Source organism: Embleya scabrispora (assembly GCF_002024165.1).
In the GTDB taxonomy this organism is placed as follows: domain Bacteria; phylum Actinomycetota; class Actinomycetes; order Streptomycetales; family Streptomycetaceae; genus Embleya; species Embleya scabrispora_A.
In genome coordinates, this window is sequence record NZ_MWQN01000001.1 from 1,769,309 (window position 1) to 1,826,979 (window position 57,671).

Here is a 57,671-nt window from a genome sequence, read left to right on the forward strand (position 1 = left end):
TGCTCGCGGCCGGCGGGTCGGTGAACCTGTACATGGCGCACGGCGGCACCAACTTCGGGCTGATGAACGGCGCCAACGAGCACGAGGGCGTCTACCAGCCGACCATCACCAGCTACGACTACGACGCGCCGATCGGCGAGGCGGGCGAACTCACCGAGAAGTATTGGGCGTTCCGTGAGGTGATCGGCCGCTACGCGCCGCTGCCCGACGAGCCGCCGCCGGCGCTGCCGGCGCGCGTGAAGCTCGGCGAGGTGGCGCTGCCGTCGGCCGCGCCGCTGCTCGCGCACGTCGAGGACCTGTCCGCGCCGGTGTACTCGCCGAACACGCTGACCATGGAGGAGTTGGACCAGGCGTACGGATTCACCCTGTACCGCACCTGGGTGAGCGGCCCGCGCGAGAGCGCCCCGCTGTTCGTGGACGGACTGGCCGACCGGGCCCAGGTGTTCCTGGACGGGGTTCCGGTCGCGGTGCTCGATCGCAGCGAGGGCGGCACCGCCTCGTGCGAGTTGTCCGTGCCCGCCGGCGGCGCGCGGCTCGACCTGCTGGTGGAGAACTGCGGCCGGATCAACTACGGGCCGGGCCTGCACGATCGCAAGGGCATCACCGAGGGCGTGCGGTGGGAGCGGCAGCGCCTGTTCGGCTGGCAGATGTACCCGCTGCCGCTGGACGCGCCGCACGGGCCGGTGTTGCCGGACGCCTCGGGGCCGATCCCGGCGGGGGTGCCGGTGGTGCGCACCGGCACGTTCGACGTGGCGACGGTCGGCGACACGTTCGTCCGGCTCGACGGCTGGACCAAGGGCCTGGTGTGGATCAACGGCTTCCTGCTCGGCCGCTACTGGTCGGCGGGGCCGCAGCGCACGCTCTATGTGCCGGCGCCGGTGTTGCGCGAGGGGCGGAACACGGTGACCGTGCTGGAGTTGCACGGTCCCGGCGGGGCCCACGTGACCTTCACGGACACCCCCGACCTGGGCGAGCCGGCGGCGGCGCCGGTCCTGTAGCCGGACGGACGCCCGGGACGACTCGGTCCGCGTCCGCTTCGCCGACCCCGCCGCGGCGGGCCAGGTCGACGAACAGCCGGGCCGAGCGCTCCCGGGAGTCCTCGCGGCAGACCAGCATGATGCCGCGCCACAGCGGCGGGTCGAGCGAGCGGATCGAGGCCGAGTCGCCGAAGACGTCCTCGGCGACGTCCCGGTACCACAGCAGCGAGCCCTCGCCGTTGAGTACTCCCGCGACCCAGTTGACCCGGTCGTTGTGCTCGCAGCGGGCGAGCGGACGCACCCCCATCTCGGCGAACATCGCCTCGAACTGCGAGCGCCGCTCGCTGCCGCGCCCGGGCAGCACCATCGGCAGGCCGTGCAGCGCGCCCCACGGCACCGGTTCGGGCAGCCGGGTGTCCGACGGCGACACCAGCACCACCTCCGTCTCGGCGAGCCGGTAGGTGCGCAGGTCGCCGGGTCCGGGTGTGTCGGCCACCCCGATCGCGGCGGTACCCGCGCGGACCGCCGCGAGCACCGCCTCGCGCCCGTCGTGCCGGGTCACCTCGATCGGCGCCTCGGGGTGCTCGGCGGCGAACGCCGCGACCAGGCGGGCGACATGGCCGATCGCGAGGGTGGACGTGGTGGCCACGGTCAGGGTCGGCTCGGACACCGTGCCGACCGGTCGGCCGATGTCCTCGATCGCGGTGACGGTGTCGAGCACCGTGCGGGCGAGCCGGACCACCCTGGAGCCCTCGGCGGTCAGGCCCACGGTGCGCCCCTCGCGCACGAACAGCTCGGCGCCCAGCTCGTGTTCGAGCGCCTTCAGGGCCCGGGACAGCGCCGACTGGGCGACGTAGAGGGCTTCCGCCGCCGCGGTCATGGTGCCGAAGTTCGCGACGGCGACGAGGTAGCGCAGCTGCTGGAGGGTCACGCGCCGCACCATAACGGTCACGCCACCCGCACCGGCAGGGGTTCGAATCGGGCAATTCGCGTGGGTCGTCGGGCCGTCGGGGTGCCGGCGTCGGATCGGTAGGGCATGGATGCATGCCGTACGGGCAAGAGTCGTCGCCGTTCCGGAACCGGGATCGTGGTCGATCCGGTGGGCCGGGGCACCGGGTGTCGCCCGGGTGTGGCGGGGTTCGACGGGCGTTCGTGCGGGTGTTCGCGAGCGGAGGGCCGACGGCCGGTTCGTCGTTGACTCCTGGATGCCCGAAACCGACGATACGGCGCGGTGGTTCGACTGCGACCGATTTTTCGACTCCGTACCGCTTTGGAAGGTTGCCCGGTCTTTCCACCGCGACCCGCACGTTGCTCCACCACGACAGGCACGTTCCGCCACCGCCGCGGACGCCCCGACTCGGGCGTCGCCGGGGCAATTCGCCATGCCCACCCCTATGTTCGCGCCCCTTGCCGCCCACACCGACCGGTCCCTCGCAGGTTTCCCGGATGGAGGCACTTGCCCATGACGTCGACGTCCCCGCGTCGCGACCAGGTTCTCGCGGTGAGCCCCCTCGGGCGCCCCGACGCCCCGCTCGTGATCGCCGCACATCGGGCCGGCGCGCTCGCGGTGCTCGACCTCGGCCGGGAACGCGGACCGGCGCTGGCCGAGTTGGCCCGGGCGTCCGCGCTGGCGTGCTTCGGGGTGCGGGTACCGGTGGGTTGTCCGCTCGGGCCGCGGGAGTTGCCGGAGCGGGTGGACGTGGTGCTGCTCGCGCCCGACGCGCCGTGGTCGATCGCCGACGCCGGCCCCGGACGGCGGGTCCTGGTCGAGGTCACGAGCGCCGAGCAGGCGCACGCGGCGGTGGCCGGCGGCGCGGCTGGGGTGGTCGCGCGCGGTGCCGAAAGCGGCGGCCGATGCGGTGAGTTGACCACGTTCGTCCTGCTGCAGCAGTTGCTCGCGGACGCCCGGGTGACGGTGCCGGTCTGGGCGGCCGGCGGGATCGGGCCGCACACCGCCGCCGCGGCGGTCGCGGGCGGCGCCGCCGGGGTGCTGCTCGACACCCAGTTGGCCCTGGTGGCGGAGAGCACGCTGCCGGCGGATGTGGCCGCGGCGGTACGGGCGATGGACGGCAGCGAGACGGTCGTGATCCGGGGCCATCGGGTCTATCGCCGGCCGGATCTGCCGATCGACCGCCTCGTCGCATCTGCGTCCGGCGATCTCGGCCTCGTGCTGGGCGCGGGCGGACTGCGTCGCGAGTTGTTGCCCGTCGGGCAGGACGGCGGGTCGGCCGCCCGGCTCGCGGATCGGCACGGCACCGCCGGTCGGGTGGTGTGCGCGGTGCGCGAGGCGATCGTGGGCCACCTGGCCTCGGCCGCCCGGCACGGTGCGCGACTGCGGCCGGTCCAGGGACCGATGACGCGGGTGAGCGATCGGGCCGCCTTCGCCCACGAGGTGGCCCGGGCGGGCGGATTGCCGTTCCTGGCGCTGTCCCTGCTGCGCGGCCGCGAGGTACGCGCATTGCTCGCGGAGACCGGTGCGCTGCTCGGCGACCTGCCGTGGGGGGCGGGCCTGCTCGGCTTCGCGCCGCCGGAGTTGCGCGAGGAGCAGGTGGCCGCGGTGCTCGCCGCCCGCCCGCCGTACGCGCTGATCGCGGGTGGTCGGCCGGATCGGGCCGCACCGTTGGAGGCCGCCGGGATCCGCACCTACCTGCACGCGCCCTCGCCCGGGCTGCTGAGCCAGTTCCTGCGCGAGGGCGCCCGGCGATTCGTCTTCGAGGGCACCGAATGCGGTGGGCACGTCGGGCCGCGCGCCAGTTTCCCGCTGTGGGAGACCCAGGTGGACACGCTGCTCGCGTTCGCCGAACGGCACGGCGGCGCGGCCGGGTTGGACCTGCTGTTCGCGGGCGGGATCCACGACGCGCGCTCGGCGGCGATGGTGGCCGCGGCGACGGCGCCGCTGGTCGAGCGCGGGGCCTCGGTCGGTGTGCTGATGGGCACCGCGTACCTGTTCACCCGGGAGGCGGTGGCGGGCGGGGCGATCGTGCCCGGGTTCCAGGCCGCGGCGGTCGAGTGCGCGTCGACCGCGCTGGTCCAGACCGCGCCCGGGCATGCCACCCGCTGCGCCGGCACGCCATTCGTGGCCGCGTTCGAGGCCCGTCGGCGCGAACTGGAGTCGCGCGGGGTGCCGGCCCGCGAGATGTGGGCGGAGTTGGAGCGGTTGAACCTGGGCCGGTTGCGCATTGCCGGCAAGGGGCTGCGCCGGGAGGCGGACAAGCTGGTCGCGGTGGACGCGGACGTGCAGCGCCGCGAGGGCATGTTCATGCTGGGCCAGGCCGCGGTGTTGCGGTCCGCGCCGACCGACGTGGCCGCGCTGCATCGCGAGGTCACCGCCGGGTCGGCCGCGTGGTTGGCCCGCCGGGTGCGCGAGGTGGGCGGGGTGGACCGACCGGCCCCGCCCCGACCGCAGGATGTGGCGATCGTGGGCATGGCGTGCGTGCTTCCCGGCGCGCCGGACCTGGCGAGCTATTGGCGCAACATCCTGGCCGGCGTGGACGCGGTGACCGAGGTCCCGCGCGAACGTTGGGACGTGGAGCGGTACTTCGCGCCGAGCGCCGAACCGGGCGCGACCGCGCGCGGTTCGGTCCGCGGTGCGGCGCCGGGGGCCGTCCCGGCCGGGCGGACGCCGTCCAAGTGGGGCGGGTTCGTACCCGCGATCGGCTTCGACGCGACCGGCTACGGCATCCCGCCGGCCTCGCTGGCCGCGATCGAACCGGCCCAGCTGCTGGCGTTGCACGTGGCCTCGGGGGCGCTGGCCGATGCCGGCTACGGTCCCGGGCGGGCCTTCGCCCGGGAGCGGACCTCGGTGATCTTCGGCGCCGAGGCGGGCACCGACCTGGCGGGCGCGTACGGGTTCCGGGCGCTGTTCCCGGGGTACTTCGGCGCGTTGCCGGCCGATCTGGATCGGCAACTGCCCACTCCCACCGAGGACTCCTTTCCCGGCGTGCTGGCCAACGTGATCGCCGGCCGGATCGCGAACCGGCTCGATCTGGGCGGGGTCAACTTCACCGTGGACGCCGCGTGCGCGGCGTCCCTGGCCGCGCTCGACCTGGCGTGCAAGGAACTGAACACCGGGTCCAGCGATCTGGTCCTGTGCGGCGGGGTGGACACCCACAACGGGATCAACGACTACCTGATGTTCTCCTCGGTGCGGGCCCTGTCGCCGACCGGGCGGTGCGCGACGTTCGACGCGGACGCGGACGGGATCGCGCTGGGCGAGGGCGCGGTGTGCGTGCTGCTCAAGCGGCTCGCGGACGCCGAACGGGACGGCGACCGAATCTACGCGGTGGTCAAGGGCGTCGGCGGGTCCAGCGACGGGCGCTCGCTCGGGTTGACCGCGCCGCGCCCCGAGGGCCAGCGGCGGGCGCTGGAACGCGCCTACCGGGCGGCCGGGGTCTCGCCGGCGCGGGTCGGCCTGGTCGAGGCGCACGGCACGGGGACGGTGGTCGGCGACCGGGCCGAGCTGGACACCCTGACCGAGGTGTTCACGGCGCACGGGGCGGCTCCCGGCGCCTGCGCGGTGGGCTCGGTGAAGTCGCAGATCGGCCACACGAAGTGTGCGGCGGGCCTGGCGGGGTTGGCCAAGGCGGCGCTTGCGGTGCACTTCGGGGTGCACCCGCCGACGCTGCATCTGCGCCGACCTCCGGACGCGGGGCCGTTCGTGTTCGACAACCGGGCCCGGCCGTGGACGGCGCCGGTGGGCGAACGCATCGCCGGGGTCAGTGCGTTCGGCTTCGGGGGCACCAACTTCCACGCGGTGCTGGCCGGTTCGGAGCCGGTCGGCGCGGGTGGGCCGGGGGGCGCGGACGCCGCGTGGCCGGTCGAGCTGTTCTGCTTCCGCGGCACGGACCGGGCCGCGGCCCACGCGGCGCTCGACCGGCTGGCGGCGCGGCTGGACGCGGACGAGGACCTGCCGCTGCGGGGCCTGGCGGCGCTCGCGGACGAAGCGGTCGAGCCCAGGTCGGACGCCGATGCCCGCGGGGCCGCCGAAGCCCCGGTGCAGATCGCCCTCGTCGCGGCCGATCACGCGGACCTGCGGGTGAAGCTGACCCTGGCCCGAGCGGGCGCGGTCGACCCCGCGGGCGAGATCTTCCACCGGAAGGAGGCAGCGACCGGAGCGGAGGCGGAGGCCGGGTCGGGGACCGGAGCGGTCGTACGGCCGGACGTCGCACTGGGCGCAGGGCTCGGACCCGAAGCGGGTGTAGGGCCGGACGCCGGGTTGCACACGGGACTCGGCACCGAAACAGGCATGCGGCCGGACACCGCGTTGGACCCGGGACTCGGCAGCGAGGCGGGCGTACGGCCGGGCGCCGCGTTGGACCCGGGACTCGACACCGAAACAGGCGTACGGCCGGGCGCCGCGTTGGACCCGGGACTCGACACCGAAACAGGCGTACGGCCGGGCGCCGCGTTGGACCCGCGACTCGACACCGAAACAGGCATGCGGCCGGACACCGCGTTGGACCCGCGACTCGACACCGAAACAGGCATGCGGCCGGACACCGCATTGGGTCCGGCGCTCGACACCGAAGCAGGCGTACGGGCGGGCGCCGCATTGGGTCTGGCGCTCGACACCGAAGCAGGCATCCGGGCGGGCGCCGGGTTGGACGCAGGGGTCGGCACCGAAGTGGGCGCCGGCTCGGATCCGGGGCTCGGCACCGGCGCGGGCGTACGGCCGGGTGACCGGTTGGACCCGGAGCTCGGCAGCGAGGCGGGCGTACGGGGAGGCGCCGGAGTCGGTGGTGCCTCGTGGGCCGGGACGGGTGGGCAGGTGGCGTTTTTGTATCCCGGGCAGGGGAGTCAGCGGCCGGGGATGCTGGCCGATCTGTTCGCCCGGTTTCCCGAACTGTGCGACGGGCTGCGGGGCATCGATCCGGAGTGTGTGCGGGCCATGTTTCCGGCGGCGGCCTTCGACGCGGAGGAGCGGGCCGCGCAGGCGGCGCGACTCACCGACACCCGCCGTGCGCAGCCCGCGCTCGGGGTGGCGGCGGTCGCGCTGACCCGGCTGCTCGACCGGTTCGGGGTGTGGCCGGACCAGGTCGCGGGGCACAGCTACGGCGAGGTGGCCGCGTTGTGGTCGGCGGGCGTGCTGGCCACCGGGGACCTGGGCCGGCTCGGCGAGGTGCGCGCGGCGGCGGTGCTGGCCGCCGCCGGCGCGGAACCCGGCGCGATGGCGGCGGTGACGGCCGGCGCGGACCGGGTGGCGGAGGTGCTGGCCGGGATCGACGGCGTGGTGCTCGCGAACCGCAATACGCCGACCCAGACCGTGGTGTCCGGCCCCGAGGCGGCCCTGACCTCGGCGATCGCCGCGCTGGCCGATGCGGGCTTGTCGGCCCGGCGGCTGCCGGTGGCGTGCGCGTTCCACAGTCCCGTGGTCGCGGCGGCGGCCGACACCCTCGCGGCCGCCGTCGCGGACTTGGACGTACGTCCGCCCAGGATCCCGGTGTGGTCCAACGGCACCGCGGCGCGCTACCCGGACGCGCCCGCCGACATCCGGGCGTTGATGGCCCGTCAGGTGGCCGAGCCGGTGCGGTTCGCCGAGCAGATCGAGGCGATGTACGCGGCGGGGGTGCGGATCTTCGTCGAGGCCGGACCGGGTCGGGCGCTGACCGGCATGGTCGGGGCGATCCTCGGCGACCGGCCGCATACCGCGGTGGCCTGCGACGTCCCCGGCGAGGACGGCCTGCGCCGACTGCTCACCGCACTCGCCGAACTGGCCGTCGCCGGCGTGCCGGTGCGGGTCGCGGGCGGCCTGGCCGGGCGCGTGCGGCCGGAGGACGTCGCGCCCGGCCCGCGACCGGCCTGGACGGTGGACGGCCATCTGGTGCGGACCGCCGACGGCCGGCCGGTGCCGGGCGGGCTGCGCCCGGCGACCCCGATGGCCCCGCTGTCCTTCGGGCCGGTGGCCGAACCGGGTGTGCCGAAGGCCTCGGCCCGGGACGCGGTGCTGCTGGAATACCTGGCCGGCGCGCGGGCCGCGGTCGCCGCACAGCGCGAGGTGCTGCTCGGCTACCTGGGCGTACCGGGCGGGGTTCCCGAGTCGCCGCCGATCGCGCTCGGACCGGAGCCGACTCCCGTGCGGGTGGAGCCGGCTCCGGTCCGGCTGGAACCGGACGCACCGGACGCACCGGACGGGCCGCTCACCCGCGCGCAGGTGCTGGACGTGGTCCTCGACATCGTGGGCACCCGGACCGGCTACCCGAAGGACATGCTCGATCCGGCCCTGGACCTGGAGGCGGACCTGTCCGTCGACTCGATCAAACGCACCGAGATCATCGGCGAACTGGCGCTGCGGTTGCGCCTCCCCGGCGGCGCGGGCACGGGCGTGGTCGACGCCGAGCCGGTCGACGCGGAGGTGATCGAGCGGCTGGCCAGGGTCAAGACGATCGACGCGATCGTGGCCGGGGTGCTGGACGCGGGGTCCGCCGGAAACGAACGGACGGTGCCGGAACGGCCGATCGAGCCGATGGCGGACGAGCCCGCCGCTCCCCTCGCCGGCCGGCCCACCCGGCATGTCGTCGAGTGTGTACCGATCGAGGAGCCGCCCGCCCCGGCTCCCGGGGACGTGGAAGGCCCGTCGCCCGAGGGGCGGTTGCGCGGCCGGCGTGTGGTGCTGGTCGAGGACGGGGGCGGGATCGCCTGGGCGTTGGCAGATGCGCTGGCGGCGCACGGGGTCGTCGTGGAGGCGCGGGCTCGGGATCGGGTCGAGGTCGAGGCGGGCGCGGATCCCGGCTGGGCGGAGGTGGACACGCTCGTACATCTCGGCGCGCTCGCCGACGGGCCCGACCCCGTTTTCCCGGACGCCTTCCCGCTGTTGCGGGACGCGCTGGTGGCCGGCGTACGGCAGGTGTTCCTGGTCACCGCCGGCGGCGGTCGGTTCGGCCGGGGTCCGGAGGCCGCCGGGCCGGATCCGGTGCCGGGGGCGGGGTTGGCCGGGTTCGCCCGGGCCGCCGCGCTGGAGTATCCCGATCGGGTGGTGCGGGTCCTGGACCTGGACGCCAAGGCCGAACCCGCCGGGCTCGCCCACCGGCTCCTGACCGAACTGGGCCGCACTCCCGAGCGGCCCGAGCCCGGCGCACCGGTGTTGCTCGGCCTGGCCGGGGAACACCGGGTGACCCTGCGTCCTCGGCCGGCGCCGCTTCCGGACCTGCCGCCCGCCGACCGGGACGCCCTGTTGCGCGAGCGCATCGGCCCGGCCTCGGTGGTGCTGCTGACCGGCGGCGCGCGGGGCATCACCGCCCGGGCGGCGATCGGCTTGGCCCGGGCCACCGGATGCCACATCGAACTCCTGGGCCGCACCGGCCTCGACGAGGATCCGGAGCCGGAGGCGACGGCCGCCGCGCCGGACGCACCCGCGCTGCGGGCCGCGTTGATCGCGAGCGGGATGCGCGAACCGGCCCGGATCGAGGCGGAGTCGACCCGGATCCTGCACCGCCGCGAGGTGCGGGCCACGCTGGCCGAGGCGGCCGAGCACGCCGCCTCGGTACGGCTGCACGCGGCCGACGTCACCGACGCCGACGCGGTCCGCCGGGTCCTGGCCGGCATCGCCGAGCGGCACGGCCGATTGGACGGCATCGTGCACGGCGCGGGTGTGCTGGCCGACCGGCTCCTCGCGGACAAGAGCGGGCAGTCGTGTCGGCGGGTGTTCGCCACGAAGGTGGCCGGGGCCCGGGCCCTGGTCGCGGCGCTGCGCACGCTGCGGCCGACCCTGGCGCCGCCGGCGTTCCTGGCCATGTTCGGCAGCGTGGCCGGGGTGTACGGCAATCGGGGCCAGACCGACTATGCGGCGGCCAACGACGCCCTGGCCACCCTCGCGTGGCACTGGTCGGCCGGGTCCGACGGCATCCTCGCGCCGGTGGCCGGGCGCGTGGTGACCGTCGACTGGGGTCCGTGGGCGGCGACCGGCGGCGGCATGGTGACGGCGGAGCTGGCCCGCGAATACGCCCGGCGCGGCGTGCCGTTGATCGATCCGGAGCACGGCGTGCGGGCGCTGCTCGACGAACTGGCGGCCGGTGAGGGCCCGCAGGCCGTGTACGTGTGCCTGCCGGCCGACGGGTCGGTGGCCGGATGAGCGCGCGCGGCCCGGGTCCGGATGATGCGGCGATCGTCGGAATCGGTGCGATCTTCCCGGGCGCGGCCGGACCCGACGCGTTGTGGCGACTGATCGAGTCGGGGGTGGACGCGATCACCGACGTGCCGCCGCATCGGTGGGATCCGGCGCTGCACTACGCGCCGGGCACGGCCGGCGAGCCCGCCCGCGGCGACCGGTTCTACTGCCGGCGCGGCGGTTTCGTGGACGACCTGGCCACGTTCGATCCGGTGCGCTTCGGCATCATGCCCGCCGTGGTCGCCGGCGCCGAACCGGACCAGTTGCTCGCACTGCGCGCCGCCGCCGAGGCGATCGCCGACGCGGGTGGCGAGGGCCGCCTGCCGGACCGGTCCCGGGTCGGCGTGGTCTTCGGACGCGGCGGCTACATGGGCGTGGCCACCGCCCGACTCGACCAGCGGGTGCGCACGGCGTACCAACTGACTTCCCTGCTCGAAGAGTTGGCGCCGGAGTTGGACGAGACCCGAGTAGCCGCGATCCGGGAGGCGTTTCAGGCGTCGCTCGGCCCCGAGCAACCCGAGGCGTCGATCGGCCTGGTGCCGAGTTTCACCGCGTCCCGGATCGCCAACCGGCTCGACCTGGGCGGTCCCGCCTACACGCTGGACGCGGCCTGCGCGACCTCGCTGCTCGCCCTGGACCAGGCCGCCGCGGAGTTGCGGTCCGGGCGCTGCGACGCGGTGATCGCGGGTGCCGCGCACCACTGCCACATCGCCACGCTGTGGAGCGTGTTCACCCAGTTGCGGGCGCTCAGCGCGAGCGAGCACATTCGGCCGTTCGATCGGACGGCCGACGGCACGCTGATCGCCGAGGGCACCGGCGCGGTGCTGCTCAAGCGCTTCGCCGACGCCGAACGCGACGGCGACCGGGTGTACGCGGTGGTTCGCGGCGTGGGCGTGTCGAGTGACGGCCGGGCCGCGAGCCTGCTGAGTCCGCTGGTGGACGGCCAGGTTCGGGCGCTGGAACAGGCGTGGCGCGCCGCCGGGTTGGATCCGACGGAGCCGGATCTGCTCGGTCTGGTCGAGGCGCACGGGACCGGTACCCCGGTCGGTGACGAAGCGGAACTCGTCACGCTGGGGAAAGTTTTCGGGCCGCGCGTGGGCGACCGGCCGGCCGATGTCGCGCTCGGCACGATCAAGTCCAACATCGGGCACACGATGCAGGCGTCGGGAATGGCCGGTCTGCTCAAGGCGGCACTGGCCCTGCACCACCGCACGTTGCCGCCGACCCTGCATGTCGACGACCCGCATCCGGGCTTCGCCGGCACCCGGATGCGTCCGCAGGGTCGGGCCGAGGCGTGGCCGGTCAACCCGGCGGGCGGGCGGCTGGCGGCGGTCGACGCGTTCGGTTTCGGCGGGGTCAACGCGCACGCGGTGCTGGAACAGCCGCCGGCGGGGCGGGCGGTGGCGCTGCCGATCGGGAGCGGGCGGTCGGCGGGAGAGGGCCGGCTGCCCGATGTACTCACCCTGGCCGCCGATTCGGTGCCCGAGTTGTTGCGCCTGCTCGCCGACCGGGCCGCCGGGCGGGCGGCGCGGACCGGGTCGAACACGTCCGCCGGGCCCTGTCGGCTCGCGGTCGCGGATCCGACGCCGAAGCGGCTCGCGCTGGCCGCGCGTGCCGTGGAGCGCGGAGTGCCGTGGCGCGGCCGGGCCGAGATCTGGTTCACCCCGCGCCCGCTACTCGGGTCGCACGCGGTGAATCCGGGACGGGTCGCGTTCCTGTTCCCCGGTCTGGAGCCGGAGATGTCGCCGCGCCTGGACGACCTGGCCGACGCGTACGGCCGACCCCGGCCCGAGTCGACCGGCGCCGAGGACCTGGTCGGCCGGGCGGTGGACGCGCTGACGGCCGGCCGGTTCCTGGCCGCCGAATTCGAACGCGCCGGCCTGGTACCGGATCTGCTGGCCGGGCACAGCATGGGCGAGTGGACCGCGATGGTGGTCGCCGGCATGTACCCGCGCACGGCGGTGGACGGCTTCCTCGCGTCGCTGCGACCGGATTCGCTGGACGTTCCGGACCTGGTCTACGCGGCGGTGGGCTGCGGGGTCGCGGTCGCCGAACGGCACGTCGGCGCCGAGCCGGTGGTGGTCTCACACGACAACTGCCCGAACCAGAGCGTGGTGTGCGGACCGGCCGACGCCGTCACCGAGGTGCTGGGCCGGCTGCGTCGAGAGGGTGTGATGGGCGGCGAACTGCCGTTCCGCTCCGGCTTCCACACCCCGATGTGGGCGCCCTACCTCGGACAGGTGGCCGACGCGTTCGAGCAACTGCCGCTGTGTGCCCCGTGCCTGCCGGTGTGGTCCGCTACCTCCATCGCGCCGTATCCGACGGACGCCGCTTCGGTGCGCGAACTGACCGTGCGTCATCTCCTCGAACCGGTCCGGTTCAGGGAGCTGATCGAGGAGCTGTACGCGGGCGGTGTACGGGTGTTCGTCCAGCCGGGCGCGGGCAGTTTGGTCGGCTTCGTACACGACACCCTGCGCGGCTGTGACGCGCTGGCCGTGGCCGCCCACTCCACACTGCGCCCGGGCCTGGCGGGCTTTCGCCGAGCGGTGGCGGCGCTGTGGGTGGAGGGCGCGGCGATCGAGGCGCGGGAGCCGGTGCGAACGGGCCTGCCCGCGACCGGGCGGGAGTCCGGGCCCGCCGTCGACCGCGCCGCCGTCGCGCCGCCCGCCGGGCCGGTCGTCCGACTCGATCTCGGGTCCCCGGTGGTCGCGTTGGGACCGGCCGCCGGCCCGCTGCGGTTGACCGGTGCGTCCCGCCCGCCCACCGGCTCCGCGCATCCGGTGCTCGCGGCCTTTCACGCGACGCTCGCCGAGGCCGAGCGCACGGTGGCCGCGGCCGCCCTGGCAGCCGGAAGGGTCGGCGAAGCCGACGCACCCGGGTTGCCCGCGCCGCCGCCCGCCGGCGACTCGCGCCGGGCGTACCGCTTCTCGCTGGTCGACCACCCCTACGTCCGCGACCACTGCGTCTACGAGCAGCCCGAGTGGTGGCCGGACCCGGCGGATCGGTTCCCGGTGGTGCCGATGACCACGCTGATCCGGCTGGCCGGCGACGAGGCCCTGAGCGCGGCGGGGCCGGGCCGGGTGGTCGTCGGGTATCGGGACGTCCGTTCCCTGCGCTGGTTGCCGGTGGCCCCGCCGACCGACACCGAACTGATCCGCACCTCCGTGGACTCGGACCGGATCCGGATCGCGTTCGGCCGGTACATGTCCGCCGAGGTGCTGCTCGCGGACGAGGCCGCCGTCCGCGCCGCGCCGACCCCCGACCGCGCACCGCTGACCGGCGAGGGCCCCGCGCCGGTGCGCGCGCCGGATCTGTACGGGGACCGCTGGATGTTCCACGGACCCGGATTCGCCGGGGTCGACCAGGTGTTGACCGTCGCCGACGACGGCATCCGGGGCATCCTGCGCGCACTGCCGGCGCCCGGTGCGCTCCTGGACGCGGCCGGGCAACTGCTGGGCCACTGGATGCAGTTGCGGTTGACCACGGACCGCCTGGTGTTCCCGATGTCGGTGGCGGCGATCGACGGGTACGGACCGGAACCCGAGCCGGGCGCCCGGTTGCTGGCCACCGCCCGGATCCGGGAGGTCGGGCCCACCACGGTGCGCGGCGACGTCGAGTTGGTCGACCCCGGTACCGGCGCGGTGCGGATCCGGGTGCGCGACTGGGTCTATCGCCGGTTCGCCGCCGACGAGCGGGTGTGGCCGATGAAGTTCACCCCGCACACCACCGGCATCGCCGAACCGCAGCCGGAGGGCTGGTGCCTGCTGCGCACCCGGTGGCCCGACCCCGCCGCGCAGGACCTGGTGACCCGGCGCTACCTGGACACCGCCGAACGGGCCGAGTTCGCCGCCCAAGCGCCCCGGGACCGCCGAGGATGGCTGCTCCGGCGGGTCGCGGCCAAGGACGCGGCCCGGCAACACATGTGGGCGCACGGGCACGGCCCGCTGTACCCCGCCCAGGTCCGGATCGACACCGCCGACCCCGGCCGCCCGCTCGCGCACGTGGTCGCCGAGCCCGACGCCCCCGCACCGACCCCGCTGCACGTCTCCATCGCGCACGACCACCGCTTGGGGGTGGCCGTCGCGGGCCCGGCGCCACTCGGCATCGCCGTCGCCCGCCTCGACCCCGACGGCCCGTCCCCGGCGTCCGGCACACCGGACGGCGAATGGCCGGCCTCGCTCGTGGGATCCGACACGGAACCGCGCGGGCTGTGGGCGCTGCGTTTTCGCTGCGCCGGGGAAGCGGCCGGCCGAGCGACCGGCACGGACCACGTGGTCACCTCGGCCCGGCCCCTCGGCCCGCACGCGGCCGAGTTGTCCGTGCGCCCCGCCGAGGCCGGCGGCGCCGAACTCCTCGTCCACACCCGGGACGTTCCCGATCCCGACGGCACCCGGATCGACCACTACGTGGTCGCGTGGACGAGCACCCGGCAACCAGGAACGTCCACCACCTCACATGGGAGCACCCGATGAGCGCGGACCCGCACGCGGACCGGATCCTGGCCGAGGTGGCCGGGATGCTCGCCGAGATCGTCGGCGAGGAACTGCTGATCGCCGCCGAGATCACCCCGGACAGCGGCTTCGACGACGATTTGGCCCTGGAGAGCATCGAGTTCGTCGCGCTGGCCGGTCGGCTCCAGGAGCGCTACGGCGACCGGGTCGACTTCATCGCCTTCCTCGCCGACCTGGAGATCGAGGAGATCATGGCGATGACGGTCGGTCGCCTGGTCGAGCACATCGCGGCCTGTACCCGCGCCGAGGCCGTCGGTGGTGCCGGTCGATGAGCGAGGTGCACGCGAACGGCCTGCGCTTCCACGTCCAGCGGTTGTCCCCGCCCGCCGACCGTCCCGTACTGCGCACGCCGGTGGTCTTCCTGCACGGTCTGGTGCTGGACAACCTCTCCAGCTTCTACTACACGCTCGCCGCACCGGTCGCCCGCGCGGGCGCCGAGGTCGTGCTCTACGACCAGCGCGGACACGGCCGCACCGAGCGGCCCCGGAGCGGATACGACCCGGACACCGCGGTCGCCGATCTGGCCGCGCTGCTCGACGCGTGCGCCGTGCCGACCCCGGTACACCTGGTCGGCAACAGCTTCGGCGGCCTGATCGCGCTGCGCGCGGCCCGGTCGAAACCCGACCTGGTGGCGAGCCTGGTGCTGATCGAGGGACAGTGCCTGGACGTCCCGGCCGGCGCCGAACCGTACGCGGGCGGCTGGGTCGAGGAGATGGCCAACACGCTCAACCTGGCCGCGCTCGGCCTGGCGGCGCATCCGGGCCCGGAGCGGCTGCCCGTGGGGCCCGCGCGCAAGACGGCCCGACTGCGGGCCGGCGCCGACGCGCTCCTGAACGGCACGACCCTGATCGAGGACGTCACCCTGCCACCCGCCCCGAGCGAGGCCGAACTCGCCGAGGTGGCCTGTCCGGTGCTCGCCCTGTACGGCGAGTTGTCCGAACTGGCCCCGCCCGCACGGCGGTTGGCCGAGTTGCTCCCGCACTGCACGCTCACCGTGCTGCCCGGTGTCGCGCACACCGTGTTGCGCGAGGCCACCGCGCCCGTCCTGGCCGCGCTGCTCGACTGGTTGCCCCGGCACGAGCCGGTCACGGTGCGGCCCGGGGCCGGCCGATGAGAGTCATGTTCGTGGTGCCGCCGTTCGCCGGCCACGTCAACCCCACCGTCGCGGTCGCCGCCGCACTCGCCGAGCGCGGGCACGAGGCGGTGTGGTGCGGGCCGCCGGAGATCCTGGACCTGTTGCCGCTGGGCGCCCGGTTGTTCGCCACCGCCGATTCCCCCGGCGCCCCCGGCGGCTACGCCCGACTGCACGCGAGGTGGCAGCGGCTGCGCGGGGTGGGCGCGTTGCGCTTCCTGGTCGAGGAGACCCTGGTTCCGCTCGCGCACACCATGCTGCCCGGGGTCGCGGCGGCCGTGGCCGGCTACCGACCGGATGTGGTCGTGGCCGACCAGCAGACCTTCGCCGGCGCCTTCGTCGCCGTGAAGGCCGGCATCCCGTGGGCGACTTCGGCGACCACCTCGGCCGAGTTCACCCGGCCGCTGGTGGGGTTCCCGAAGATCGACGACTGGGTGCGGACCCGGATCGCCGAGGCGGCGGTGGCCGCCGGCGTACCCGCCGATTGCGATCCGCGCTTCTCGCCCCGGCTGGTACTGGTCTTCTCGACGCCGGAACTGGTCGGCCTGACCGATCCGGTCCCGGCGCACCACTGCTACGTGGGCCCGGCGTTCGGCCGTCGACCGGCGACGGTGGACTTCCCGTGGGACCGGCTCGATCCGGACCGGCGGCACGTCCTGGTCTCGCTCGGCACGCTCAACCGCGAGGCCGGCGACCGGTTCTATCCGGCCGTGGTGGCCGCCACCCGCCCGCTCGCCGATCGAGTCCAGGTGATCCTGGCCGCGCCGGAGCGGCTGGCCGGGGCGCCCGCCGAACACGTCCTGGTCCGCGAGTTCGTCCCGCAACTGGCCCTGCTCCCGCACCTGGACGCGGTGGTCACGCACGGCGGCCACAACACGGTGTGCGAGGCGCTGGCGTTCGGGCTGCCGCTGGTGCTCGCCCCGATCCGGGACGACCAGCCGATCGTGGCACGCCAGGTGGTGGCGGCCGGCGCCGGCGTCCGGGTGCGCTTCGGGCGCGCGCACGTACCCGAGTTGCGCGCGGCCGTCACCGACGCGCTGGATCGCCCCGAACTGCGCGCGGGCGCCGCCCGGATCCGTGCCTCGTTCGCCGCGGCCGGCGGCGCGGACGCCGCCGCCGAACGTCTGGAGAAGCTGTGCTGAATCCCGTGGACGGACCGTTTCCGTGGCTCGCCCTGCTGATCGGGCTCGGCCTGGCGGGCGGCACGCGCACGCTGCGGCGGCGGCTGCGCGCGCTGCCCATGCTGACCACCACGCCGACCGAAGGCGGACAGACCGGCGCCTGGACCTGCATATCCGCGACCGGTGCCCACCCGGACGAGGCCACAATCCGTGCGGCGGTCGCCCACGCCGAGCAGCACGACCTGCTCCTGCTCGATCTGGTTCCCGGCGATCTGCCCAGCGACGAACTGCTCACCCTGCTGGGCCGGTTGGACCCGCACCGCATTCACCGCGACCCCCTCGCCCGCGGCCGAGGCGCGGGCCACGCGCTGATCGTGCACGAGGACGTGCTGCGCCGAGCCGCCGTACCGGCCGACGACCCGGTCGATCCCGACGCCCCCGAACTGATCGAACTCATCGCCCGACTCAAGCCGTTCGCCGCACACGGCACCGGCCACGCGGTCGCGCCCGCGTTGTCCGCGACGCGTCCCGACCCCGCGCTGCGCAAACGTCGGCTGCGGGCGAACGGGGTGCCGGTGTGGCCGACCCTGATCGGCAACCTGGGTGAGGCCGCCGCGTACGCGGGCGCGGGTGTGACCAGCCCGTTCTGGGGTGCGGTCGTCTTCCTGGCCATGTGGGCGCAGCCCTTCGCCGTGGTCGCCGGCCACTCGCCGGTGCGGCCGCGCGACCTGGGCCGGGCCGGCGCGCTGCGTCCGTTCCTGGCCGTGCCGCGCTGGCTCCGCGCGGTCGCCGGGCCCCGTCCGACCGCTGCGCCCGAGCGGCCGGCGCCGGATCCGGCGGCGCTGCGCCCGGCGTACGAACGCAGCGTCGCCGACGGCCTCGACGCCTTCTTCGAGGAACGGCGGGACACCTGCCCGTGGTGCGGCTCGGACCGGCTCGCCGTGCACCGCCGGGTTCGCGACCACCTTCAGGGCAAGCCGGGCCGCTTCACCCTCGAACGGTGCCGGGACTGCACCCACGTCTTCCAGAACCCGCGCCTGTCTCTCGCCGGACTGGACTACTACTACCGCGACTTCTACGACGGCCTCGGCGGCGCGGGCGCCGAGGCGCTGTTCGGCACCATGTCGCGGACCTACCGCGCCCGTGCCGAACTGCTGCGCCGGCACACACCGGAGGACTCCGGACCGCGCGCCTGGCTGGACGTGGGCACCGGCCACGGGCACATGTGCGTGGTCGGCCGCACCGTGCTCCCGGACACCGTCTTCGACGGCCTCGACATGGGCGACGGGGTCGCCGAGGCCGAGCGGCGCGGCTGGATCCGGACCGGGTATCGCGGCCAGTTCCCGGAGCTGGCCGACGACCTGGCGGGCGGCTACGACGCGGTCGGCATGCACCACTACCTGGAACACACCCGCGATCCGCTCGCCGAACTCGACGCCGCCGCCAAGGTCCTGGTCCCCGGCGGCCGGCTGCTGATCGAACTGCCCGATCCGCAGTGCCGGTACGGCCGGCTGCTGCGCGGCCTGTGGCTGCCGCTGTTCCAGCCCCAGCACCAGCACCTGATGCCCTGGCGCAACCTCGAAGGCGCGCTCCACGCGCGGGGGTTCACCGTGCTGGCCCGCGAACACGGCCGGGCGCACCAGGGCAACGACTTCACCGGCGCGGTCTCCCAGGCCCTCACCGCACTCGGACCCGACCCCGCCATGCCATGGGTCCCCGGCGGCCCGACCCCGCTGCGCCGGGCCCGCCGGATCGCGCTGGTCACGCTCTCCGTGCCGTGCTTCGTCGCGGCCGTACTGCTGGACGCCGTCGGCGCGGTCCTCGCTCGCGTGGCGGGCGAACACGGCATGAGCAACGCCTACCGTCTCCTCGCCCGAAAGGATCCGGGATGACCCGCCCGCACAGCGGCCCGCCGACCGCGGCGGCGTTGCCCACCGCTCGCGGTGCGGCGCCCGTGCTGCGCCTGGTGCCGTTCGCCTTCACGCAGGCCTTCGGCCGACCGCCGGCCGGGGTCTGGTCCGCGCCGTACGTGCTGCGCCGGTCCGGCTCACGGGCCGGACCGGGCGCCGCCGTGGCGCTGTCCTGGCGGGTGGTGGTCGCCGCCGCGCCGCGCGCAGACGGGAGGTTGCGGCTCGGCTCGATCGACCGGCCGGACGAGGGCGTCGAGGTGGACCCGAGAGGCGACGTCGGCCCGGTCCCGGAGTGGGCCCGCCCGGTGCTCGCGGGCATCACCGGGGCGGGCGGGCTCGATCTGCTGGTACACGCCGACCTGCCGGAGTGCACGGGGCTGTCCGCGGCCGTCCCGCTGGCCTGTACGGCGGCGCTGATCGAGGCGGCGTTCCACGACCCGGAGCCGGGCGACGCCCACCGGTCCCGCATCCGGCTCACCGATCCGCCGCTGGGCGCGGTGGCGCTGTTCGCCAGGGCCGGGCACGTGATGGTGTTCGGGGACGGCACCGGCGCGCCGAGCCACGTGCCGTTCGACCCGGCCGGGCTCGGCCTGCGCTTCGTCCTGGCGGTACCTCGGCGGGCGGGCGGCGGGCCGACCACGGTATCGACCACGGGACCGACCGCCGGGCCCGTCGGCAACGCCCTGGCCGCCGGCGCGATCGAGGCCCGCCCGCTGCCGGGCGCGGACGGGTCCACGATCGCGGTGGTGCCCGGCGCCGCGCTCGCGGCCGTCCGCCGGGCGCTGGTGCACACCTACACCCGCGCCGGCGAACCGGCCCCGCGCGTCCTCAGCGCCGCACTCGGATCCCCCTGCGCCCGGGTCGCATAGGCCGACCCGGGCGCGGGGGCTCACACGTACTCGATCTCCTGGACCCCCTGGCGTCGGGAGTAGTCGAGCAACGTGCGCACCTCGCGGCTGATCGGGCCGCGCCCGCGCACCATGCCGACCGTCCGGATCAGCCTCGGGCTCATCGACCGCACGGCCACACTCGACGCGAACGGCTGGGCCAGATCGGCGTACCAGAGCACCGATCCGTGCCCGGCCACCACGCACGGGATCCAGGCCCCTCGGTCGTCCGTCTCCATCGCCACCGTCGGCCGCACCCCGGCGGTGGCGAACAACATCTCGAAGTCGGCCCGCCGCGCGCTGCGCCGGGACGGCAGGATCATCGGCAACTCCTCCAGGTCCGTCCAGGAGACCGGATCCGGCAGCCGGGTGTCCTTCGGCGAGACCAGCACCACCTCGTACGAGCGCAGCGGCAACACCTCGAAGCCTCCGGGGGCCGGCAGGTCCACCATCGCGATGTCGGTCGTCCCCGAACGCAGCGACGCGAACAGCGCCTCCCGGCTGTCCTGTCGGTCCACCACGATGTGCAACTCCGGGTATTTCTTGGCCAGTCCCGGCAGCAGGCAGCTGGTGCACTCGATCGCGAGCGTGGCGGTCGCGGCGAGGTGCACGGTGCCGCTGTGCGTCGGCTCCTCGACGTGCACGATGTCCTTGATCGCCTGTACGCCGCGCAGCACCTTTCGTGCGAGGTTGATCACCTGGACCCCGGCCGCCGTGGGCACGAGACCTCGGCCGACCCGGGCGAACAGGACGACGTTCAGCTCGCGTTCGAGGCTCTGCAACGACCGGGAGAGCGCGGGCTGCACGACGAACAGCTCCTGCGCGGCGCCGGTCAGACTGCCGTGCTCGGCGACGGCGATGAGGTAGCGCAACTGTTGGAGGGTCACGGGGTATCGATGCCTCCGCCCGGGAGCAGGATCTCGACCCGCTCGTGTGCCCGGGTGCGGGATGGCGCTCGGAGTGCCGCACGGTGCCTGTCGACCATGGTGTTCCTCCAGGGTGAGACGTGGTGCCGGGGGGCGACTGAAAACGGGGCGCGACATCGATGACGGAGCGACCGCGCGAGCCGGTGCGGCGCCCGGGGCGACTGCCTCGAATACCGCGCCGGCCCGCCCGGCGGTGCCGCGTTGCGCGGCGACCGGCACGGTTCGACCGGTGCGCCGTGGACGGATCGGGTAATCGACTCGTTGCAATCCGTTCGCTACGACTGTGGATCAGAACCAGTTCACGGTCCAGCGAAACGCGGCCACGGCTTTCGCCCCGGCGGAATCGGTGGCGGTCACCTCCGCCGCGAACGTCCCCACACCCCACGCCCGACCCGAGATCACACACGTCGACGCGTTCACGAACACACCCGCCGGCAGATTCCGCCCGGAACACGAATACGGCGCCGTCCCACCCGAGACCCGAAGCGCCAGACTCACCTGCTGATTGAACTTCGACGTCTGCGGCCCCGGATCGGCGATCGTCACCGTCGAGGGCCCCGGGCCGCCCGGGATCGCCTCCGGGGGCAACGGCACCATCCAGAGCGGGCTGTTCGCGCCCTCGGAGCCGACGTAGAGCGACTTGCCGTCGGGGGCGTACATCAACGACTCGCCCTGGGTCGTGCTCGGCGCGGCGAACTTGGCGAGTTGTTGTCCGGGCGCCGAATACACGGTGATGTCCGAGTAGTTGCGGATCGCGAACGAGCGTCCGTCGGGCGCGAACGCGCCGTCGGTCGAGGTGTCCGGTGCCGGCCCGACCCGGGTGAGTTCGTTGACCTGGTCGCTGCGCAGGCTCAGCGGCGCCTGGTAGAGCGAACCGGGCGCGCCGAAGAGTTTGCTCGCCACGTACAGGCGGTTGTCGCGCGGGTCGATCAGCGCGGTTTCCGCGTCGTGCGCGCCGTCGGCGAAGCGCAGCGGAAAGCCGGTGGCGGGCACGGTGGCGTCGGCGAGCGTCGCGGGCTCGGCGATCCGGTACAGCGTCACCTGGGTTCGGGTGCCGAGGTTGTTGCCGATGTCGGCCGCGAAGATCGCGGGGTTGCCCGCGTCGTCGGTGCCGACCGAGATCGCCTCCCAGTCGGTGTTGGTCGCGCCCGACACGTGCAACACCGCGACGGTGCGGCAGGTGTTCGTGTCGATCGCGAACACGTCGGGCGTGTTCCCGCTGTCGTTGAGCGTGTAGGCGATGCCCGGATGCCGCGAACTGGGCGCAAGGCCGCTGGATTCGCCGATACGCGCGTCGGCGAGGGTGCACCGGACGTGGGGCGGGTCGGCGGCGTGCGCGGGGGTGATGCCGACGGCCGTGGCCAGGCCCGTGGCGAGCGCGGCGGCGACGGCGGTGCGGGCGATGCGCGGGGCGCGGATGGTCCGGCGGCGACCGGGCCGTGGGGCGGCGCCGATCGGGGGACGGGTTTTCGGTGGGGTCGCGGAACGTGATCTGTTCATGTTTCCAGGAGATGAGGCCGTTCTCACCCGCGTCCAATACCGGTCCGGCATGCATTCATGACGGAACGACATGGCTGCTTCGGCGGCGCACCGCTTCGGCATCGATACATGCGCGCCGGGTCGGCATACGACCGGCGATCGCCGCGCCGACCGGCCGAGCGGGCGTGCCGTCGGGCCAGTTCAGGCGCCTTGCGCCGCGCGGAATCCGGCTCTCGCTCGGTGGACGAGGGCCGACTCCCCGGTGCGCGGCGGGCGTTGTTTCGTCCGGTCGCCGAATCCACGCTGCGGTTCCGCTTCGTCCACGCCAAGGAGGCGCCAGGTCATGGCCCACTTCCGATCCGGGTCCCGGTCGACGGCCCGGGGCAAACCCCGATCCGCCACCCTCGTCGCATTGTCCGTCGGGTTCGTACTCGGCGCGATCGCCGGTGTCACCGTCCCCGCCTCGGCCGGTCCGTCCGAGCGGGTGCCGGCCGCTCGCACATCCGCCGCCGCGATCCCGCGCTACGACCACGTGGTGGTCGTCGTGCACGAGAACGCCAACCAGGAGGAGATCATCGGCAGTTCGCAGGCGCCGTATCTCAACCAACTGGCCGCCGGCGGTGCCTCCCTGACCGACTTCCACGGCGAGACGCACCCCAGTCAGCCCAACTACCTGGCGATGTTCTCCGGTTCCACCCAGGGCGTCACCGGCGACGAGTGTCCGCCGCCGGGTGCGCCGTACAGCGCGGACAACCTCGCCCGGCAGCTGATCGACGTCGGTGCCACATGGGGCAGTTACAACGAGGACTGGTCGGCGGCCAACCCCGGCGCGTGTACGAGCGGTTCGTACGCGCGCAAGCACAACCCGTGGTTGTCCTTCGCCAACGTGCCCGCCGCCACCACGTATCCGATGACCGCGTTCCCGACGGATTACGCCGGCTTGCCCACGGTCTCCTACGTGGTGCCCAACCTGTGCAACGACATGCACGACCGTCTGTTCAACCCGGCGTGCGGGATCTCCACCGGGGACACCTGGACCAGGAACAAGCTGAGCGGCTACGCGGAATGGGCCAAGACGCACAACAGCCTGCTGGTGGTCACGTGGGACGAGGACAACTTCCGCAGCGAGAACCGGATCGCGACCATCCTGTACGGCGCGCACGTCAAGCCCGGACAATACGCGGGCCGCAAGGACCACTACAGCCTGCTGCGCACCTTCGAGGACATGTACGGCACCCGGCGCTCCGGCCAGGCGTCGACCGCGACCCCGATCACCGAGGTGTGGGACGACGGTGGTCCGTCGCCGGTGTCGGTGGTGGATCCGGGGGCGCAGTCGGGTGTGGTGGGTGTGCCGGTGTCGTTGGCGGTGCGGGTGCAGGGTGGGACGGGCCCGTACACGTGCGCCTTCCGGGGTCTGCCGGCCGGGTTGTCCGCTGCCGGTGGTGGGTGTGCGGTGTCGGGTTCGCCCACTGTGCCGGGGAGTTCGACGGTGACGGTGTCGGCGACGGACGGCCTGGGCGCGGTGTCGGCGCCGGTTTCCTTCGGGTGGACGGTGACCTCGACGCCTTCCGGTGGGGTGACGATCGCCGATCCGGGGCCGCAGACGTCGAAGTTCAATCAGCAGGTGAGTCTGGCGCTTCGGGTCTCGGGTGGGACGGCGCCGTATTCGTGTTCCGGGCGGAATCTGCCGGCGGGTGTGTTCGTGAACGCGTCGACGTGTGTGATCTCGGGTCGGGCGTGGGGTGTGGGGACGTTCGCGGCGGAGGTGACCGCCACCGATTCCGCCGGGGCGAAAGCCGTGGCCGCGTTTCGCTGGATCGTGAACTGGTTCTGATGGTCGTCGAGTTCCGGCCCTGAGCCGATACCGATCGCTCGACGCGTCGAGCGGTGTGGGTGTCGAGGGCTCGAAACGGCCCTCGGCGCCCACCACTTCCCTTGCTCCTTCCCGTGCCCGGCCGCCCGGAGGTTCCGGATGTATCTGTCGTCCAGCCGTTCCGCCGACCTCGCGTCCGGTACGCGTGATTCGAGGGCGCAGGCTCCGCCGCCCACCGGGCGTCGCGTACGGCGGGTCGCGCCCGTGGTGCTCGTCCTAGGCGTGGTCTCGCTGGTGACCGACGTCTCGGCCGAGATGGTCACCGCGGTGCTCCCGGTGTATCTCGTGCTCGGACTCGGGCTCTCCCCCATGGCGTTCGGCATGCTCGATGGGCTGTACAACGGCGCGACCGCGGCATCGCGGCTGCTCGGCGGGCATGTCGCGGACCGATTCCGCCGACACCGCACGGTCGCCGCGGTCGGCTACGGGATCTCGGCGGGATGCAAACTGCTGCTGCCGGCCGCAGGCGGGGTCGCGGCGATCGGCGGGGTGCTCGCGGCGGATCGGGCGGGCAAGGGGCTGCGGACCGCGCCGCGCGACGCGTTGATCTCGATGGCCGCGCCGCCGGATGCGCAGGGGCGGGCGTTCGGGGTGCATCGGGCGATGGACACGGCGGGGGCGCTGTTCGGGCCGCCGGTGGCGCTCGCGGTGTTGTGGGTGACGGCCGACGCGTACGACGCGGTGTTCGTACTGAGCTTCTGCTTCGCCGCGTTCGGGCTGCTGGTGCTGCTGCTGTTCGTCCGCGAACCGGCCGGTGGTATCGGCAGGTTCGAGGTGAGGCGCGCGCCGGTGCGACTGCGGGACGCGGCGGCGGTGTTGCGGGTGCCGGGCTTCGCCCGGGTGTGTACGGCCGCGCTGCTGCTCGGCGCGGCGACCGTCGGGGACGCGATGGTGTACCTGCTGCTGCAACGGCACACCGACCTGTCGCCGCACCTGTTCCCGCTGTTGCCGCTGGGCACCGCGCTGGTCTTCCTGCTGTGCGCGGTTCCGGCCGGCACCGCCGGGGACCGGTACGGGCGCGGCCGGGTCTTCCTGGCCGGTCATGTCGCGCTGCTCTGCGGCTACCTGGTGCTGCTCGCGCCGCTGCCGGATCGGGCGTTGATCGTGGCCGTCCCGACCCTGCTCGGGTTGTTCTACGCGGGCACCGACGGCGTCCTGATGGCGCTTGCCGCACCGGCCGCACCGGCCGAATTGCGCGGCGGGGCGCTGGCGTTGGTACAGACCGGACAGGCGGGCGGACGGGCGCTGGGCGCGGCCGGGTTCGGCGCGGCGTGGACCCTGTACGGCCCGCACACCGCCGTGCTGCTCGCCGCCGCCGGGCTGGCCCTCGCCCTGCTCGCCGCCCTCGCGCTGCTGGCCGGCGGCACGCTCGCCCCGGGCTCCGGCGCCGAATCGAAGGGGGCCTCCCGATGACCCGTACCGCGCGCCTGACCGTGCTCACCGTGGTCACCGCCCTGCTCGTCGGCCTCGCCGTGCTGTACACCCTGCGCGCGGCGGGCGACGGGCGCGCGGGGCGGGACGGCGACTACACGGCGCTGAGCCTGGACCGTCCGGGCCGGATCGTCTTCCGCAGCACCGCCGCCGACGCCGGCCGGGACCACCTCGCGGCGGTCGACGCGGCGCGCCCCGGTGAGCCGCGGGCCGTGGCCGCGCGCGGTTGCCTGGTCTTCCACGCCGCCCACGGCACGGGGGTGTGCCTCCAGCCGGCCCGGTTGGCGCTCGGCACCTACGACGCCGTGCTCCTGGACGCGAATCTGCGCGAGACGAGCCGGCGCGCGCTGGCGGGCACCCCCTCACGCGCCCGGGTCTCGCCGAGCGGCCGACTGGTCGCGTGGACGTCGTTCGTCAACGGCGAGTCGTACGCGGGCCTGAACTTCTCCACCCGGACCGCGATCCTGGACACCCGCGGCGGCCGACTCGACGACAACCTGGAGTCGTACACGCTGCGCCGAGGCGACGAGACGGTCCGCTCCCCCGACGTCAACGTGTGGGGCGTGACCTTCGCGGCCGACGACAACACCTTCTACGCGACGGTGGCCACCGGCGGCCACACCTGGCTGGCCCGCGGCGACGTGGCCGCCCGTACGCTGCGCACGGTGCGTGAGAACGCCGAATGCCCGTCGTTGTCCCCCGACGGCACGCGCGTCGCGTACAAGAAGCGCGTCCCGGGCGCGGACGCCGACCGCCCGTGGCACCTGTTCGTGCTGAACCTGGCCACCAACGTCGAAACCCCGCTCGCCGAAACGCGAACTCTCGACGACCAGGCGGAATGGCTCGACGCGGAACGGGTGGCGTACAGCCTGCCGGGCGACCTGCGCGGCGACATCTGGACGGTGCGCGCCGACGGAACGGGCCGTCCGAACCTGCTGATCCCGCACGCCCTGTCCCCGGCCGTCCTGCGCGGCTGAGTTTCCGCGACCCGCAGGCGGCGCAGGCTCCGAGCGAAACGGAAGATCGAACCGTCGGAGGTAGGGCATGTCGGTGTTGAAGGGCAAGTCGGCGGTGGTCACGGGCGGCTCGCGCGGGATCGGGCGGGCGGTGGTGGAGCGGCTGGCCGGGGACGGCGCGGAGGTGGTGTTCGGCTACGTCAAGGACGAGGCCGCCGCCGAGGCGGTGGTCGCCGCGGTCGAGGCCGCGGGCGGCCGAGCCCGGGCCGTCCAGGTCGACCTGGGCGAACCGGGCGCGGCGGAAGCCTTCATGACGACGGCCGACGAACACCTGGGCGGCCTGGACATCCTGGTCAACAACGCCGCGACGGGCACCGCCTCGACCCCGATCGCCGAGCTGACGGAGCAGGAGTTCGACCACGTCCTGTCCGTCAACACGAGGGCCCCCTTCCTGACCATCCGCTACGCGGCCCGCCACATGCGAGACGGCGGCCGAATCATCAACGTCTCCACCCTCAACACCATCCGCCCGGTTCCCGGCATCGCGGCCTACGCGGCAAGCAAGGGCGCGCTGGAACAACTCACCAAGATTGCCGCCCACGAACTCGGCCCAAGAGGCATCACCGTCAACACGGTCGCCCCCGGCGCGACCGACACCGACCTCCTCAACGCCGCGAATTCCCCAGAGGCCCTGGCCGCCGTCCCCGCCCGAACCCCCCTACGCCGCCTCGGTCTCCCCACCGACATCGCCGACGTCATCGCCTTCCTGGCCGGCCCCCAAGCCCGCTGGCTGACCGCCCAAACCCTCCACACCAACGGCGGCCTCGGCTGACCCTCACCGAATGCCGACCGCTCGCACGAGGTCATTCACACCGACCGCACGGGGGTGGCGTTGCACGAGGTCACTCGTCAGCTTTCGCATGGAAGGCCTGTCTCGAACCTCCGCGGGCGCCTCGCGTAGCGCCGCGTTCAAGGCTTCGATGGTTTGGTCCGGCTTGCCCCAGAGCCACCATGCGCGTGCCATGTCGGTGTGCAGTCGGCCGCGCCGTTCGGGGGTGTCGAAATGCTCTGCTCGCAATTCGCGTCCGGCGTGAACGGCGGCCCCCGCGTCACCCAGTTCCCAGCGGACACCCACCTCGTACAGAGCGACCGACGCCGGTGTGACCGTGAACGTCTCCCGCCCGGTTCGAAGTGTGGGAAGTCGGTCCGCTGCTCGGCCGGCGTTCCGAATGAGTTCGAGTGCCGTCTCTCGATCGTCGGCACCGGCGGCGGTGTATGCGCATGTACACAACATCTGTGCATACACGGCGAGCTGTTCCGGGGTCCGCAGGCCCGTCTTCTCGACGCGAGCAGCCGCATCGAGGGTGACCCGGCGGGCGATGTCCTTGCGGTCCTGGTGTCGGAGCACGATGCTCAACATGCGCGCCGACGCAGCCTGCGCGAGAGGCGATCCGGATTGGTGGGCGTAGACGGTCGCCCGGTCGGCGGAGGTACGGGCCGCACCGTAGCGACCGATCTTGGACAGAAGCTGCGTGCACAGGTCGTAGCACGCGGCGAGGCGGGCCGATGCCGCCTCGTCGTCGGCCTGTTGGGCGGCGGTGTGCGCGGTTGCGAGCAGATCCGGCATGGCGGCGGCGAGTCTGGCGTGGTCACCGGTGTCGAAGTATCTGCGGGCAAGGCGTAGGCGTTGGAGCACATCGGCGGAACCTGCGGGGCCGGCGGTGGTGGGGATGGACGCCAGTGCTTCGTCGACGCCGGCCATGAGCGCCACCGGGACGGCGGCGAGCGAGGCGGTCAGCAGCGAGCGTCGGCGCATGGGATCCTCCTCGTCCCGCCGGTCGGCGGTCGGAACCACCCTAGTCCGTGACGGTTCCGTCACGCCGAGTACTGCGGCGAGGACGCGCGGTGGCATGCCCACGGCAACGGCGGCGGCTCTGACCTTCGCGAAATCGTCCTTGCCTCGCCCCGATTCGAGGCGCGAGACGGCAGACGCCGAGTAGCCGATGAGGAGTCCCAGATCCGCTTGTCGCAGACCTTTCGCGGTGCGTCCGGCCCGCAGCAGGAGCCCGATTCGACGTTCGCGGACAAGTGTTCGCACGTGCGGCGAGTCCCACAGATCTGCCATCGCGCGCCCCCGGACCGATGCAGGGAATTCCGCCCCACCGTAGCCGGAAGATCACACTCCGTCGAGAAGATGTGCAGGATCTGCACACGGCGTGCGGGACACGCACGTCACAGGCCCGGAGGCGGCTGCCGGTGCTCTGCTGGATCGGGACGGCATCTCCGCCGTCTCTCGGCTCCAGGAGGCATTCAGATGAAGCAGCCCAATGTCCACGACGCCCGGCACCCGCGTCCGGTCCTTCCGATCAACTTGGGCACCGCCGGCGCCTTGACGCGCGGTGGCACGGCAAGCGGCAGTGAGAACAAGCGGAAGGTCTACAGCTCGACGATCGGCTGATCACCACGGCTCCCGGCCCGCACCCGCAACCCGGGTGCGGGCCGACACCATCGACCCTCCCGGACCTGAAGGGAGTACGACCGAATGACGATCGTGGGCGGATTCGTCGCCAAGGAACGCCACACGCCGCTGCCGGTACCCGTGTTCGCCGAGTTGCATGAGGAACTGCCCGTATGGTCGATGCCCGACGGGCCGATGCCCGCAGGCCGAATCGCACGTTCGCCGCGGCGGGTGGTGTGTGTGATGGGCGACTGCGGAGCAGACCAGGACGCCCTGACCACCATGGCGGTACGGGGTGTACACCCCACGGACCTCACTCGATGGCCCGGCGCCTACTCGTTGATCGAGATCACCGAGACCGCGACGACGGTCCACGCAGACCTCGCCGCAGCGGTACCGATCTACTGGACGGTCGTCGCGTCCGGGCTCGCGTGGTCCACCTCGGCGCGAGTCCTGGCCGGATTGACCCGTGCCGGAGTCGACCACACATGGTTGGCGATCCGCATCCTCACCCCTGCACTCCCGGACGCCCTGGCAACCCGCACGGCGTTCGCCGGCGTGCACCGCGTACCCGCCGGCCACCGGGTCGACTTGGCACCCACGGGCACGAGCACGCAGGTGCCCGTATGGAGCGCGGACCCCACGGCCACTTACGCCGAGGCGGCATCGCGACTCGGCCGGGCCCTGACGGCCTCCGTCACCCTGCGAGTCCTGACAGAGAACGGTCGACCCACGGCCGATCTCAGCGGCGGCTTCGACTCTGTCGCCCTGACCAGGATCGGCGCGAGGGCCCTCGCCGAACGAAACCGCACCATCGGCGCCATCACCGTCCACCACAAGGACGCCGCAACCGGCGGCGACCTGGACTACGTCCCCGATGCCGCGCACCATCCCGCCATCAGGCACCACATGCTCGCGCTCGACGATCGCCACCAGCCCTACACCGACGTACACGCAGTGCTGCCCGCAACCGACGAGGCGCCGCCCGCCGCAGTGGGACACGTCTACTTCACCCACCAACTCATCACAGCCCGAGACGTATTCGACACCACCGCACACCTGACCGGCGACGGCGGGGACACCCTGCTGTGCCCGCCGCTGGTGTACCTCGCCGATCTCCTCCGCACCGGGCACCGCCGCAGCGCGGTGGTGCACGCCCTGGGCTGGGCCCACCTGCACGGCGCCCACCCGCGCCGGGTGCTGCGGCAGGCCCGGACGGCGGGTCGCACCTCGCGCTCCCTCTCGCTGCGACGCGTGGCAGACGTGCTCACCGGGGACGCCGACGTGCCCGGCGGCATCGCCCTGCTGCCCGTCGAATGTCCTCCGACGTGGGCGACCCGGGACGCCTGCGGCCTTGCCGCAGACGCCTACCTCGACGCGGCACGGGCCGCGCGGTATGAACCCTCGCTCGCCGACCGGGGGAATGCGGTCACGTGGCAGCAGATCGGCGAGATCGGCCGCACAGCCGCCGCAGACGCCCATCTCGCCTTCGCCCTCACCGGGGTTCGTCTGCACAATCCGTTCGTCGACTCCGCCGTGGTCGCTGCGGCGCTCGCGTGTCCGTCCCGTCAACGCACACGGCCCGACGCCTACAAACCCCTCCTGCTCGAGGCAATGCCCGGCCTTCTGCCGCCGTCGATCAGCGCACGGAAAACCAAGGGACAGTCAACCGATGACCACATCCGCGGCCTTCGCACGCATCTGGACGAAGTCCTGAACCTGGCCGACGGCCACCTCGCCGAACTCGCCCTCCTGGACGTCGACATGCTCGGAATCGCTGTGCGCCACACGGCAGCCGGAATCGGATCCGACCGCATCGAACCCGTCATCGCCGGCGAGATGTGGCTCCGGGCCCATCACGCAGCCCGCGTACCGACCTGGCACAACCTCCCCTCACCCGATCCGGCACCTCCGGGAACAGCGTGAATGCCCCTGTCGCCGTCGCCGCCGGCACCCATGCGGTCGACTTCGCCGGCCCCGGCGTGATCGTGCTCATGGACACCTCGGGAGGAGCCGTCCGGACCTTGATGGAACCCGCCGCCACCTGGTGGCGAACCTACGCGGCGACCGGAGACCCCCGGACCGCGGCGCACACGGCCGGCCTGACCGCAGGCGAAGCCCAGGCACTGCAGGGCGCCCTGCTCGACGCCGGAATCCTTGTCCCGGCACCACAGCCGGGACCGTGGCACGCCCCGCTGCCCGGACACGACCCCGGTCCCAGTCACGGCACCCGCACCGCCCCCACGGCACTCCCATCGGCTCCGTCGAACCGGTGCCCGGCCCGTATCGCGGCTTCCGTGAGCTTGGCGACCGCAGCGCTTACGACTCGGCTCGGACGATCCCACCGCTCGCTCGCACGACACTTGATCCTCGTCCGCGCCGTCACACGATGGAATGCGCTGCGCCGGGCACCCCAGGCCGATATGGCCACCGCTGCGGAAGCCGTGCGCACCGTCCGCCGCGTTGCCCGATGGTGCCCCACCCGTGCGGCCTGCCTCGAACAAACCACCGCCGCGCTCCTGCTCCTCGCACTCCACGGGCACGGCGCCACATGGTGCCAGGGGGTCGCGCCCGACCCGATCCGATTCCACGCGTGGATGGAGCAGACCGAGACCGGGCATTACGTCGAAGAGCCGGTGGAGACCACCGCCTACACGCCCGTTCTGCGTATCCCCGGGAGGCGATTCCCATCAGCTTGACCCGCCCCGAAATCGTGCGCGCCACCGAATCCCTGGCCATCGGGCCCAGGCGCCACGACCTGCTGGACACATACCTGCGCTGGACGAACGACCCGGTGGTCATGCGCGGCAACGGGCGCTTCGAGCCGGAGGAACGTGAAGTGCTCCGCGCCGCACTCGACGTCATGATTTCGGGGCCCAACGCTCACTTCACCGTGTACGACCGCCTTCGCACGGATCCTCACGAGGGGCCGCTTCCGATCGGCACCGCGACCTTGTCCATCGACCGCCCCGTCGCAGCGGCCGAGTTCTTCATCACCCTGGGCGAGGAAGGCCGCGGCCGAGGACTCGCGGCCCCCGCCACCCGTCTGGTACTCGACTTCGCCTTCGAGGAAGCCGGCTTGGAGAACGTGTTCCTCGCGGTCTTGGAACCGAACGTGGCGGCGATCCGGGCCTACACGCGAGCGGGATTCCAACGCATCGGCCACCGCCGCCGCAGTGCGCTGTGGGCCGGCAGTCGGGTGGACGAAGTCCTGATGGACGCCATCCCGACGTCGTTGGAACCGGCCTGAATGGCCGACTGGGTCAAGCCGAGTCGCTCTGGGGTGGGAGTGCGGACACGAATGGGTGGTCCCGGCCGGTGGGGCCGACCTTTGCGCTGCCGCCGGGGTCGCCGAGGGTGGTGAAGAACTCGGCGTTGACGTCGGTGAAGTGCCGCCACTCCTCCGGCATGTCGTCCTCGAAGTAGATTGCTTCGACGGGACACACCGGCTCGCACGCGCCGCAGTCGGTGCACTCGTTCGGCTGGATGTAGAGCATGCGTTTTCCCTCGTAGATGCAGTCGAGGGGGCATTCCTCCATGCATGCCTTGTCGGTGACGTCCACACAGGGCAAAGCGATCACATATGTCATCGAACTGCGGTCCCTTCCAGGTCGTTCGTACCGTTGCGACGCGGCCGACCGTATGACCTCAAGTAATGTTGAGGTCAACAGAAGGGCTGCCCATGACGAGCTACCGTTCCGGTGAGGTTCGGGCCCGCCCGGACGACTGGTTGACCATCGGCGAGGTGAGTACCCGGACCGGGGCGGCCGTCTCCGCTCTGCGGTTCTACGAGGAGCTGGGCCTGATCGCGTCCGAACGCGACGACCGCAACCAGCGCCGCTACCCGCGCCACATGCTGCGCCGAGTCGCGTTGATCTCGGTGGCCAAGCGAATCGGTATCCCGTTGCAGGACCTCCGGGAGGCGTTCGCCGATGTGCCGCTCGACCGTCCGCCCAGCCACCAGGAGTGGCAGCGCGCCTCGCGCGGTTGGAAGCGTCGACTGGAGGAGCGCCGGCAGACCATCGAGCGGCTTGAGGCCGAGCTGACCGGGTGCATCGGCTGCGGATGCCTGTCGATGAAGGCGTGCGCTTTGCTGAACCCGGGCGACACGCTCGGCGAAGAGGGTGTCGGACCCCGACGCGTGTGAGAGGCCGCCGTCCTAGACGAGGGCCTGTTCGTGGGCCTGGGTGGCGGAGATGAGGCCGGCCAAAGAGGTGCGGGTTTCCGCGAGCGCGGAGATCCGGTTGTCCAGACCTTCGAGGTGTTCCTGAAGGGTCTCCAGCGTGCATTCCGCGATCGTGCCGTCTTGGCGAATGCACGGCTGCAGGTCGCGGATGACGCGGGTCGGCAGGCCGGCGTCCAACAGCGCCCGAATGCGCCGGACCACGGCGGGGGCGCCGTCGCCGTAGCGGCGGTGGCCACTGTCGAGGCGGTCGGGCTCCAGAAGGCCCTGCTCCTCGTAGTAGCGCAGCAGACGGACCGGGGTGCCAGTAGCAGCGGCGAGCTCACCGATCTTCATGTGCTGCTCCTCACATCTCCTTGAATCTCACATCGATGTGAGATCTTAGCGTGGGGTCATGACGAACACGGATCGCCCCCTGGCCCTCTACGGTTTCCTGCGCCCCAGGCCGGAGTACGCGGACGAAGTCCGGCGCGCCCTCTCTTCTTTCGTGGAACCCACCCGGCAAGAGCCGGGCAACCTGGAGTACCACCTCCACGAGCACGAGGACGGCCGCTTCTTCCTCTACGAGGTCTGGCGCTCCCAGGAAGACCTGGACCGACACAACGCGCTGCCGTCGCTGCGCGCCTTCCTGGACAACCTGTCGACCTACCTGGAGGAAGCCCCGGAGGCCTACTTCGACACCATGCTCAGCCCATACGCCGAGCCCGACCCGATCCCCGCCTGAGCCACACGCCGCACATGCAAGGCGCTCGACCGACAACCCGGTCGAGCGCCTTGCATGTGTTCACCCCAACCGCGCGTCAGACCGCACGCAGCGTCGACACCAACGCCGACCAAGCGCCCGGGGCAACAACGAGGTGACCAACGCTCGGGTCCTTCGAGTCCCGAATCGGCACGACCTCGAAGCCGGGGGCAACTTCCACGCAGGCACCTCCATCCCCGTTGCTGTGGGTCGACTTGCGCCACGCCGCATCGCCGAGACGGGGAACTTGGATCATGACTGCTTCTCCTTGATGACCGCCGTAATCAGGGCTGCCGACTCACCCGGCGTCAGCGCTTCGGCGCTAACCCGATCGTAGGACCGCCGACGGGCCCGCACAGTATCCGGGTCTTCGAGAAGTTGCCCGTTGACGAGCCCTTCGAGATACGCGACCTGCCCACCATCGGGCAAGCCAAGTATGATCAACGGGGCGCCCAAGGCGGCGTGTGCACCTCGGGCAAGCGGAGCAACCCGCAGGAGCGTTCGCGACGTGTCCACGAGGGGCAACAGCGCTTCGAGTTGCGCACATAGAACGGCCGAACCGCCAACCGCCCGCCTGATGACTGTTTCGTCGAGCACGGCGGAGACGTAGGGCGGGTCGGAGCTGCGCAGCCGAGCCTGACGACTCATTCGAAGATCCACCATGGACTCGATCGTGTCGGCCGTGGCATCCGGGTTCACGGCTTGGAACAGCGCACGAGCATACTCGGGGGTCTGCAACAGACCTGGGACTACGTACGGCGCGTACTCGGCGATCTCCCTTGCCCCGTCTTCGAGTCGCATGTAATCGCGATACCGGTTCGGCCACCGCTCATTCTTGATCATGTCCCAGAGAACGGCGAACATGCCGTGGGTTCCCATGAGTTCGTCCAACTTCGCGGGCAGCTCCGGCGGAATGGGGCTGCCGTTTTCGTAGCGAGACCATGTCGACGTCGAATAGCCGTACGCCGCCGCCATGTCGGCCAGCGTCAAGCCCATCCGTTCGCGCTGCGCCCTGATGGCGAGTCCGAACCGGTGCAAACGTTTTTCGCCATCGGGAGCTGCCTCGAAGCGCACGGGGTCACCCACCTTTCCCACAAAAAGTCGAGACGGGCGCTCACTCCAAAGTGGCTATGCGCCGCGCCACCATCGCAATACGCACAGTGAAGCGCGGACATCGTGAGGAGCGCAGTCGAATGCGAGACCTGGAACCAAACGAACGCAGCCCGCAGCGTGCAGCCGGCAGTGGCCGGATGTGGCTCGCGGTCTACCGCGTCGACCAGTCGGGAACCCAGATGGTGAAGCCGCCCGAACTGTTCACCGGCGGGCTCTCTTCGTGGCCGTTCGGCGACGGATCCATGTCCACGAACCCGCCGTGCACGTGCTCGCCGGATTGCCGTTACCCGGGTTCCGGCATGCCGCCGCGCACAACCTCGTGACTCGATGCCCCACGTCCGGGAAGGACGCCGACAACTTGAGGCATTCTTTTGCCTGCGTACTCACTTGGGCGCGGCGACTCTTGGCCCCCGCGTCCCACGACCGGCCCGGGGCCCGGGCCGAGCGAGCCCCGCTAGCGGGCGGGCCCTCCGCGCCGGAGCCGGCGGACCGGCGAAGCGGGTGGCGGGACTTCGTGCCGCCGGAACCGGCCGGCGACGATCCGCCCGTGCTGGACTCGGCGACGGTGGTGCCGCCGTACCTGATGACGCCGGGCGAACTCGCCGCGCGGCGCCGACGCTTCGCCGAAGCGGGCGCGGCCGAAGGGCCGGTGCCGGCCGACACCCGCGCGCGGCCCGCCCGCGACTGGGCCGTGGCCGCGCGCGCGGCGGGGGTGATGGCGTGATGCGGGCGGCCGGCCGCCCGCGTTCAGGACCGCCGGTGCACCACGCGCGCCGACGTCTGGTCCCGGGCCAGCACCGTCATCGCGTCGATGTTCACATGTGGCGGCCGGGTCGCCACCCACCCCACGCACTCCGCGATGTCCTGGGCCACCAGCGGCGTCATCCCCGCGTACACCGCCGACGCGCCCTCGGCGTCCCCGCCGAGCCGGTTCAGCGTGAACTCGGTCTCGACCATGCCCGGATCGATCTGGCACACCCGCACCGGCTGCCCGCGCAGTTCGAGCCGCAACACCCGCGTCATCGCCGTCACCGCGTGCTTGGCCGCGTTGTACCCGGCGCCGCCCTCGTACGGCTCCCGCCCCGCCACCGAGCCGATCGTGATCACCTGACCGTCGCCGGAGGCGATCAGCAGCGGCAAAAACGCCTTCGTCACCCGCAACGTCCCGAGCACATTCGTCTCGTACATCGCCGTCCACGCCGCCTCGTCGGCCTCCGCGACCGACTCCGTGCCGCGCGCGAAGCCCGCGTTGTTGACCAGCACGTCACACCGCTCCACCTCGGCGGCGAACGCGGCGACCGAGTCCGGATCGGCGACATCCAGCGGCAGCGCCCGGCCCCTTCCGGCGCAGCGCGCGACCACCTCCTCCAACCGGTCCTTGCGCCGCGCGCCGAGCACGACCTCGTAGCCCAGGCTCGCCAGATGCACGGCGGTCGCGGCGCCGATCCCGCTGCTGGCACCGGTCACCACCGCACAACCCCGGGGCGCGGAAGCGGGGTTCGCGGTCTCGTCCTGGCTCATCACGGCATTCCTCTCGTCGACGCCGACCTCCCCGCACCGTATGCCGGATCGCCCCGCCGCCACATCGCCGCCCTCCGGTTCAGCCGGAGGACCCGCCCTGCCCCGACCCCCACGGCCACCCCAACCGCCCCCGCCGCTGCGGCGACGCGGCGGGCGCGGACGGCGGCGCGGAAGCGGCCTGCCCGACCGGCAACGGCGGCAGCGCCTCGCGGTCCAACCACGCCTCGAACAACGCGTCCAGCGGCCGGGAGGCGTACCGCGCCGCGTGCGCGGTGAAGTCGTCGGTGCCGACCAGCCCGTGCCGGTGTGTCGTGGCCCAGTCCCGCAACATCGCGAAGAACGCCACATCGCCCAGCGCACACCGCACCGCGTGCACGGTCAGCGCGCCCCGCCCGTAGATCCGGTCGTCGAAGATCAGCTTCGGACGCGGCGATCCCAGCAGCAGATCCTGCGGCCGCCCGCTCAGGTCGGCGTGCTCGATCGCGGCCTGCACGGCGGCGCTGCGCCCGCCCGAGCGCTCGGACCACAACCACTCCGCGTAGCGCGCGAAGCCCTCGTTCAGCCAGATGTGCCGCCAGTCGGCCAGGCCCACGCTGTTCCCGAACCACTGGTGCGCCAACTCGTGCGCGACCAGCCGTTCGGCGCCACGCGCCCCGTCCACGTGATTGGCCCCGAAGGTGGCCATCCCCTGCGCCTCGATCGGGATATCGAGGTCGTCGTCGGTGACCACCACGGTGTACTCGCCGAACGGGTACGGCCCGAACAGCTCCTCGAACAGCGTCATCATCTGCGGTTGGCGGCCGAAGTCCGACCGGAACCGGGACACCAGCCGCCCCGGCACATGCGCGACCTGCGGTACGCCCGTCCCCGGGAGCGGGACGGTCTCGTAGCGCCCGATCGAGACGGTGACCAGGTAGCTCGCGGTGGGCGCGGGCTGCTCGTAGACCCACGTGGAGTTGCCGCCCCGGCTGCTGCGGGTGAGCAGCCGGCCGCCGACCACCACGGCGTACATCGACGGCGCGGTGACCGAGATCTGGTAGGCCGCCTTGTCGTCGACCCGGTCGTTGCACGGGTACCAGGACGGCGCGCCGATCGGCTGGCCGGCCACGAGCGAGCCGTCGGTCAACTCCTCCCAGCCGACCCCGCCCCAGGGGCTGCGTACCGGCTTGGGATTGCCGACGTAGTGCACCTCGACGGTGAACGCCGCCCGGGCCCGGATCGCCGTCCCCGGCCGCACCCGCAACTTGCCCGCGCGGTGCGTGTAGCGCGCCTGGTGACCATCCACGAGCACCCGACCGATGCGGAACTCGGCCAGGTCGAGCACGATCTCGCCGAGCGGGCGGTCACCGGCCACCGCGCCGATCCGGGCGCTGCCGGCCAGGCGGTTGGGGCCCGGGCGGTAGTCCAGGGTCAGCTCGTAGCGGTGTACGCGGTAGCGCGGGTCGCCGTGTGTGGCGAAGTACGCCTCGCCGGCACCCGAGCGCGGCCCCTGGTCGCTCACCGATTCGTGCTCCGTCCCCGTCGCGCCCACCGTCGCGGGACGAGCCGCGTCCCGCGACGCCGTCTCGAAACGCATCACCGTCGCCAGGCCTCGATCGGGTTGCCCAGCCAGCCGGTGTCCTCCGGAACGGTCTCGCCCCGCATCACCAGCGAGGCGGGGCCCAGCGTGCTGCGTGCCCCGATCGTGCTGCCGGGCAGTACGATCCCGCGCGGGCCGAGCGTGGCGCCCTCGCGAAGGATCACAGTATCCATGCGCATGATCCGGTCGTGGAAGAGATGCGTCTGGAGTACGCAGCCGCGCCCCACGCTCACCGCGTCCTCCAGGGTGACCAGGTCCGCCTCCGGCAGCCAGTAGCTCTCGCACCACACGCCGCGCCCGATGTGCGCTCCCAGGCCGCGCAGCCACAGGTTGAGCACGGAGGTCCCGGACACCCGGCCGACCAGCCACGGCACCGCCAGCACCTCGACGAACGTGTCGGCCAACTCGTTGCGCCACACGAAGCCGCTCCACAGCGGGTGTTCGACCGGCCGGAACCGGCCGACCAGGAGCCACTTGGCCGCGATCGACACCACGCACGCCGCCGCCCCGCAGGCGAGCAGGACCAGGCCGGAGAGCAGCGCGGCCAGGACGAGCGAGTACGTGCCGAGCCAGGCCAGCGCGGTCAGCGTGAGCAGCGCCAGCGCCGCCGAGCACAACACCGGGATCGCCCGGCACAGCTCGACCAGGCCGCGCGCCCAGCGCAGCCGGGCCGGCGGGTCGTAGGTCAGGCCCTGATCGGCGACGTCGGCCGAACGGGGCAGGCGCATCGGCGGCATGCCCAGGTACGAGCCGCCCTTCTTGGTCTTCTTCGGCGTCGCCGACAACACGCCGACCAGGCCGCGCGCGGGCACCGAGCGGCCGGGGGCGGTCATCCCGGAGTTGCCCAGGAAGGCCCGCTCGCCGATCGTCGCGGCGCCGATCCGGATCCACCCGCCGCCGAGTTCGTAGGAGGCGATCAGCGTGTCGTCGGCCAGGAACGCCCCGTCGCCGACCGTGGTCAGGCTCGGCAGCGCCAGCACGGTGGACGCCTCGACGCCCTTGCCCACCTTCATCCCGAGCGCCCGCAACCACACCGGCGTGAACAGGCTCGCGTAGATCGGGAACAACTTCTCCCGGGCCAGGTCCATCAACTGGGTGACGGTCCACGCCTGCCAGCCGATCCGGCCGTGCAGCGGGTGGTAGCCGGGACGCAGGCCCAGGCTGAGCAACCGCACGAGCAGCACGATGGACAGCGCGTACACCGCCGCGAAGGCGGCCACGGCCGGGACCAGCGCGAGCAGCGCGCCGCCGAGCGCCGTACCGAGGCCGTCGCCGGGGTGCACGAACGCGCCGAGGACGAACAGCGCGGGTACGGCCGCCACGATCGGCAGCACGGTCGGGAGCAGTCCGCCGATGCCGTACAGCACGGACCACAGCGGCTTGCGCGGCGGCCGATCGCCGAACCGGCCCCGATCCACCTTGCCGAGCCGTACCGCCGGCACCCCGCCCCAGCGCCGGCTCGGCGGCACGTTGCCGGTGACCGCGGAGCCCGCCGCGACCTCGGCCGAGCGGCCGATCCGCGCGCCGGGGAAGAGCGTGCTGCGGGTGCCCACGATCGCGCCGGCGCCGACCTTGATCGCGCCGATCTCCAGGCGGTCGCCGTCCAGCCAGTGGCCGGACAGGTCCACCTCGGCCTCCACCGCGCAGCCCCGGCCGAGCTTGAGCAGGCCGGTGACCGGCGGCAGCGTGTGCAGGTCGACGTCGCGGCCGACCTTGGCGCCGAGCGCGCGGGCGTAGCGCAGCAGCCAGGCCCCGGACAGCGAGGTCGCCCCGCTCGCGTCGGCCAACTGCTCGGCCGCCCACAGCCGGATGTGCACACCGCCGCCGCGCGGATACGTCCCGGGACGCAGCCCGCGCAGCAGCAGCCGAGCGCCGCCGGCGGAGATGGCCACCCGTCCCGGCGGGCTGAACAACACGGCCCAGCCCGCCGCGACCCACCACCAGGACGCGGTGGGTGCCCACGGGTAGTGGCCGAACCAGGCGGCGACGTTGCCGAGGGCGAGCAGGCCGACCGTCCAGCGCAGGCCGATCAGCGTGTACAGCGGGATCAGCAGGAGCAGCTGGGCCACTCGGGCCCGGGTCGGCGTGGGCGCCACCTTGCGGCTCGCGCCCGCGTCCTGGGCCGAGCGCTCCAGGCGGCGGGCGAGTTTGCGCAGCGTGGGCTGCTGGTAGATGTCCGCGACGGCGGCCGCCGGATATCGCTCGCGCAACAGGGTGGTGAGCCGGGCGGCGGCCAGGCTGTTCCCGCCGATCGCGAAGAAGTCGTCCTGCGCGCTGCCCGGGGCGATGCCGAGCACATCGGTCCACTGCTCGGCAAGCCAGGCCTCGGTGCCGTACAGCTGTTCGGCGGGGCCGCTGTCCTCGGTGTCGGCGAGCGGCCAGGGCAGCGCGTCGCGGTCCACCTTGCCGGAGGTGCGGGTGGGCAGGTCGGCGACCGGGGCGAGGCGGGGTACGAGGGCTGCGGGCAGTTCGGCGCGCAGCCGGGCCACCGCGTCCTCGCGGTCCCAGCCGTCGCCGGTGACCAGGTAGCCGACCAGGAGCTGGTTGCCGCCCTTGACGGTGCGCACGGCCGCGGCGGCGCCCACCACGCCGGGCAGCGCCTGGAGAGCGGCGTCGATCTCGCCCAGTTCGATGCGGCGGCCGCCGAGCTTGATCTGCTCGTCGCCGCGGCCGACGAAGACCAGGCCCTCGGCGTCGGCGCGGACCACGTCGCCGCTGCGGTAGGCGCGCTCCCAGCCCATCGAGTCCAGCGGGGCGTACTTCTCCGCGTCCTTGGCCGGGTCGAGGTAGCGGGCCAGGCCGACGCCGCCGATCACCAGTTCGCCGGTCTCGCCCATCGCGACGGGGCGGCCCTCGGCGTCGACCACGGCCAGCTCCCAGCCGTCGAGCGGCAGGCCGATGCGGACCGGGCCCTCGCCGGTGAGCGGCGCGCCGCAGGCGACCACGGTGGCCTCGGTCGGGCCGTACGTGTTCCAGACCTCGCGGCCCTCGGCGACCACCCGCTCGACCAGTTCCGGCGGGCATGCCTCGCCGCCGAAGATCAGCAGGCGTACATCGAGCAGCGCCTCGGTCGGCCACAGCGCGGCGAGCGTCGGCACGGTGGAGACCACGGTGATCTCCTGCTCGGCCAGCCAGGGTCCGAGGTCGGCGCCGGATCGCACCCGCGAGCGGGGCACGGTGACCAGGCAGGCGCCGTAGCGCCAGGCCAGCCACATCTCCTCGCAGGAGGCGTCGAAGGCGACCGAAAGGCCGGCCATCACCCGGTCGCCGGGGCCGATCGGCTCCTCTTGGAGGAAGAGGCCGGCCTCGGCGTCGACGAAGGCGGCGGCGTTGCGGTGGGTGACCGCGACGCCCTTGGGCTTGCCGGTGGAGCCGGAGGTGAAGATGATCCAGGCGTCGTCGGCGGGGGTGGGGCGGGCCGGCGGGCGCGGGTCACCCACGTGAGTGACGCGCAGGTCGCGTTCGGCGCCCAGTACGGCGGCCACCCCGGCCTCGCCGAACACCAGGTCGGCGCGCTCGTCGGGGTCCTCGGCGTCGACCGGGACGTAGGCGGCGCCGGCGGCCAGCACGGCGAGGATGCAGATGTACAGGTCGTTGCTGCCGGAGGGCACCCGGACGCCGACCCGGTCGCCGACCCCGATCCCGGCCTCGGCGAGCCGCCGGCGCAGTCCCTCCACCTCGGCGGCCAAGGCGCGATACGTGAGCGTACGGCGGCCGTCGTCGAGGGCGGGTTCGTTGGGGTGGGCACGGACGGTGGCGTCCAGGATGTCCACGAGCGTGCGGGGCGTCGAAGCGGGCCGTCCGGAGTAGACGGCGGGGGTCGACGTGGGCGCGGTACCGAACGGATCGTCGGTGGCGCGCAGCGGTAGCGCTATGGCCATGAGGTCCTCATCCCTGGTCCCCGTCAAGGCCTGCGATCGGCTCCCGGGGAGGTGTCGCGGCCCCGGCCCCTGGCCGACCGGGTCGCTTCTCGAGCGTGGCAACCCGACCGACACTAACCCCGTTCGCCCCGGAGCCACGACTCGTGATGCGATCAACTACCGCTGAAACAAAGGGTTCTGATGCTTCGTCACATATGACTTGACGATCCATCAGATCCCACGGTCCCCTGGAAGCAAGCCTCTTGACGACCCGTCAGCCCACAACCCGGCTTACACACCACCCCAAGCTCCTGTGACCCACGCAACACGCTATGCCCACTCCACGCACCCGCGCCCGCCGACCTCGGCCGGACGGATGACGCCGCCCCGGCGGCCGGACAAGGCGCCGTCGCCACCCGACCGCCCACCACGGGCGACGCGAACCACGAGGGGACGGGAGACCGCACCGGTACGACGTGATCACGCCGAGTCGAGCGGGAGGTCGGGCGGAGCCGGACCGGGATTGGTCCGCGACCGGGGTCGAGCCGCCGCCGGCCCCTGGCCGGGTGGAGCCGGGCCACGGTCGAGCCGGACCCGAACCGACCCGAGCCGGAACAGGCAGGGGCCGAACCGCACCGCCCCCGAAGCCCCCCAGGGTCGAACGGAACCGGACCGGGATTGGGCCAAACCGGGCCCCAGTCACACCACACCCGAGGCCCGGTAGAGCCGTGCCCCGGACACGCCGGACCCGAACCGACCCGAGCCGGAACAGGCGGGGGCCGAACCGCACCGCACCCGAAGCCCGCCGGGGTCGAACGGAACCGGACCGGGATTGGGCCAAACCGGGGCCGAGTCACACGACACCCGAGGCCCGGTAGCGCCGAGCCCCGGACACGCCGGACCCTAACCGACCCGAGCCGGAACAGGCAGGGGCCGAACCACACCGCGCCCGAAGCCCGCCGGGGTCGAACGGAACCGGACCGGAATTGGGCCAAACCGGGGCCGAGTCACACCACACCCGAGCCCCGGGCGCACCGGACCCTAACCGAGCCGGGCCGGAACAGGCGGGGTCGAGTCACCGCCGGACCCGGGCCGAGCCGGGTCGGGCGGGGCCGAACCGGGGTTGGGCCGACCGGACCCGAGCCGAGTCGGAACGAACCGGGGCCGAGTCGCACCAGCCGGGCCGGAAGGAACCGAACCCCGCGTCGCACCGGCCCCGGGTCGAGTCGGGCCGGAACTGGTCGGGCCGGGCGGAGCCGGGCGACCCGGCCCGCGTCGCACCCGCCGTAGTCGGGTGCAGTCGACCCGGGCCGGGTCGCCCGGTGGGGCCGGCCCGGTGCGGCCGGCCCCACCGCACCACGCCCCACCGCACCACGCCCCACCGCACCACGCCACGCCCCACCACGACGCGCCGCACACCCCCGCAGCTCAGTGGCCCGTGCGCCCCGCGCCCAACCGCATCGCGGCCAACCGCGCCGGCTCCGCGATCACCTCGATGTCGGTGATCCGCCCGGCCGCGAAGCTCAGCCGCAACACCGCGAACAGTCGCCCACCCGGCGCGATCACGATGCCGGGCCGCCCGTCCACGAGGGCGACCGCGCCCAGCCGGGCCCGGTGGGCGAACATCCGGGTCTCCTCGGCCACCGACCGCGCGCCCCGGACCTCGCCGGCCACCCCGGTCGGTACCGCGAACCGGTCCACGCGGCGCACCACGTCCGGCGCGAGCAGTTCGACCAGCGTGTCCAGATCGCCGCCGCGCGAAGCGGCCAGGAACGCGTCCACCACGGTGTAGTGCCGGGCCAGGTCGACCTCGTCGAGCGCGGCCCGCCCGCGTACCCGCTCGCGGGCCCGGCTGGCCAGCTTCTTGCTCGCCACCGGCGTACGTCCCACCACCGGCGCGATCTCGGCGAACGGCACCGCGAACATGTCGTGCAGCACGAAGGCGACCCGCTCGGCGGGGGTCAACCGGTCGAGTACGACCAGTATGGCCAGACCCACGGACTCGGCCAGCACCGCCTCGTGCTCGGGTTCGGGCCCGCCCGGCCGCTCCAAAACCGCCTCCGGCGCCGCCGTCAGCGGCTCCTCGCCCCGGGTCCGGCGAAGCCGCAACATGTCGAGGCACACCCGCGCGGTGACCGTGGTCAGCCACCCGCCCAGGTTCTCGACGCCGTCGATCCCCGCCCGGTCGACCCGCAACCAGGCCGCCTGCACGGCGTCGTCGGCGTCGTCCAGCGAGCCGAGCATGCGATAGGCGACCGTGCGCAGGTGCTCACGATGCACCTCGAAGCGCTCGGCCAGGGCCTCGGTTCCGTCCATGGTCACCTTTCCGATCAGGCATCAGTCAGAGGGGAGACGAGCCGCTTCCGCACGATGCCGATCGATAAAGGAGACAACAGCCGAGTTTACCGCCGCCCCATCCGCCCCTCGCGGCATCCGGCCGCGCAAGGCGTGGCAAGGCCCGAGCCCGATCACCCGCGATCCCGCCCCCACGCCGGGCCGCCCCGGCGCGCTTCCGCACGCCCCGACACCGGCCGATCCCGGCTCGACGCCACCCCGCAACCCCGCCATCCCGCCATCCCAGGGAGTTCCCCGTGAAGTTCTTCCGTCTCGACGCCGCCATCCGCGTCGAAGGCTCGATCAGCCGATCCCTCGCCGACCTCGCCGAGGCCGAGTGGACCCGGGCGTTCCCGGACGCCGAGTTCGTCCGGCGCGACCTGGGTCGTCATCCCCTGCCCCCGGTCTGGCCGATCGCCGAGGCGAGCCGGACGACGCCGCAGGACGCCCGTACCCGGGAACAGCACGCGGCGACCGCGCTCGGCACGGAACTGGCCGACGAGTTCCTGTCCGCCGACGCCTTCCTCCTCGCCGTGCCGATGTACAACTTCGGCGTCCCCCAGCAGGTCAAGACCTGGATCGACCTGATCATCACCGACCACCGCGCCGCCGACGTCAGCCGCCCGATCGTGCCCGGCCGCCCGGCCCTGCTCGTCCAGGCCCGGGGCGGCGGCTACGCTCCCGGCACCCCGCGCGCCGGTTGGGACCACGCCACGCCGTACCTGAACCGCATCCTCGGCGACGTCTGGGGGCTCGACACGGTCGCCGCCACGGCCGAACTCACCGCCGCCGACGTCAATCCCGCCCTGGCGGACCTGCGTCCGCTCGCCCACCGATGCCTCGTCGACGCCAGGGCCGACACGATCCGCCACGCCCGCGACATCGCCGACCGACTGCGCGCCACCCCCAACTCCCCCGCCCCCGAACCGATCTCGGCCTGACCGACCCGTCGTCGAGGGGGGCGAGTCGGCACCCGCCACCGCCCTCTCCGGCGCACCCGACGGACCCGACGGACCGTCATGCGGCCACGCCGGCCGGGATTTTCACGCCCGCGAACATATTGGGTACAGATCGAGTACAGCCCCGATCCGCGCCCGCATCGGCCATCCGGCCCGTCGGGTACCGGCACCGATCCGGCCATCGCGCCCGGACTCGCCGTTATGTGCGAGCCGGAATGCCCGCGATCGGTGCTGGATATGCTCAGTGGCGACCCGATCCCCTTTCCGGGCACCACGTTTTCCCACGTCGGGGTTCGGCACGTCGTGTGCGGAGATCCAACCCCTTCCGATCTCCGCCGGCCACGCCACAAGCGGCAGGCTCGACGTGCCCGGTCCGGTTCGACGCCCACCACGGCTCGACGGGACAGGGCGTCAAGCGCACCGGAGGCACCACCTTCACCCCAAGGAGGAACCACCAGATGTCGCACTTACCCCGTTGTGAAGGAACCGCGAGATGACGACCGCGCCGCGACCGGAGGAACCGACGGGCGCCGAACCCCCCGCGCCCCGGCCGATCGGCTCGTGCCACCGGGAGTTGGGGCTGACCCTGTACCGCCTGCGTCTGGAGCGCGGACTCTCCCTTCGGGCCCTCGCCCGACGTCTGGGATACAGCTCGCACAGTGCCTTCGCCGACTTCGAGAAGGCCCGACGCATGCCCGGCGAACCGCTCCTGGTCGCCTATGAGCGCCTGTTCGAGCTTCCACACGGACTCCTGCTGGAGCTACGCGCACGGGCGTTGGCCGAACGCGCGGCACGGTTGACCGCGATCCGGGAAAGCACCGTCCTGGGCAGCACGGAAACCCTCGGCACACCCACACTCGACACCTCCGTCCGCTCACCGGCACCCCCCGCGGCGCCGCCCGGTCCTTCGGGCACCGGTCCGACCGGCACGCCCGACCGGGAGGTTACGCGTGTCAACCAGAGCAGACGAGCCGATCCCCCGGCCCCGCTCGACCGGACGAGCCGCCTCACCGGATTCACCCGCAGACCGAGAGCCGCCGGCGGCCTGGCCGGCCTGGGTGCGGCCGTCGTACATTTCCTCGGCCGCCGTACCGGCGCCGCGTCGGGCACCCGAAGCATCGCAAAACGCTGATCCCTCGCAAGCACCGCGTGCCCGCCCCCATCGCAAGGGTCACCGCCCTTCGCCCCGGCAAGGCCGTCCCCACACAACGACACCGACACCGACACCACCCGCACAGGGCGCGGCCCGGCACTCCCGCCGGGCCGCGCTCCGCACTCGAAATTCCCTGCCGTTACAGGCCGTTGCCCCCCAACCGAAGCCGAGCGCGCCGGCCGCTCAACCCGACGACACCACCTCCTCCTCCCGACCCGTTCGCGCGTGCGACCGCGCGCCCGCCTCGCGACGATCGAACAGGCTCAACAGCGGAACCGTCATGATCGTGGTGATCAGGGCGACCAGGACCAGCGCGGCGAACAACTCGTCGCCGACGATGCCCGCCGCGAGGCCGATGTTGAGCGCGATCAGCTGCATCAACCCTCGGGCGTTCATCAGTACGCCGACCCGGACGGCCACCGGCCGGGGCTCCCCGCGCAGCCGTGCGGCGGCCCAGCAGCCACCGAACTTGCCGACCACCGCGACGATCACCGCCGTCCCCCCGAACACCAGCACCGACGGGTCGGCGAACACGTCGAATTTCGTGTTCAGTCCGGAGTAGGTGAAGAACATCGGTACGAACACCACCTGGGTCACCGACTGGGTAGACCGCACCAACCGCTCCGAGTTCTCTCCGCGCGGCATCGCCATCCCGACGCAGAACGCGCCGAACACCGCGTAGAGGTCGATCGTGTCGGTGAACCACGCGGCGCAGAACAGCACCACGAGGACGAGCAGGAGCCGGGTGTCGTCGCCGAGACCCGGGCGCTCCACGATCCACCGGAGCAGCAGGCGCCCCAGCAGGAACAGCACCACGACGAACAGCAGGGAGCCGCCGATCGTCTTGACGACCGGTCGCACCTCGCCGGACGCCCCGCCCAGCACCCCCGCCAGCATGATCCAGGCGAGGGCGTCGTCGGTGGCCCCGGAGGCCAGCGCGAGGGAGCCGAACCGGGTCCCGGACAGGCCGCGTTCGGTGATGATCCGGGCCAGCATCGGAAACGCGGTGATCGCCAGGGCGACGCCGACGAAGGCCGCCGTGACCCACACCGACACCCCGTCGACGAAGATGCCCACGTGCCCGTACGCCGCCAGGGTCAGCCCCATGCCCAGGACCAGCGGGATCACCACCCCGGCCGCGGAGACCGCGACCGCGGTGCCGGCCAGCCCGCGCCCGGCGTGCGCCCGGAATTCGTACCCGGTGGCGAACATCAGCGCCACCAGGCCGATCTGTCCGGCCACGTACAACACCGGCTTCAGTTCGGGCGGGAAAACCTCGGCCGAGGCCCCGGGGGCGACCAGCCCGAACAGGGACGGGCCGAGCAGCACTCCGGCGATCATCTCGCCGACCACGGGCGGTTGCCCGAATCGGCCCACCACGAAGACGACCAGCCGACACGTCAGCAGGATCACCACGACGGCCAGGAAGAACACGGGTGCGAGTTCCGACGGAGTCATCGCCTCACCCCTCTCATCGGCCGGCGGGTACGGACGGCGCGGGGCCGGCGGACGAGGCGCCGAAGTAGGCGCGGCACAACCCCTGTCGGCGGGCGTCGTGGACCATGTAGGCGCCGAGCACGAGTTGGGTGAGGCTGCGCGGGACGGCGGCCCATCGGTCCGTGAGGCGCATCACCGCGAGCCGGACCCGGGGCCGGCGCGGGGGTGGGGCGGCCGGATCGGTGCGCGGGGTGAGCAGGCAGGGTCCTCGGTTGGGCAGGGAACGGGTGTGTTGCGCCGAGGAGTCGAGCCGAAAGCGGCGCAGCGTCTCCTCGGCCGCGACCCGCAGGGTGAGCAGGGCGAAGCCGCGGGCCGGGCACGGGCGGTTTGCGGTGACGCCGAACGGGATGTACTCGGTGGGCCGGGTGTCCGGGTCCAACCACCGATCGGGGTCGAAGGCGAGGCCCTGGGAGCCCTGATACTCGGGGTAGTTGAACAGCAGTACCGAGCCGGTCGGGATGGGCTCGCGCCCCTCCCGGGGGATCTCACCCGAGGTGATCCGGTGCGCCACGCCGAAGAGCGGGAAGTGCAGCAGCGTCTCGTCGACGACGCGGTCCAGGTGGTCCGGATCCGTACCGGGCGCCTGGAGGCGGGTCTGCGTGTCGCGGTGTGTGGCCAGGGCCAGCAGCAGGTGGGCCGCGGCCTCCGACATCTGCACCACGGCGGTATTGAAGAACGTGCCCTGGAGGTAGTAGGCCTGCTCCCGCCGGTCCAGCGACTCCGGCAGCGGCCCGGGCGGCGGATCGTCGGCGAGTCGGGCCCGCAGGTGGTCGGTGAGCCGGGCCCGCCGGTCCATGTGCCGAAGGCCCAGGCACTTGATCGAGTCGACCACGTCGTTCGCGTGGTCGGTGATCAGGTTGCGGACGTGGCGCGGGCAGGGTTCGCGGAAGACCACCTCGTAGTAGACCTCGGCCCACACGGGCATCATCAGGTCGCGTAGCCGCACGTGCAAGGCCCGTGCGGTGCGCGGGTGTTCACCCGATCCGCCGGTCGCCGTTCGGCCACCGGTCAGTTCGTCGAGGACATTGCGCGTGCAGCGGCCGACCAGTTCGGTCCACTGCTCCCGGGAGATGCCCGCCAGGATGCGTCGGGTGGTTTTGGCCACGTCGTCGTAGCGAGGTCCGGGTTCCACGTGTTCCTGGTGCACCTCCGGGCCGGGCGCCAGCCAGTACCAGAACAGGTCGGACAGGGCGGCGCCGCGACTGCGGCCGTCCGCCGCCGGATGCCCGTACACCCGCTTGAACTCCTCGGCGGGCACCTCGGGTCCGGGCACCCGCACACCGTCCGCACCGCCCGCCCGGGCGAAGATGCGCACGCGCAGCGCGATCACGATCCCGGGCAGCCAGTAGGGCAGCACGGCCATCGGGAGCATGACCGCGCCGAGGATCGACCAGCCGACGGCGCTCATCCGATTCCCCCGCCGCGTCGGGTGTCCGCCCCCGGCGTCACGGTGGGGCCGGGTGCGGATCCCCACCCCGGCACCCGGACCAGGTCGGGCGTCAGATCCGCGAGCCCGGAGGCGCCGCACAGGGCCAGCGCCTCGTCGAGTTCGTCCCACAGCAGGTGCAGCAGCCGTCGTACGCCCTTCTCCCCGCCCTCGGCCAGCGCCCACATCACCGGTCGGCCGATACCCACGGCGATCGCGCCGAGCGCCAGCGCCTTGACCACGTCGGTGCCCCGCCGGATCCCCCCGTCCAGCACGATCGGGATGCGCCCGGCCACCGCGGCGACCAGCTCGGGCAGCAGTTCCAACGTCGGCGGTACCGTGTCGAGTTGCCGACCGCCGTGGTTGGACAGCAGCAGTCCGTCGACGCCGTGCCGAACCGCGAGCCGCGCGTCCTCGGGATGCAGCACACCCTTGAGCAGGACCGGCAGATCGGTGCATCGCCGTAATCGACCCACGTGTTCCCAGGAGAACTCCGGGGACATCGCGATCTGCCGTATGTGCCCGCGCTCGCCGTCCCGCAGGTCCACCAGGTTCTCGCAGCGCATCCCCGGCGGCAGGTCGTGGAAGCCGTTGCGCCGGTTGCGCTCGCCCGCGCCGAGCACCGGGGAGTCGACGGTGACCACCAGGGCGGTACAGCCGGCCTCCTCGGCACGGCGTACCAGCGCCTCGGTGATCCCCGGATCGGGTTGGAGGTAGAGCTGGAACCACAGCGGCGGCGCCTGCCCGGGCTCGGCGGCGGCGCGGGCCGCGGCGGCGACCTCGCCCACCGCCACCGTGGATGCCATGGAGACGATCATGATCGCCCCGGCGGCGGCCGCGGCCCGGGCGGTGGCCGCCTCTCCCTCCGGATCGACCAGCTTGTGGAAGGCGGTCGGCGAGAGCAGGATCGGCAGGCTCGCCCGTCCGCCGAACAGGGTGACGCACACGTCCCGTTCGAAACTGCCGCGCAGCACCCTGGGCAGCAGTTGCAGCCGGGCGAACGCCGCCTCGTTGGCCCGTACGGTGATCTCGTCGCGCGCTCCACCCGCGATGAAGTCGACGTGTACGGGATCCAGTCGGGCGCGCGCGGCCTCCTCGAAGTCGTACACGGTGAACCGCACCCCGCTCACCGCCCGGCCGGGCTCGGCCGCCGGTCCAGTTCACGGGCGAGGAAGGCCACGAGCGGGGCGTGGTGGACCTGCGGGGAGTCCCACTCGTTCTCCAGGTTCTCCGTCATGTTGTGCGTGGCCGACAGCTCGCCGTCCCGGAAGTGCCGGATCACCGGGTGCAGGTAGGCGGCGTCGATGGAACCGTCCACCGAGTTCTGCGCGGTGCGGCGCACGGTGATGTCGAAAGGGTCGACCTTGTCGTGGTCGGGCCCGTACTCGAGGGTGACGGTGAAGTAGTCGCCGCCGTCGGGCGATCGGCTCTCGTGCGCGTAGTCGACCGGCACCTCCTCGCGGTAGTGCGCCTGCCCGTCGTGGTCGATCACGATCAGGTCCCCGATCACGCCGAACTGCTGCCACAGCGCCGAGCTGCGATTGACCCGGGCCACCACGGCATCCGCGAGCGCCATCGGCGTGCCGGGCAACGACCGCTGTGGCCAGGGTCGTTGGTGGTGGCGCTCGTCGAGGATGTGACCGAGGGCGCGGACGGCGTAGCGGAATCCGTGGATGAAGCCTCCGGTGGACTTCTTGAAGTCGCGCTGCTGCATCAGGGTGCCGGCGAAGTACAGGCCGGGCACGTTCACCGACTCGTATGCCGGGGACAGGGCGGCGAACCGGTCGTCGATGGCCAGTTCCGGGCGGCAGTCCGGGGCGAAGATCGAGGCGTCGAAGCGGAAGCCCGTACAGACGACGACCCGGTCGTAGTGGAGTTCCTTGACCACCTCGTCGGCGCGCGAGAACGCGAACCGCACCCGGTAGCGCCCCGCGTCGCCGCCCTTGTCCACGGACAACACGCGACCGTCCAACACGGCGTTGCGCAGCTTGAGTTGGTAGGTGTCGAGGAAGTTGGCGTTGATCGCGCGCAGGTGTCCGACGAAGTGGGTGTTCCAGGCGAGCCGGATGGAGTGCGGCCCGGCCACGTGGATCACCGCCGCGGTCTCCAGGAGGTTGTCCGCGGTCTCCAGCGCGGAGTTGCCCTTGCCGAGAATCAGGACTCGCTGGTCGACGAAGTCCTCCGGGTCCACGGACACCGCCGAGTAGTCGTCGGCGGTCTCGATGCCCGGAATATCGGGGGTGTTGGGCCGGGTCAGTCCGGTGGCCACCACCAGCCGCCGGGCGTGGTGTCGCTCTCCCCGCTGGTCGGTAGCGGTGAATCCGCCGTCGGCGCGGCGCCCGATCCGCTCGACCCGGGTGTCGTAGGCGATGTCCAGCTCGAACGCGGCGGCGAAGTCGGCGAGGTAGCGCACGAGGTCGTCGGCGTGCGGGAAGTAGCGCTTGCTGTACCGATTGAACAACAGCTCGGGATCCGGGGACAGGAGCGAGTTCCAGTCCATCCGCATGTTCAACTCGGGATCGTCGGTGCCGTTGTACACCTTGTTGACGGAGATGAGGGTGCGGTGCCGCGGGAAGGTCCGGAAGAAGGTGCCGGGAGTGCGGCCACTCTCCAGGACCCGGTAGCCGTGCCCGGCGGCCTGGAGCAACTGCGCGATCTGGAGCCCGGCGGGCCCGGCGCCGATCACCAGGTAGTCGAGGAGGTCGGGGTGCGTGGCGGAGCCGGTGGGCGTGCCTGATGCGGAGGTCATCGAACTCTCCTTGCGCTCCGGGCGAGGACGGGCCCGGAGACCGATGGGGACGGGGATGGAGTCGCGCGAAGTGCGTCGGGTACGTCGGGCGCGGGGCATGCGGGCGCGGCGGGATGCGCGCGGCCGTGCGGGCGCGCGTGCCGACGAGGTGGGGCGGCGCTGAACGATCCGGCCGCGGGCGGGAATCGCGGCGTGACGTCGTAGTCCCTTGAATGCTCAACAAACACGGTAGTTACGAGTGATCCGTTGGGCAATAACGCGGCGCAAGCGAATGATGACCCGAACGGCACACCGGATCCGCCCGCTGCGGGCGGGTCGCGCGAGGCGGCCGAGCCGACACCATCGCGGAGCCCCGCCGCGGCAACGACGCCGGCACACCCACGCGGGCACGGTCGTCGCCCGCCACAAGGTCGAGCCGACGGTTCGTCGCACTCGACGATGTTCGGCGCGGCGGGGGTGGGGATGCTGGGCATGCGGACGTCCGGCCGGGCGGCGCGTACGGCGATGCCCTCGCGCGCGACCGCGGGGCCCCCGCGAGGCGGGCGTGGGCGAGCGACGAGCGATGAGGAGATCCGGTGGAGACGACTTCCGATGCGGCTCGGCGGCGGCGCGCGGCCCGGAACGCGGCGGTGGCGGCGGCCGTGCGGCAGGGGCTGCTGGGCGCGGGCGAACCGCTGATCGGGCTGTTGGACGTGGACGGGCTGCTCGGCACGGTCGCCGAGTTGCACGCGGCCTTCGCCCCGGCCCCGGTCAGGCACGCCTTCGCGGCCAAGGCGTGCGCCCTCGCCCCGGTGATGCGGCTGATGGCGGACGCGGGGATGGACTGCGAGGTCGCCTCACCCGGCGAGCTGCGGCTGGCGCTGGCGGCCGGCTTCCCGCCCGAGCGCATCGTGTACGACAGCCCGATCAAGACCGTCGCGGAGCTGGAGTTCGCCCTCGCCCACGGCATCGCGCTGAACGTGGACAACTTCCAGGAACTGGCCCGCGTCGACGCCCTGCTCGCCGGCCGGCCCGCGCCCGCGCCGCTCGGGATCCGGGTCAATCCCCAGGTGGGCCGCGGTTCGGTGGACTCCACGAGTACGGCCACGGCGACGTCGAAGTTCGGCGTGGCGCTGCGCGACGAGGGCGCGACCGAGGCGGTCGTACAGGCGTTCGTCCGCCATCCGTGGCTGACCCGGATCCACATCCATGTCGGCTCGCTGGGCTGCCCGTTGCCGCTGATGGCCGAGGGCGTGGCGGCGGCCCACGCGCTGGCCGAGCGGGTGAACGCCGAGGTGGGGCAGCGCCGGGTCACCGGTCTGGACATCGGCGGCGGCCTGCCGGTGAACTTCGCCGACGACACCGACACGCCGACCTTCGCCGACTACGTCGCCGAGTTGCGCCGGGCCGTGCCGACCCTGTTCGACGGCGACTACGACCTGGTCACCGAGTTCGGCCGCTCGATCTTCGCCAAGAACGGCACCGTCGCGTCGATCGTCGAATACACCAAGACCACCGGCGGCCGCCGCATCGCCGTCACCCACGCGGGCGGCCAGATCCTCACCCGCGCCATGTCGATGCCCGAGGCGTGGCCGATCCGCATCGACGCGTTCGACGCGAAGGGCCGGCCGAAGTCCGGCCCGACCGAACCCCACGACATCGCGGGCCCGCTGTGCTTCGCCGGCGACCTCTCGGCGATCGCCCGCGACCTGCCCGTACTCGAACCGGGCGACATCCTCGCCCTCCAGGACACGGGCGCCTACTCCCTGTCCACCCACTTCTCCTACAACTCGCTGCCCCGCCCGGCCATCCACGGCTACCGCACCACCCCGTCCGGCGAGACCACCTTCGCCCCGATCCGCCCGGCCCAATCCCTCGCCGAGGTCCTCACCGACAGCGGCACGGCCCACATCGAATCCCTGACCACGGCCGATCGTCGTCACCCGTGACCACATCGGCGGGCGCCCCGAAGCAGTCCCGGTTCGCGGTCACGGCCTCGTACACGTCCAAGCACAACCACCTCCCGCGCCCCCACACCGCCGGCGAGGTGGGAGACGAAGAGGTGACCGGCACGATCCCGGCGGTTCAACGGTGTCGGCGCTGCCGCCCGACGAGGGCGGGGGTGGTGCTTTGGGCCGTCGCGGTGATGCCGGCGACCGCCGCGGTGTCGCGGGCCGGGACGGACAGGGCGAGCAGGGCGACGTCGTCACGGTCGGAGTCGGGCAGCGTCCCCAGGAGGGCGACGGTGTCCTCGACGAGGGCCCCGGCGGTGAGGGCGCCGGGGCGCAGGGCCAGGAAGGCGGTCAGGCCCTCCTGGTCGAGTCTGGCGCCTTCGGCGGTACGGGCCTCGGTGAGTCCGTCGGTGTACAGGAGCAGGCCTTGGCCGTGGGCCAGATGCAGGGTCCGGGAGGCGAACGTGGCGTCGGCGAACGCGCCGACGAGCATGCCGCCCTCGGCCCGTACCGTCTCCACCCGCACGCCCGCGCCCGGGTCGGGGCTGAGGTGGTAGGCCGGGGGATGGCCGCCGGTGGCCAGGGTGACGGTGAATCCGCCGTCGGAGTGCGGGTCGAGCATGCCGAAGATCGCGGTGCAGAATCGGGTGCCGACCGAGGCGTCGAGAAGCAGGGCGGTATTGAGCGCGGTGAGCGCGACGGTGGGGTCGGCGTCGATCAGGGCGGCGGCGCGCAGGGTGTAGCGGGTCAGCGAGGTGACCGTGGCGGCCTCGGCGCCCTTGCCGCACACGTCGCCGAGGAAGAAGGCCCACCGCCGGGCGCCGAGCGGAAAGACGTCGTAGAAGTCGCCGCCGACCTCCCGCGGCGAGGCCGTCTGGTAGTGGCAGGCCAGCTCCAAGCCGGGTACCGCCGGCAACAGCGGCGGTATCAGGGTCCGTTGCAGCGTGGAGGCGAACGCGGCGATGGCGGCCCGGTCCCGCTCCGCGCGCAGCCGCGCCTGCTCCTCCGCGCGGCGCCGGTCCTGCTCGACCCGGTTCCGTTCCCGCTCGGCCCGGACGGCGTTCAGCGCGGACAGCCGCAACTCCAGCTGGTCGCGCACTATCGCGGCCAGGTCCGCGAGGGTGGCCGCGTCGGCGGCGTCGACTCGGCGCGGGCGGGTGTCGAGGATGTTGACGGTGCCGAGCCGGTGGCCGTCGGCGGTGACGATCGGGGCGCCGGCGTAGAACCGCACCCCCATGGGTCCGACCACCATCGGGTTCGAACACGCGACGGGATCCACCAGCGTGTCCGGAATGATCAGCGTCTCGTCGCTCAGCACCGCCGAGTCGCACAGGCCCGGGTCGCGGCCGATCTCGGTGACGCCGGGCAGGCCGTGTACGGCCTTGAAGCGGATGCGATCGGTGTCGACCATCGTCACGGTCGCGACGGGGACGTCGAACAACCGGGCCGCGAGGGCCGCCACCCGGTCGCAGGCGCCGTCGGGCAGAGCGTCGAGGGTGTCGTAGCGACGCACCGCCGCGATCCGGTCCGCCTCCACCGTCGACGACCCGTTCGTCGGCCGGGCCTCGGGTACGGCTGTTCGTTCGGACATGTGCCTCGTCTCGTCTGCCCCCGTGAAGACACCCGCCAGGACGGCGGGAGCCCGTACGGCCGCCCCCGAGGCGACGGACATGGGCCGCGCGGGGGCGGTCGCGGTTCGTCCCTCGTCGTCGACCGGTGGTCCGGGTTCCGGTGATGGGCGAGGTCGTCCACACCTTGGGGAGCCACCTATCCCTGCCCCCGATCCGCCGAGCCGAACTCGCGACGATCCTCGCGGGCGGCCGAGGCTTGAGTCGCCGATCGGGGGGCAGGTGTGCGAGCGTCCCGAACGAGCGGTCGGCGCGCCGGCGCCGAGCCCGAGTGCCGGCCGCTGTCCGCCCGTGTCCCCGGCCCTGGAGGAAGGTCAGGTCATGACTCGACTTCGCCGTTCCCTCTTCCGGTGGCGGGTGCCGCGGCAGACCGGTGCGGCCGGGAGGGCCCGGGGGCAGGTGCGGGCCGCGCTCGCCGGCTGGGGCTGGGACGAGGACCGCGTCGCGACGGCCGTCCTGGTCGTGTCGGAGCTGTTGACCAACGCCCGGTTGCACACCGACGGGCCCATCGGCCTGACCGTACGCCGCACCAGGCACGGGGTACGGCTGTCGGTCACCGACGCCGACCCCCGGCCGCCGGCCCGGCGCGACACCGGCCCCCACCACGAGGGCGGCTTCGGCCTGCACATCCTCGACACGATCACCGCGCGCTGGGGCATTCGCACCCACCGAGCCGGCAAGACCGTCTGGGCCGACCTCGACGCCCCCCACCGCGACGCCCGCTCCCGCCCGTGGCCGGCCCGCGCCCGATCGACCGCCGCCGTGGCCCGGGCCGCATTCGCGGCGGGGTCACGAACGGCTGCGGCAACGGCCCGGGTGCGCCTACCCCCGACCCTCCGACGCGCACGACGCGCCCGGCGCGGGGGCACTGGCCTGATGCTCATGAACACATTCGCGGCGGCGTAGTCCGCCGTTCCGACCCTGATGGACGATGCGGCCCGGCACAGGAAGTCGACCGGCCCGGGTCGCCGGTGCAATGCGGCGGGCGGCGGGCGGATGCGGCGTCGGAGCGTGCCGAGCCGGAAACGGCGGCGGTCTCGGTGGCGATGGATGATCCGCGTGGGGCGCGTGCCCGTCGGGGCACCGCGCCTCGGCGTCCTCAGCGGGTCAGGAGTCGTCGTCCGAGCGGGTCTCGGCCGCGTCGCGCAGTTCCGCGTTCAGGCGCAGGGCCTCCTCGAGTTGGTCCTCGAGGATGACGATGCGGCAGGCGGCGTCGATGGCGGTGCCCTGGTCGACGAGTTCGCGGGCACGTTGGGCGATGCGCAACTGGTAGCGGGAGTAGCGGCGGTGGCCGCCCTCGGAGCGCAGGGGGGTGATCAGGCCGTAGTCGCCGATCGCGCGCAGAAAGCCCTGCGAGGCGCCGATCAGTTCGGCGGCGCGCCCCATGGTGTAGGCGGGGTAGTCGTCGTCGTCCAGCCTGTCGGCCTTGGTCGGGGTCGATCCGGGTTCGGGGGCCATCGGCGCCTCTCTTGAGTTCACGTCCGTATGCGGGCTGCTCGGGAAACGCATCGAGGGGCCCTGGTGCCGTACGGCACCAGGGCCCCGAAAGAAATCCACACCATCCACCGACACCGACGTGTCGGCCTACTTGTTCCGCGTCCGCCCCAACAGGTGGGGGCGCGGGGATCGCAATTGCGTGACCGCGGACCACCTTTCGTACCGGCGTCTCTACGGATCCCACTCGGCCGAACAACCTCACCGCGCCGAGCGGGCGATCCGGATGGTGTTCGCTCCTTCCTCTCCTACCTTCGTCGTACAACGTGTACTGCCACTGCGGGTACAACCGAACTGCCGGGAACTGCTCGTCCTGCACGCGGCCCCGTGGGCCGCCCTCGGTTTCTCCTCGGCCCGACAACCAGCCTCCGGAACCCTCGCCGAACAACACATGGCCCCGGGACTCTGCTGTCGAACCCTCAACAACGCGCGCCAGTTCGTCTCTGTCGCGCCTCACTGATTCGCTTGGCTACACCAGGAAACATACCCACAGTCTCGCTCCATGTCTACTGCGGCCACGGTAGATTTTCCAGCGTCGTCGGATAACGAAGTTCGCCCGGAACGCGGTGCGGCCCGGGCGGCATGCGTGGGCGCCGTCATCGCGCCCCTCGTTCTCCGCAAAAAGTTGAGGGGCCCTGGTGCCTTACGGCATCCAGGGCCCCGAAGGAACTGCTACACCACCTGCCGGCCTGTTACTGCACCGGCTTACCGTTTCCGCGGGCCCGACCGAAACTGCCG

The 57,671-nt window shown here is 72.9% G+C and carries 42 protein-coding genes and 1 pseudogene (1 of these 43 cut by a window edge); 24 read left to right on the plus strand and 19 right to left on the minus strand.

Annotated features, from left to right (window positions below):
* Positions 1-998, plus strand: partial view of a glycoside hydrolase family 35 protein gene (locus B4N89_RS07685; protein ID WP_078975131.1) — the 3' portion only. Its footprint begins 790 nt before the window's first position; 998 of the gene's 1,788 nt are visible here — the last part of the coding sequence; its start codon lies off the left edge, out of view; the stop codon is at positions 996-998.
* On the opposite strand, the gene B4N89_RS52535 is transcribed toward B4N89_RS07685, so the two are convergent.
* Positions 949-1,908 (minus strand): LysR family transcriptional regulator, encoded by a 960-nt coding sequence (locus B4N89_RS52535; RefSeq protein ID WP_321170681.1) that lies wholly within the window; start codon positions 1,906-1,908, stop codon positions 949-951. The genes B4N89_RS07685 and B4N89_RS52535 overlap by 50 nt on opposite strands.
* Before the next feature lie 531 nt (positions 1,909-2,439).
* Here B4N89_RS52535 and B4N89_RS51220 point away from each other — a divergent pair.
* Genes B4N89_RS51220 through B4N89_RS07735 form a run of 7 tightly spaced genes read left to right on the plus strand, consistent with a single transcriptional unit; the run spans position 2,440 to position 19,623 of the window.
* On the plus strand, positions 2,440-10,044 hold the full coding sequence (locus B4N89_RS51220; protein ID WP_235618516.1) for a type I polyketide synthase: 7,605 nt from the start codon (positions 2,440-2,442) through the stop codon (positions 10,042-10,044).
* Positions 10,041-14,552, plus strand: a complete 4,512-nt coding sequence (locus B4N89_RS07710) for a type I polyketide synthase (protein ID WP_078975137.1) — start codon at positions 10,041-10,043, stop codon at positions 14,550-14,552. Before B4N89_RS51220 ends, B4N89_RS07710 begins: the two co-directional genes overlap by 4 nt.
* Positions 14,549-14,863, plus strand: coding sequence for an acyl carrier protein (locus tag B4N89_RS07715; RefSeq protein ID WP_078975139.1), 315 nt, complete (start codon positions 14,549-14,551; stop codon positions 14,861-14,863). The genes B4N89_RS07710 and B4N89_RS07715 overlap by 4 nt, the downstream gene beginning before the upstream one ends.
* The gene (locus B4N89_RS07720) at positions 14,860-15,705 is read left to right on the plus strand and encodes an alpha/beta fold hydrolase (protein WP_078975140.1); all 846 of its coding nucleotides are present in this window, start codon (positions 14,860-14,862) and stop codon (positions 15,703-15,705) included. The genes B4N89_RS07715 and B4N89_RS07720 overlap by 4 nt, the downstream gene beginning before the upstream one ends.
* A complete protein-coding gene (locus B4N89_RS07725) occupies positions 15,702-16,865 on the plus strand; it encodes a glycosyltransferase (protein WP_235618517.1) in 1,164 nt (387 codons plus the stop codon). Before B4N89_RS07720 ends, B4N89_RS07725 begins: the two co-directional genes overlap by 4 nt.
* Positions 16,866-16,870: 5 nt before the next feature.
* The gene (locus B4N89_RS07730) at positions 16,871-18,736 is read left to right on the plus strand and encodes a class I SAM-dependent methyltransferase (protein WP_143657890.1); all 1,866 of its coding nucleotides are present in this window, start codon (positions 16,871-16,873) and stop codon (positions 18,734-18,736) included.
* Positions 18,733-19,623 (plus strand): hypothetical protein, encoded by an 891-nt coding sequence (locus B4N89_RS07735; protein ID WP_078975143.1) that lies wholly within the window; start codon positions 18,733-18,735, stop codon positions 19,621-19,623. The genes B4N89_RS07730 and B4N89_RS07735 overlap by 4 nt, the downstream gene beginning before the upstream one ends.
* Positions 19,624-19,643: 20 nt before the next feature.
* Here the strand turns inward: B4N89_RS07735 and B4N89_RS07740 are convergent, their stop codons facing one another.
* Together B4N89_RS07740 and B4N89_RS49675 are read right to left on the minus strand one after the other, a co-directional pair.
* A complete protein-coding gene (locus B4N89_RS07740) occupies positions 19,644-20,528 on the minus strand; it encodes a LysR family transcriptional regulator (protein ID WP_161500664.1) in 885 nt (294 codons plus the stop codon).
* Positions 20,529-20,855: 327 nt separating this feature from the next.
* Positions 20,856-22,067, minus strand: coding sequence for a putative Ig domain-containing protein (locus tag B4N89_RS49675; RefSeq protein ID WP_078975147.1), 1,212 nt, complete (start codon positions 22,065-22,067; stop codon positions 20,856-20,858).
* 322 nt (positions 22,068-22,389) lie between these two features.
* Here B4N89_RS49675 and B4N89_RS07750 point away from each other — a divergent pair, with 322 nt between their 5' ends.
* The 4 genes from B4N89_RS07750 (at position 22,390) to B4N89_RS07765 (ending at position 27,138) form a co-directional block, all read left to right on the plus strand.
* Complete coding sequence (locus B4N89_RS07750; RefSeq protein ID WP_078975149.1) at positions 22,390-23,880, plus strand: alkaline phosphatase family protein; 1,491 nt, start codon at positions 22,390-22,392, stop codon at positions 23,878-23,880.
* A gap of 138 nt (positions 23,881-24,018) precedes the next feature.
* Positions 24,019-25,332, plus strand: a complete 1,314-nt coding sequence (locus tag B4N89_RS07755) for an MFS transporter (RefSeq protein ID WP_078975151.1) — start codon at positions 24,019-24,021, stop codon at positions 25,330-25,332.
* Positions 25,329-26,327, plus strand: a complete 999-nt coding sequence (locus B4N89_RS07760; protein ID WP_078975153.1) for a TolB family protein — start codon at positions 25,329-25,331, stop codon at positions 26,325-26,327. Before B4N89_RS07755 ends, B4N89_RS07760 begins: the two co-directional genes overlap by 4 nt.
* 67 nt (positions 26,328-26,394) lie before the next feature.
* Positions 26,395-27,138: a glucose 1-dehydrogenase gene (locus B4N89_RS07765; RefSeq protein WP_078975155.1), complete on the plus strand. Its 744-nt coding sequence runs from the start codon at positions 26,395-26,397 to the stop codon at positions 27,136-27,138.
* Positions 27,139-27,141: 3 nt separating this feature from the next.
* Here B4N89_RS07765 and B4N89_RS52955 read toward each other — a convergent pair whose 3' ends face one another.
* Positions 27,142-27,933, minus strand: coding sequence for a transcriptional regulator (locus B4N89_RS52955; protein ID WP_321170728.1), 792 nt, complete (start codon positions 27,931-27,933; stop codon positions 27,142-27,144).
* Between the two features lie 273 nt (positions 27,934-28,206).
* Positions 28,207-28,431 (minus strand): annotated as a pseudogene (locus B4N89_RS52960) (helix-turn-helix domain-containing protein); the annotation flags it as partial.
* Between the two features lie 189 nt (positions 28,432-28,620).
* Between B4N89_RS52960 and B4N89_RS49680 the strand changes: the two are divergent.
* The 4 genes from B4N89_RS49680 (at position 28,621) to B4N89_RS07785 (ending at position 32,014) form a co-directional block, all read left to right on the plus strand.
* Positions 28,621-28,764 (plus strand): albusnodin family lasso peptide, encoded by a 144-nt coding sequence (locus B4N89_RS49680; RefSeq protein ID WP_161500665.1) that lies wholly within the window; start codon positions 28,621-28,623, stop codon positions 28,762-28,764.
* Positions 28,765-28,848: 84 nt separating this feature from the next.
* On the plus strand, positions 28,849-30,690 hold the full coding sequence (locus B4N89_RS07775) for an albusnodin/ikarugamycin family macrolactam cyclase (protein ID WP_078975159.1): 1,842 nt from the start codon (positions 28,849-28,851) through the stop codon (positions 30,688-30,690).
* Between the two features lie 101 nt (positions 30,691-30,791).
* The gene (locus B4N89_RS53330; RefSeq protein WP_414646407.1) at positions 30,792-31,463 is read left to right on the plus strand and encodes a lasso peptide biosynthesis B2 protein; all 672 of its coding nucleotides are present in this window, start codon (positions 30,792-30,794) and stop codon (positions 31,461-31,463) included.
* Positions 31,460-32,014: a GNAT family N-acetyltransferase gene (locus B4N89_RS07785; RefSeq protein WP_201260808.1), complete on the plus strand. Its 555-nt coding sequence runs from the start codon at positions 31,460-31,462 to the stop codon at positions 32,012-32,014. Before B4N89_RS53330 ends, B4N89_RS07785 begins: the two co-directional genes overlap by 4 nt.
* Before the next feature lie 13 nt (positions 32,015-32,027).
* Here the strand turns inward: B4N89_RS07785 and fdxA are convergent, their stop codons facing one another.
* Positions 32,028-32,354: a ferredoxin gene (gene fdxA / locus B4N89_RS07790; protein WP_078975165.1), complete on the minus strand. Its 327-nt coding sequence runs from the start codon at positions 32,352-32,354 to the stop codon at positions 32,028-32,030.
* 92 nt (positions 32,355-32,446) lie between these two features.
* Here fdxA and soxR point away from each other — a divergent pair, with 92 nt between their 5' ends.
* Positions 32,447-32,911 (plus strand): redox-sensitive transcriptional activator SoxR, encoded by a 465-nt coding sequence (gene soxR, locus B4N89_RS07795; RefSeq protein ID WP_078975167.1) that lies wholly within the window; start codon positions 32,447-32,449, stop codon positions 32,909-32,911.
* A gap of 12 nt (positions 32,912-32,923) precedes the next feature.
* Here the strand turns inward: soxR and B4N89_RS07800 are convergent, their stop codons facing one another.
* The gene (locus tag B4N89_RS07800) at positions 32,924-33,283 is read right to left on the minus strand and encodes a MerR family transcriptional regulator (RefSeq protein WP_078975169.1); all 360 of its coding nucleotides are present in this window, start codon (positions 33,281-33,283) and stop codon (positions 32,924-32,926) included.
* 58 nt (positions 33,284-33,341) lie between these two features.
* On the opposite strand from B4N89_RS07800, the gene B4N89_RS07805 reads away from it, so the two are divergent.
* Positions 33,342-33,671 carry a putative quinol monooxygenase gene (locus tag B4N89_RS07805; RefSeq protein WP_078975171.1) on the plus strand — a complete coding sequence of 110 codons (330 nt, stop codon included), beginning with the start codon at positions 33,342-33,344 and terminating at the stop codon, positions 33,669-33,671.
* Positions 33,672-33,747: 76 nt separating this feature from the next.
* Here the strand turns inward: B4N89_RS07805 and B4N89_RS07810 are convergent, their stop codons facing one another.
* Complete coding sequence (locus B4N89_RS07810; RefSeq protein ID WP_078975173.1) at positions 33,748-33,945, minus strand: DUF397 domain-containing protein; 198 nt, start codon at positions 33,943-33,945, stop codon at positions 33,748-33,750.
* Positions 33,942-34,763 (minus strand): helix-turn-helix domain-containing protein, encoded by an 822-nt coding sequence (locus tag B4N89_RS07815; protein WP_143657892.1) that lies wholly within the window; start codon positions 34,761-34,763, stop codon positions 33,942-33,944. Before B4N89_RS07815 ends, B4N89_RS07810 begins: the two co-directional genes overlap by 4 nt.
* Positions 34,764-34,882: 119 nt before the next feature.
* Between B4N89_RS07815 and B4N89_RS07820 the strand changes: the two genes are divergently transcribed.
* Both B4N89_RS07820 and B4N89_RS49690 read left to right on the plus strand, forming a co-directional pair.
* Positions 34,883-35,125: a hypothetical protein gene (locus B4N89_RS07820; protein WP_143657893.1), complete on the plus strand. Its 243-nt coding sequence runs from the start codon at positions 34,883-34,885 to the stop codon at positions 35,123-35,125.
* Positions 35,126-35,349: 224 nt separating this feature from the next.
* Complete coding sequence (locus B4N89_RS49690; RefSeq protein ID WP_161500667.1) at positions 35,350-35,526, plus strand: hypothetical protein; 177 nt, start codon at positions 35,350-35,352, stop codon at positions 35,524-35,526.
* Positions 35,527-35,549: 23 nt separating this feature from the next.
* Here B4N89_RS49690 and B4N89_RS07830 read toward each other — a convergent pair whose 3' ends face one another.
* The 4 genes from B4N89_RS07830 to B4N89_RS07845 form a co-directional block, all read right to left on the minus strand.
* Positions 35,550-36,323 (minus strand): SDR family NAD(P)-dependent oxidoreductase, encoded by a 774-nt coding sequence (locus tag B4N89_RS07830; protein ID WP_078975181.1) that lies wholly within the window; start codon positions 36,321-36,323, stop codon positions 35,550-35,552.
* Between the two features lie 79 nt (positions 36,324-36,402).
* Entirely contained in the window at positions 36,403-37,824 is a 1,422-nt protein-coding gene (locus B4N89_RS07835) for a M1 family metallopeptidase (RefSeq protein WP_235618518.1), read from the minus strand.
* A gap of 74 nt (positions 37,825-37,898) precedes the next feature.
* Complete coding sequence (locus B4N89_RS07840; RefSeq protein WP_101897019.1) at positions 37,899-41,783, minus strand: Pls/PosA family non-ribosomal peptide synthetase; 3,885 nt, start codon at positions 41,781-41,783, stop codon at positions 37,899-37,901.
* A gap of 1,407 nt (positions 41,784-43,190) precedes the next feature.
* The gene (locus B4N89_RS07845) at positions 43,191-44,078 is read right to left on the minus strand and encodes a sigma-70 family RNA polymerase sigma factor (RefSeq protein ID WP_078975185.1); all 888 of its coding nucleotides are present in this window, start codon (positions 44,076-44,078) and stop codon (positions 43,191-43,193) included.
* A 275-nt stretch (positions 44,079-44,353) separates the two neighbouring features.
* Here B4N89_RS07845 and B4N89_RS07850 point away from each other — a divergent pair, with 275 nt between their 5' ends.
* Complete coding sequence (locus tag B4N89_RS07850; protein ID WP_078975186.1) at positions 44,354-45,037, plus strand: FMN-dependent NADH-azoreductase; 684 nt, start codon at positions 44,354-44,356, stop codon at positions 45,035-45,037.
* A 511-nt stretch (positions 45,038-45,548) separates the two neighbouring features.
* Entirely contained in the window at positions 45,549-46,187 is a 639-nt protein-coding gene (locus B4N89_RS07855) for a helix-turn-helix domain-containing protein (protein WP_078975188.1), read from the plus strand.
* 204 nt (positions 46,188-46,391) lie between these two features.
* Here the strand turns inward: B4N89_RS07855 and B4N89_RS07860 are convergent, their stop codons facing one another.
* Genes B4N89_RS07860 through B4N89_RS07875 form a run of 4 tightly spaced genes read right to left on the minus strand, consistent with a single transcriptional unit; the run spans position 46,392 to position 51,880 of the window.
* On the minus strand, positions 46,392-47,666 hold the full coding sequence (locus B4N89_RS07860) for a cation:proton antiporter (RefSeq protein WP_078975189.1): 1,275 nt from the start codon (positions 47,664-47,666) through the stop codon (positions 46,392-46,394).
* A 13-nt stretch (positions 47,667-47,679) separates the two neighbouring features.
* Complete coding sequence (locus tag B4N89_RS07865; RefSeq protein WP_101897264.1) at positions 47,680-49,113, minus strand: cytochrome P450; 1,434 nt, start codon at positions 49,111-49,113, stop codon at positions 47,680-47,682.
* Positions 49,110-50,252, minus strand: coding sequence for an alpha-hydroxy acid oxidase (locus B4N89_RS07870; RefSeq protein WP_101897265.1), 1,143 nt, complete (start codon positions 50,250-50,252; stop codon positions 49,110-49,112). Before B4N89_RS07870 ends, B4N89_RS07865 begins: the two co-directional genes overlap by 4 nt.
* Before the next feature lie 5 nt (positions 50,253-50,257).
* Positions 50,258-51,880 (minus strand): NAD(P)-binding domain-containing protein, encoded by a 1,623-nt coding sequence (locus tag B4N89_RS07875; protein ID WP_078975191.1) that lies wholly within the window; start codon positions 51,878-51,880, stop codon positions 50,258-50,260.
* Positions 51,881-52,455: 575 nt separating this feature from the next.
* Between B4N89_RS07875 and B4N89_RS07880 the strand changes: the two genes are divergently transcribed.
* Complete coding sequence (locus tag B4N89_RS07880; protein WP_078975192.1) at positions 52,456-53,808, plus strand: diaminopimelate decarboxylase; 1,353 nt, start codon at positions 52,456-52,458, stop codon at positions 53,806-53,808.
* A 136-nt stretch (positions 53,809-53,944) separates the two neighbouring features.
* Here B4N89_RS07880 and B4N89_RS07885 read toward each other — a convergent pair whose 3' ends face one another.
* Positions 53,945-55,402 carry a PP2C family protein-serine/threonine phosphatase gene (locus B4N89_RS07885; RefSeq protein ID WP_078979188.1) on the minus strand — a complete coding sequence of 486 codons (1,458 nt, stop codon included), beginning with the start codon at positions 55,400-55,402 and terminating at the stop codon, positions 53,945-53,947.
* Positions 55,403-55,760: 358 nt separating this feature from the next.
* On the opposite strand from B4N89_RS07885, the gene B4N89_RS07890 reads away from it, so the two are divergent.
* Complete coding sequence (locus B4N89_RS07890) at positions 55,761-56,345, plus strand: ATP-binding protein (RefSeq protein WP_143657894.1); 585 nt, start codon at positions 55,761-55,763, stop codon at positions 56,343-56,345.
* 201 nt (positions 56,346-56,546) lie between these two features.
* On the opposite strand, the gene B4N89_RS07895 is transcribed toward B4N89_RS07890, so the two are convergent.
* A complete protein-coding gene (locus B4N89_RS07895; protein WP_078975194.1) occupies positions 56,547-56,897 on the minus strand; it encodes a MerR family transcriptional regulator in 351 nt (116 codons plus the stop codon).
* Between the last annotated feature and the right edge of the window lie 774 nt (positions 56,898-57,671).

Excerpts from the sequence above, each read along its gene's own strand:
- B4N89_RS51220 (WP_235618516.1), top strand. The coding sequence starts at position 2,440 with ATGACGTCGACGTCCCCGCGTCGCGACCAGGTTCTCGCGGTGAGCCCC.
- B4N89_RS07710 (WP_078975137.1), top strand. The coding sequence starts at position 10,041 with ATGAGCGCGCGCGGCCCGGGTCCGGATGATGCGGCGATCGTCGGAATC.
- B4N89_RS07715 (WP_078975139.1), top strand. The coding sequence starts at position 14,549 with ATGAGCGCGGACCCGCACGCGGACCGGATCCTGGCCGAGGTGGCCGGG.
- B4N89_RS07720 (WP_078975140.1), top strand. The coding sequence starts at position 14,860 with ATGAGCGAGGTGCACGCGAACGGCCTGCGCTTCCACGTCCAGCGGTTG.
- B4N89_RS07725 (WP_235618517.1), top strand. The coding sequence starts at position 15,702 with ATGAGAGTCATGTTCGTGGTGCCGCCGTTCGCCGGCCACGTCAACCCC.
- B4N89_RS07735 (WP_078975143.1), top strand. The coding sequence starts at position 18,733 with ATGACCCGCCCGCACAGCGGCCCGCCGACCGCGGCGGCGTTGCCCACC.
- B4N89_RS49675 (WP_078975147.1), bottom strand. The coding sequence starts at position 22,067 with ATGAACAGATCACGTTCCGCGACCCCACCGAAAACCCGTCCCCCGATC.
- B4N89_RS07750 (WP_078975149.1), top strand. The coding sequence starts at position 22,390 with ATGGCCCACTTCCGATCCGGGTCCCGGTCGACGGCCCGGGGCAAACCC.
- B4N89_RS07755 (WP_078975151.1), top strand. The coding sequence starts at position 24,019 with ATGTATCTGTCGTCCAGCCGTTCCGCCGACCTCGCGTCCGGTACGCGT.
- B4N89_RS07760 (WP_078975153.1), top strand. The coding sequence starts at position 25,329 with ATGACCCGTACCGCGCGCCTGACCGTGCTCACCGTGGTCACCGCCCTG.
- B4N89_RS07765 (WP_078975155.1), top strand. The coding sequence starts at position 26,395 with ATGTCGGTGTTGAAGGGCAAGTCGGCGGTGGTCACGGGCGGCTCGCGC.
- B4N89_RS52955 (WP_321170728.1), bottom strand. The coding sequence starts at position 27,933 with ATGCCGGATCTGCTCGCAACCGCGCACACCGCCGCCCAACAGGCCGAC.
- B4N89_RS49680 (WP_161500665.1), top strand. The coding sequence starts at position 28,621 with ATGAAGCAGCCCAATGTCCACGACGCCCGGCACCCGCGTCCGGTCCTT.
- B4N89_RS07775 (WP_078975159.1), top strand. The coding sequence starts at position 28,849 with ATGACGATCGTGGGCGGATTCGTCGCCAAGGAACGCCACACGCCGCTG.
- B4N89_RS53330 (WP_414646407.1), top strand. The coding sequence starts at position 30,792 with ATGGAACCCGCCGCCACCTGGTGGCGAACCTACGCGGCGACCGGAGAC.
- fdxA (WP_078975165.1), bottom strand. The coding sequence starts at position 32,354 with ATGACATATGTGATCGCTTTGCCCTGTGTGGACGTCACCGACAAGGCA.
- soxR (WP_078975167.1), top strand. The coding sequence starts at position 32,447 with ATGACGAGCTACCGTTCCGGTGAGGTTCGGGCCCGCCCGGACGACTGG.
- B4N89_RS07800 (WP_078975169.1), bottom strand. The coding sequence starts at position 33,283 with ATGAAGATCGGTGAGCTCGCCGCTGCTACTGGCACCCCGGTCCGTCTG.
- B4N89_RS07805 (WP_078975171.1), top strand. The coding sequence starts at position 33,342 with ATGACGAACACGGATCGCCCCCTGGCCCTCTACGGTTTCCTGCGCCCC.
- B4N89_RS07810 (WP_078975173.1), bottom strand. The coding sequence starts at position 33,945 with ATGATCCAAGTTCCCCGTCTCGGCGATGCGGCGTGGCGCAAGTCGACC.
- B4N89_RS07820 (WP_143657893.1), top strand. The coding sequence starts at position 34,883 with ATGCGAGACCTGGAACCAAACGAACGCAGCCCGCAGCGTGCAGCCGGC.
- B4N89_RS07830 (WP_078975181.1), bottom strand. The coding sequence starts at position 36,323 with ATGAGCCAGGACGAGACCGCGAACCCCGCTTCCGCGCCCCGGGGTTGT.
- B4N89_RS07840 (WP_101897019.1), bottom strand. The coding sequence starts at position 41,783 with ATGGCCATAGCGCTACCGCTGCGCGCCACCGACGATCCGTTCGGTACC.
- B4N89_RS07845 (WP_078975185.1), bottom strand. The coding sequence starts at position 44,078 with ATGGACGGAACCGAGGCCCTGGCCGAGCGCTTCGAGGTGCATCGTGAG.
- B4N89_RS07855 (WP_078975188.1), top strand. The coding sequence starts at position 45,549 with ATGACGACCGCGCCGCGACCGGAGGAACCGACGGGCGCCGAACCCCCC.
- B4N89_RS07860 (WP_078975189.1), bottom strand. The coding sequence starts at position 47,666 with ATGACTCCGTCGGAACTCGCACCCGTGTTCTTCCTGGCCGTCGTGGTG.
- B4N89_RS07865 (WP_101897264.1), bottom strand. The coding sequence starts at position 49,113 with ATGAGCGCCGTCGGCTGGTCGATCCTCGGCGCGGTCATGCTCCCGATG.
- B4N89_RS07875 (WP_078975191.1), bottom strand. The coding sequence starts at position 51,880 with ATGACCTCCGCATCAGGCACGCCCACCGGCTCCGCCACGCACCCCGAC.
- B4N89_RS07885 (WP_078979188.1), bottom strand. The coding sequence starts at position 55,402 with ATGTCCGAACGAACAGCCGTACCCGAGGCCCGGCCGACGAACGGGTCG.
- B4N89_RS07890 (WP_143657894.1), top strand. The coding sequence starts at position 55,761 with ATGACTCGACTTCGCCGTTCCCTCTTCCGGTGGCGGGTGCCGCGGCAG.
- B4N89_RS07895 (WP_078975194.1), bottom strand. The coding sequence starts at position 56,897 with ATGGCCCCCGAACCCGGATCGACCCCGACCAAGGCCGACAGGCTGGAC.